The organism is Streptomyces sp. NPDC004752 (genome assembly GCF_053601275.1).
This window is the reverse complement of record NZ_JBSGBN010000086.1, coordinates 1-41,262: the sequence shown is the minus strand read 5'-3', so window position 1 is coordinate 41,262 and position 41,262 is coordinate 1. Positions and strand designations below refer to the sequence as shown.

General features: G+C 71.1%; 35 protein-coding genes and 1 tRNA gene. 15 read left to right on the top strand and 21 right to left on the bottom strand.

Annotated elements, in window-relative coordinates:
- From ACWEKM_RS30335 to ACWEKM_RS30325, 3 genes are all read left to right on the top strand, one after another.
- A partial coding sequence (locus tag ACWEKM_RS30335; RefSeq protein ID WP_451624457.1) for an FtsX-like permease family protein occupies positions 1 to 366 on the top strand: 366 nt, incomplete at its 5' end.
- Between the two features lie 205 nt (positions 367 to 571).
- Positions 572 to 3,289, top strand: coding sequence for an ABC transporter permease (locus tag ACWEKM_RS30330; protein WP_451624456.1), 2,718 nt, complete (start codon positions 572 to 574; stop codon positions 3,287 to 3,289).
- A gap of 78 nt (positions 3,290 to 3,367) precedes the next feature.
- The gene (locus ACWEKM_RS30325) at positions 3,368 to 4,324 is read left to right on the top strand and encodes an ABC transporter ATP-binding protein (protein ID WP_451624455.1); all 957 of its coding nucleotides are present in this window, start codon (positions 3,368 to 3,370) and stop codon (positions 4,322 to 4,324) included.
- A gap of 53 nt (positions 4,325 to 4,377) precedes the next feature.
- Here the strand turns inward: ACWEKM_RS30325 and ACWEKM_RS30320 are convergent, their stop codons facing one another.
- From ACWEKM_RS30320 to ACWEKM_RS30290, 7 genes are all read right to left on the bottom strand, one after another.
- Positions 4,378 to 5,052: a hypothetical protein gene (locus ACWEKM_RS30320; RefSeq protein WP_451624454.1), complete on the bottom strand. Its 675-nt coding sequence runs from the start codon at positions 5,050 to 5,052 to the stop codon at positions 4,378 to 4,380.
- Complete coding sequence (locus tag ACWEKM_RS30315) at positions 5,049 to 5,483, bottom strand: acyl-CoA thioesterase (RefSeq protein WP_451624453.1); 435 nt, start codon at positions 5,481 to 5,483, stop codon at positions 5,049 to 5,051. The genes ACWEKM_RS30320 and ACWEKM_RS30315 overlap by 4 nt, the downstream gene beginning before the upstream one ends.
- Positions 5,484 to 5,485: 2 nt before the next feature.
- Positions 5,486 to 7,150 (bottom strand): energy-dependent translational throttle protein EttA, encoded by a 1,665-nt coding sequence (ettA, locus tag ACWEKM_RS30310; protein ID WP_451624452.1) that lies wholly within the window; start codon positions 7,148 to 7,150, stop codon positions 5,486 to 5,488.
- Positions 7,151 to 7,523: 373 nt separating this feature from the next.
- Positions 7,524 to 8,864 carry a Cys-Gln thioester bond-forming surface protein gene (locus ACWEKM_RS30305; protein WP_451624459.1) on the bottom strand — a complete coding sequence of 447 codons (1,341 nt, stop codon included), beginning with the start codon at positions 8,862 to 8,864 and terminating at the stop codon, positions 7,524 to 7,526.
- 392 nt (positions 8,865 to 9,256) lie between these two features.
- Positions 9,257 to 9,724 (bottom strand): single-stranded DNA-binding protein, encoded by a 468-nt coding sequence (locus ACWEKM_RS30300; RefSeq protein WP_451624451.1) that lies wholly within the window; start codon positions 9,722 to 9,724, stop codon positions 9,257 to 9,259.
- 367 nt (positions 9,725 to 10,091) lie between these two features.
- Complete coding sequence (locus ACWEKM_RS30295) at positions 10,092 to 11,849, bottom strand: GTPase (RefSeq protein ID WP_451624458.1); 1,758 nt, start codon at positions 11,847 to 11,849, stop codon at positions 10,092 to 10,094.
- A 468-nt stretch (positions 11,850 to 12,317) separates the two neighbouring features.
- Positions 12,318 to 13,925 carry a dynamin family protein gene (locus ACWEKM_RS30290; RefSeq protein WP_451624450.1) on the bottom strand — a complete coding sequence of 536 codons (1,608 nt, stop codon included), beginning with the start codon at positions 13,923 to 13,925 and terminating at the stop codon, positions 12,318 to 12,320.
- A gap of 321 nt (positions 13,926 to 14,246) precedes the next feature.
- On the opposite strand from ACWEKM_RS30290, the gene ACWEKM_RS30285 reads away from it, so the two are divergent.
- The 3 genes from ACWEKM_RS30285 (at position 14,247) to ACWEKM_RS30275 (ending at position 15,178) form a co-directional block, all read left to right on the top strand.
- Positions 14,247 to 14,319 (top strand) — tRNA-Arg (locus tag ACWEKM_RS30285).
- A gap of 144 nt (positions 14,320 to 14,463) precedes the next feature.
- Positions 14,464 to 14,733 (top strand): type II toxin-antitoxin system Phd/YefM family antitoxin, encoded by a 270-nt coding sequence (locus tag ACWEKM_RS30280; protein WP_062145112.1) that lies wholly within the window; start codon positions 14,464 to 14,466, stop codon positions 14,731 to 14,733.
- Positions 14,723 to 15,178 carry a PIN domain-containing protein gene (locus tag ACWEKM_RS30275; RefSeq protein WP_451624449.1) on the top strand — a complete coding sequence of 152 codons (456 nt, stop codon included), beginning with the start codon at positions 14,723 to 14,725 and terminating at the stop codon, positions 15,176 to 15,178. The genes ACWEKM_RS30280 and ACWEKM_RS30275 overlap by 11 nt, the downstream gene beginning before the upstream one ends.
- Before the next feature lie 237 nt (positions 15,179 to 15,415).
- Here the strand turns inward: ACWEKM_RS30275 and ACWEKM_RS30270 are convergent, their stop codons facing one another.
- A complete protein-coding gene (locus tag ACWEKM_RS30270) occupies positions 15,416 to 15,610 on the bottom strand; it encodes a DUF397 domain-containing protein (RefSeq protein ID WP_451624448.1) in 195 nt (64 codons plus the stop codon).
- Positions 15,610 to 16,461 (bottom strand): helix-turn-helix domain-containing protein, encoded by an 852-nt coding sequence (locus ACWEKM_RS30265; RefSeq protein ID WP_451624447.1) that lies wholly within the window; start codon positions 16,459 to 16,461, stop codon positions 15,610 to 15,612. The genes ACWEKM_RS30270 and ACWEKM_RS30265 overlap by 1 nt, the downstream gene beginning before the upstream one ends.
- Positions 16,462 to 16,586: 125 nt before the next feature.
- Here ACWEKM_RS30265 and ACWEKM_RS30260 point away from each other — a divergent pair, with 125 nt between their 5' ends.
- A complete protein-coding gene (locus ACWEKM_RS30260; RefSeq protein ID WP_451624446.1) occupies positions 16,587 to 17,042 on the top strand; it encodes an ATP-binding protein in 456 nt (151 codons plus the stop codon).
- 83 nt (positions 17,043 to 17,125) lie between these two features.
- Here ACWEKM_RS30260 and ACWEKM_RS30255 read toward each other — a convergent pair whose 3' ends face one another.
- Together ACWEKM_RS30255 and ACWEKM_RS30250 are read right to left on the bottom strand one after the other, a co-directional pair.
- Complete coding sequence (locus ACWEKM_RS30255; protein ID WP_451624445.1) at positions 17,126 to 17,683, bottom strand: AAA family ATPase; 558 nt, start codon at positions 17,681 to 17,683, stop codon at positions 17,126 to 17,128.
- Between the two features lie 159 nt (positions 17,684 to 17,842).
- A complete protein-coding gene (locus ACWEKM_RS30250; RefSeq protein ID WP_451624444.1) occupies positions 17,843 to 19,045 on the bottom strand; it encodes a Cmx/CmrA family chloramphenicol efflux MFS transporter in 1,203 nt (400 codons plus the stop codon).
- A 296-nt stretch (positions 19,046 to 19,341) separates the two neighbouring features.
- On the opposite strand from ACWEKM_RS30250, the gene ACWEKM_RS30245 reads away from it, so the two are divergent.
- The gene (locus ACWEKM_RS30245) at positions 19,342 to 20,430 is read left to right on the top strand and encodes a DNA polymerase III subunit beta family protein (protein ID WP_451624443.1); all 1,089 of its coding nucleotides are present in this window, start codon (positions 19,342 to 19,344) and stop codon (positions 20,428 to 20,430) included.
- 23 nt (positions 20,431 to 20,453) lie between these two features.
- A complete protein-coding gene (locus tag ACWEKM_RS30240) occupies positions 20,454 to 20,963 on the top strand; it encodes a hypothetical protein (protein ID WP_451624442.1) in 510 nt (169 codons plus the stop codon).
- Between the two features lie 136 nt (positions 20,964 to 21,099).
- On the opposite strand, the gene ACWEKM_RS30235 is transcribed toward ACWEKM_RS30240, so the two are convergent.
- The 4 genes from ACWEKM_RS30235 to ACWEKM_RS30220 form a co-directional block, all read right to left on the bottom strand.
- Positions 21,100 to 21,600 carry a DUF5949 family protein gene (locus ACWEKM_RS30235; protein WP_451624441.1) on the bottom strand — a complete coding sequence of 167 codons (501 nt, stop codon included), beginning with the start codon at positions 21,598 to 21,600 and terminating at the stop codon, positions 21,100 to 21,102.
- 130 nt (positions 21,601 to 21,730) lie between these two features.
- Positions 21,731 to 22,021 (bottom strand): hypothetical protein, encoded by a 291-nt coding sequence (locus tag ACWEKM_RS30230; protein ID WP_451624440.1) that lies wholly within the window; start codon positions 22,019 to 22,021, stop codon positions 21,731 to 21,733.
- A 201-nt stretch (positions 22,022 to 22,222) separates the two neighbouring features.
- Complete coding sequence (locus ACWEKM_RS30225) at positions 22,223 to 22,843, bottom strand: hypothetical protein (RefSeq protein ID WP_451624439.1); 621 nt, start codon at positions 22,841 to 22,843, stop codon at positions 22,223 to 22,225.
- 292 nt (positions 22,844 to 23,135) lie between these two features.
- Positions 23,136 to 23,375, bottom strand: coding sequence for a chaplin (locus ACWEKM_RS30220; RefSeq protein ID WP_451624438.1), 240 nt, complete (start codon positions 23,373 to 23,375; stop codon positions 23,136 to 23,138).
- Positions 23,376 to 23,973: 598 nt separating this feature from the next.
- Between ACWEKM_RS30220 and ACWEKM_RS30215 the strand changes: the two genes are divergently transcribed.
- From ACWEKM_RS30215 to ACWEKM_RS30205, 3 genes are all read left to right on the top strand, one after another.
- Positions 23,974 to 25,392, top strand: coding sequence for a DUF2079 domain-containing protein (locus ACWEKM_RS30215; protein ID WP_451624437.1), 1,419 nt, complete (start codon positions 23,974 to 23,976; stop codon positions 25,390 to 25,392).
- A 64-nt stretch (positions 25,393 to 25,456) separates the two neighbouring features.
- A complete protein-coding gene (locus ACWEKM_RS30210; RefSeq protein WP_451624436.1) occupies positions 25,457 to 26,599 on the top strand; it encodes a tetratricopeptide repeat-containing glycosyltransferase in 1,143 nt (380 codons plus the stop codon).
- A 605-nt stretch (positions 26,600 to 27,204) separates the two neighbouring features.
- Positions 27,205 to 28,203, top strand: coding sequence for a hypothetical protein (locus ACWEKM_RS30205; RefSeq protein ID WP_451624435.1), 999 nt, complete (start codon positions 27,205 to 27,207; stop codon positions 28,201 to 28,203).
- 623 nt (positions 28,204 to 28,826) lie between these two features.
- On the opposite strand, the gene ACWEKM_RS30200 is transcribed toward ACWEKM_RS30205, so the two are convergent.
- The 3 genes from ACWEKM_RS30200 to ACWEKM_RS30190 form a co-directional block, all read right to left on the bottom strand.
- Complete coding sequence (locus tag ACWEKM_RS30200; protein WP_451624434.1) at positions 28,827 to 29,459, bottom strand: chaplin; 633 nt, start codon at positions 29,457 to 29,459, stop codon at positions 28,827 to 28,829.
- Between the two features lie 120 nt (positions 29,460 to 29,579).
- Positions 29,580 to 29,807, bottom strand: coding sequence for a chaplin ChpD (chpD, locus tag ACWEKM_RS30195; protein WP_451624433.1), 228 nt, complete (start codon positions 29,805 to 29,807; stop codon positions 29,580 to 29,582).
- Between the two features lie 295 nt (positions 29,808 to 30,102).
- The gene (locus ACWEKM_RS30190) at positions 30,103 to 30,513 is read right to left on the bottom strand and encodes a rodlin (RefSeq protein WP_451624432.1); all 411 of its coding nucleotides are present in this window, start codon (positions 30,511 to 30,513) and stop codon (positions 30,103 to 30,105) included.
- A 261-nt stretch (positions 30,514 to 30,774) separates the two neighbouring features.
- Between ACWEKM_RS30190 and ACWEKM_RS30185 the strand changes: the two genes are divergently transcribed.
- Both ACWEKM_RS30185 and ACWEKM_RS30180 read left to right on the top strand, forming a co-directional pair.
- Positions 30,775 to 31,185 (top strand): rodlin, encoded by a 411-nt coding sequence (locus tag ACWEKM_RS30185; protein ID WP_451624431.1) that lies wholly within the window; start codon positions 30,775 to 30,777, stop codon positions 31,183 to 31,185.
- A 317-nt stretch (positions 31,186 to 31,502) separates the two neighbouring features.
- Positions 31,503 to 31,910, top strand: a complete 408-nt coding sequence (locus ACWEKM_RS30180) for a rodlin (protein WP_451624430.1) — start codon at positions 31,503 to 31,505, stop codon at positions 31,908 to 31,910.
- Positions 31,911 to 32,015: 105 nt separating this feature from the next.
- Here ACWEKM_RS30180 and ACWEKM_RS30175 read toward each other — a convergent pair whose 3' ends face one another.
- Positions 32,016 to 33,935, bottom strand: a complete 1,920-nt coding sequence (locus ACWEKM_RS30175; RefSeq protein WP_451624429.1) for an AMP-dependent synthetase/ligase — start codon at positions 33,933 to 33,935, stop codon at positions 32,016 to 32,018.
- 194 nt (positions 33,936 to 34,129) lie between these two features.
- Between ACWEKM_RS30175 and ACWEKM_RS30170 the strand changes: the two genes are divergently transcribed.
- Entirely contained in the window at positions 34,130 to 37,336 is a 3,207-nt protein-coding gene (locus ACWEKM_RS30170; RefSeq protein ID WP_451624428.1) for a glycoside hydrolase family 2 TIM barrel-domain containing protein, read from the top strand.
- 270 nt (positions 37,337 to 37,606) lie between these two features.
- Here the strand turns inward: ACWEKM_RS30170 and ACWEKM_RS30165 are convergent, their stop codons facing one another.
- Positions 37,607 to 38,470: an ABC transporter permease gene (locus tag ACWEKM_RS30165; RefSeq protein WP_451624427.1), complete on the bottom strand. Its 864-nt coding sequence runs from the start codon at positions 38,468 to 38,470 to the stop codon at positions 37,607 to 37,609.
- Positions 38,467 to 41,262 (bottom strand): CocE/NonD family hydrolase (locus ACWEKM_RS30160; protein WP_451624426.1); only part of this gene is annotated, 2,796 nt, incomplete at its 5' end. The genes ACWEKM_RS30160 and ACWEKM_RS30165, both read right to left, overlap by 4 nt.

Below are 41,262 nucleotides of genomic sequence, written 5' to 3'. Positions count from 1 at the left end.
GGCTTCGCGGTGAGCGCGGCCGGGTCGCTGCGGGAGCGGGGCGCCGAGTTCGCGGTGCTGCGCGCCCTGGGCGCCCCGCGCCGGCAACTGGCCCGCACGATCGCCGCCGAGCAGGGTGTCCTGGTGGCCCTGGCCCTGGTGGTGGGCGTCGCCCTGGGCACCGTACTGACCCGGGCCGTCCTCCCGCTGATCGTGCTGACCGCCGAGGCCACCCGGCCGGTGCCGACCCTGCTGGTCGAACTGCCGCCGGGACGCGTGGCGTTGCTGCTGGCCGCAGTCGCCGCGACGCCGCTGCTCGTCACGGCCGCGCTGGCCCTGCGCCGCGCGGACCCGGCGACCTCACTGCGGGACCAGGGAGGTGAATGAGATGAACCCCGAACGCGATTCCGAGCACGGTACGGCTTCCAGGCGCGGTACGGCTTCCGAGCACGGTACGGCTTCGGGGCACGGTACGGCTTCCGGGCGCAGGGAAGTTCCTGGGCACAGGGAGATCTCTGCGCCCGGGGAGGTTCCTGCACGGGGTGAGGCGGCGGCCGGGCGCGGTGAGGCGTCGTCCGCGGTCGCTCCTTGGGTGCGCACCCGGTTGCGGGCCGCGCCGCTCGCCGCTCTGGCGCTCGCCCTGCTGGTCGCGCTGACCGCGTGCCTGGCCGCCGCCTTCCCGCGCGCGGTCGACCGGTACGAGGACGCGGGGCTGCAGCGCTCCTTCCAGCAGGCCCGACCGGAACGCACCACCGTGCAGGTCACCGCGGCCCAGACCGCCGGCGCACCGTCCCCCGAGGCACTGGCGGCGCCCCTGCGGCCCGACGCTCTGGGAGAGCGGTACGAGAAGCTCCTCGGCACCGTCCCCGGATCGCTGCCCCTCGACTCCGCGCAGTCGGCGTACGGCGTGACCCTGAGCAAGAACCTGGAAGTGTCCGACCCCTGGATACCCCGCCCGAGCGGCGTGCCCGCCCGGGTCGCCCTGGTCGCGCAGAACGGCCTCGCCGACCACGCGACGGTGCGCGAGGGCCGCCTGCCGCGCACGTCCGGCACCGTAGGCGCGACGACGCCCGTGGTGGAGGCCGCCGTCACCGCCGCCACCGCCAAGAGCCTGCACATCAAGGCGGGTTCGGTCATCCATGTGCCGGCCGTGGCCCGGGCGCCGCTCGCCGTCCGGGTCACCGGCATCGTCACCCCACGCGAGCCGGCCGACGCGTACTGGTCGACCCGCCCCCTGCTGCGCACTCCCGGCCTGGTGGCCCTGCCCGGTTCGGGCCCCGACCGCAGCTGGTACTGGCTCGGCGCCCTGCTGCTGGCTCCCGAAGCCGCCCCCGTCCTCCTGGGCACCGACGCGGACGCGCTTCGCTACTGGTACCTGGCCCCCGACCCGGACCGCTTCCACGCCGGCGACCTCGGCCATCTCAAGGCCGCCGTCGCCACCTTGGAGTCGGGCCCCGGACTAGGGCAGGCCCGCGCCCTCACCGGCCCCGGCACGGACATGAGCACCGACCTCGACGACGTACTGGTCTCCTTCTCCCAACTGCGCGCGGGCATCGCGCCGTTGGTCGCCGTCGCCGCCGTCGGCACCGCGGCGGTCGCCGCCGTGGTCCTCCTCATGGCGGGCGCGCTCGCCGCCGACCGGCGCCGCGCAGAGGCGGCCCTGCTACGCGCCCGCGGCGCCTCCCTGCCCGGTCTGGCCGGACGGCTGTGCGCCGAGACGGCGGCGGTCGCCGTACCGGCGGGCGCGCTCGGCCTCACGGCCGCACTTCTCGCGGTCCCCGAGGGCCGCGCCTCGTACGCGGTCGCCGCCGCCGTCGCGGTCACCGTCCTCGCCTGCGCCGCGCTTCCGCTGCGCGCTGCGCTCGCCCACCGGTCCGTACGCGTCGCCGGCCCACGCGAGGACTTGGCGACGACGCGCCCATCCCGGCGGCGCACGGTCACGGAGCTGACGCTGCTCGTCCTGGCCGCGGCGGCGGTGGAGTCGCTGCGCAGGCGTGGGACGTCGAGTTCGTCCGCCGACGGCCCCTCGGGCGATCAGCTGGTGTCGGTCGCACCGGTGCTGGTGGGGGTGATCGCGGCGCTGGTGCTGGTCCGTCTCCTCCCGTTCCTGCTGCGTCGGCTGGCCCGCCCGGCCGGACGGCTGCGCGGCGCGGTGGGCTTCCTGTCCCTGGCCCGCGCGGGCCGCACCTCGGTCTCGGCGGTGCTGCCCCTGCTGGCGCTGCTGACCGCGCTCACCACGGCGGCGTTCGGCGGCTCGGTACTCGCGGGCGTGAACGAGGCCCGCGACCGAGCCGCCCTGCTGGCCGTGGGCGCGGACGCCCGCGTGGAGTCCGATGGCCTGCTACCGTCGGGCCTCGCCGAGCGGGTACGCGGCCTGTCCGGAGTAGGCGCGGTCACCGAGACGAGCATCGGCTACCAGGCGAAACCGCACGACGAGCAGACCCCGGTACCACTGGTGGGCGTGGACCCGTCCGGGTACGGGGCGCTGGCGGCCCGCACGGGTCTCGGCGCCTTCGAGGCCGACCGGCTCAAGCGTCTCGCTGCCGGTGAGCCGCTGCCCGCGCTGGCCTCGCCGTCCGTCGCGAAGGCGTACGGCACCCGCGGCCCCTTCCCGGTGCGGCTGGAGGACGGCACCACGGTCTCCGTCCGCATCACCGTCGTCCGCGACCACACCCCGGCCGTGACCGGCGACGGCTTCCTCGTCGTGGACCGCGCCGGGCTCAGCGCCGCCGCGGCCCGCCCGACGGCCCTGCTGGTGACGGGCCACCACGTGGACGCGGGGGCGCTGCGCCGGGCAGCGGGCCCCGCGGCGAGCGTGCGCGTCCGCGCACAGGAGCGGGCACGGTACGCCGACCCACCCCTGCGGTCCGGTGCCCAGCAGGTCTACACAGCGGCGGTGGCGGCAGGCGCCGGCTATGCCGTACTGGCCCTGCTCCTCGCCCTGCTGCGCGCCGCCCCGGAACGCGCCGCGCTCCTCGCGCGCCTGCGCACCATGGGTCTGACCCGGGCCCAGGCCCGCCGCCTGCTCGTCCTGGAATCCCTGCCCCAGGCCCTCCTCGCCGCGGTCGGCGGCGCGTTGACCGGCTGGGCGGCGATCCGGCTCCTGTCCCCCGGCGTCGATCTGACCGCCGTCGCCCTCCCCACGGCCGACGCGTCGGCCGGCAGGACCGAGCTGCACACGGACCCGCTGTCGCTGACCGTTCCGGCGATCATCGTGCTGGTGACCGCGGTCGGGGTGGCCGGCGTGCAGGCATGGTGGGCCCAGCGACGGGGGTCGGTGCGGGAACTGAGGGCGGGGGATGCCCGATGAGCCGAGCCGTCCTGTCAACCGTGCGGGAGACGCGATGACCACGAGCCTCTCAGGGCCCGCGGAAAGGAGGGTCCACCAGTGACCACCAACCCCACCCTCACCGAGCTGGCGAACCGGGTCACCGAGGCCCGCAACCGCCCGGCCTACGGCCACGACGCCCTGATCACCTGCGACCGGCTCGTGCGCATCTTCTCCACCGACGGCGTCGAGGTCCAGGCGCTCCAGGGCCTCGACCTGCTGGTCCGCAAGGGCGAGTTGATGGCCCTGGTCGGCGCCTCCGGCAGTGGCAAGTCCACGCTCATGAACATCCTCGCCGGCCTGGACACCCCCACCGCGGGCGCGGCCAGGGTGGCCGGCCGCGACCTGCTCGCCATGACCGCCAAGGACCGCCTCGCGTACCGCCGCGACATCGTCGGCTTCGTCTGGCAGCAGACCTCCCGCAATCTGCTGCCCTATCTGACCGCCGCCCAGAACGTCGCCCTTCCGCTGAGCCTGTCCGGCGCCCGCCTCCGCCACCGCGCCCGCGCCGAACACGCCCTGGAACTACTGGAGTTGCTGGAGGTCGCGGACTGCCGCGACCGCCGTCCGGAGCAGTTGTCCGGGGGCCAGCAGCAGCGCGTCGCCATCGCGGTGGCCCTCGCCAACTCGCCCGCGGTCCTGCTCGCCGACGAGCCCACCGGCGAACTCGACTCCCACACCGCCGCGCAGATCTTCGACGCCTTCCGCACCGCGAACGAACGGCTGGGCACCACCGTCGTCATCGTCACACACGACCAGGCGGTGGCCGACGAGGTCCGTCGCACAGTCGCCATCCGGGACGGCCGTACCTCCACGGAGGTCCTGCGCCGCAGCGAGATCGACGCGGCCACGGGCCATGAGACGGTGGTGGCCCGGGAGTACGCCATGCTGGACCGCGCCGGCCGTCTCCAGCTCCCCGCCGAGTACACCGAGGCCCTGGGCATGCGCGACCGGGTCGCCCTGGAACTGGAACCGGACCACATCGGCGTGTGGCCCGACGACAGCCAGGACCGCTAGGGCCGGCCGGCCAAGAGGGGACGGCCGGGAGGGGACGGCCGAACCCGGACGGGTCAGCGCACGCTGATGTCCAGCGCCCCCAGCCCAGCCCGCCGCACGGCGACCGACCCGTACGGCGTACGCAGCCGGAGCCAGGCTCCGGACGAGAACAGCCCGGCGTCCACGGCTCCCCGGCGCCGCAGGAAGCCGAGGGACTGAGCCGCGTGCACGGCCCGTACCGGGAGCCGGGTCCCGGCGACCGTCCGGGACCAGATGTCCCGCCCGATCCGGTCGAGTTCCGCCCGCGTCCGCCACTCGGAGGCCGGCTCCCCGGTACGGGAACGGAACTCGGCGACGGCGGCGGCGACCAAAGAGCGCAGCGCGTCCGGCGTCGGCAGGCCCGGCTCGGGGTGCCAGCCGCCGCGCGGCGGCAGCACGCCCGCCCACGGCGGCCCGGTCACCGCGCCCGGGACGGCGGCGGTGGCCGCCGACTCGTCCACGGACTCCAGCAGCTCACCGGCGGACACGGTCACGTCGAGGGTGACGTCCAGCCCGTGCTCGTAGGGCTTGGCCAGCCGCACTGTGCGGATCGCCAGCACCTCGAAGGACGGCGGGCGGCCGAACACGGCGAGGGCCGTCCCCGCCGCCTGCAGTCGCACCGCGGCGCCACGGTCGTAGTGGAGCAGCCGGGACAGGAAGGCCGCGAGATCCGCCGCCTCCCCGTCGTCGGCCAGGTGGAGCACCGTCATGCGGCGACGGCCTCCTCCTCGTCCTTGCCCTCGTCCTCGGCGGCGTCGTCCATGTACTCCCGCAGGAACTCCCGTTCCTCGGCGGTGATCCGGCGCGGGCGCTGCGTATCGAAGTCGTACGGCACGATCACCGTCGAGGCGCGGACGTAGATCTGGTCGCCGTCCTTCACCTCGTAGGCGAGGGTGAAGGACGCCGCCCTGGTCTCCGTGACCCACAGCTCGATGTCCACGGGCTCGTGCCGGTGGACGAGTTGCCGCTTGTAGTCGATCTCATGGCGCGCCACCACGGAGCCCTGCTGGAAATCCTTGTCCGGGCGGAACAGGAAGTCGATACGGGCTTCTTCCAGGTAGCGGAGGAAGACCACGTTGTTGACGTGGCCGTACGCGTCCATGTCCGCCCAGCGCAGCGGGCAGCGGTAGATGTACCGCAAGGTCAGCCCCGGGTCAGCTTCTTGTAGGTGGCACGGTGCGGACGCGCGGCGTCCGGGCCGAGCCGCTCGATCTTGTTCTTCTCGTACGACTCGAAGTTGCCCTCGAACCAGAACCACTTCGACTCGCCCTCGTAGGCGAGGATGTGCGTGGCGACACGGTCCAGGAACCAGCGGTCGTGGGAGACGACGACGGCGCAGCCCGGGAACTCCAGCAGGGCGTTCTCCAGGCTGGAGAGGGTCTCGACGTCGAGGTCGTTGGTGGGCTCGTCGAGGAGCAGCAGGTTGCCGCCCTGCTTGAGGGTCAGCGCCAGGTTGAGCCGGTTGCGCTCGCCGCCGGACAGGACACCGGCCGGCTTCTGCTGGTCCGGGCCCTTGAAGCCGAACGCGGAGACGTAGGCACGCGAGGGCATCTCGACCTGGCCGACGTTGATGTAGTCGAGCCCGTCGGACACGACCTCCCAGAGCGTCTTCTTGGCGTCGATGTTGGCGCGGCCCTGGTCGACGTACGAGATCTTGACGGTGTCGCCGACCTTGATGTCACCGGAGTCCGGCGTCTCCAGCCCCTGGATCATCTTGAACAGGGTGGTCTTGCCGACACCGTTGGGTCCGATGACGCCGACGATGCCGTTGCGCGGGAGGGTGAAGGAGAGGTCGTCGATGAGGACCTTCTCACCGAATGCCTTGCCGAGGTTGCTGACCTCGACGACCACGTTGCCCAGGCGGGGACCCGGCGGGATCTGGATCTCCTCGAAGTCCAGTTTCCGCATCTTGTCGGCCTCGGCGGCCATCTCCTCGTAGCGGGCGAGACGCGCCTTGGACTTGGCCTGCCGGCCCTTGGCGTTGGAGCGCACCCACTCCAGCTCTTCCTTGAGGCGCTTCTGCCGCTTGGCGTCCTTCTGGCCCTCGACCTTGAGGCGGGCGGCCTTGGTCTCCAGGTACTTGGAGTAGTTGCCCTCGTAGCCGTGCAGCCGACCGCGGTCGACCTCGCAGATCCAGCCGGCGACGTTGTCGAGGAAGTACCGGTCGTGGGTGACGGCCACGATGGTCCCCTCGTACTTGGACAGGTGCTGCTCCAGCCAGTTCACCGACTCGGCGTCGAGGTGGTTGGTGGGCTCGTCGAGGAGGAGCAGGTCGGGGGCCTCCAAGAGGAGCTTGCAGAGCGCGACGCGGCGCTTCTCACCACCGGAGAGGTTGGCGACGGACCAGTCCCCGGGCGGGCAGCCCAGGGCGTCCATGGCCTGCTCCAGCTGGGCGTCGAGGTCCCAGGCGTTGGCATGGTCCAGCTCCTCCTGGAGCTTGCCCATCTCCTCCAGCAGCGCGTCCGAGTAGTCGGTCGCCATCTGCTCGGCGATCTCGTTGAACCGGTCGAGCTTGCCCTTGACCTCGGCGACGCCGTCCTGGACGTTCTCCAGTACCGTCTTCTCCTCGTCCAGCGGGGGCTCCTGGAGCAGGATGCCCACGCTGTAGCCGGGGGTGAGGAACGCGTCGCCGTTGGACGGCTGCTCAAGCCCCGCCATGATCTTCAGTACGGTCGACTTACCGGCACCGTTCGGGCCGACGACGCCGATCTTCGCACCCGGCAAGAAGCTCTGGGTGACGTCGTCGAGGATCACCTTGTCGCCGTGCGCCTTGCGCGCCTTGCGCATGGTGTAAATGAACTCAGCCAAGAGAAACCGTCCGGCAGCTTGAAATCTGGCAGTGGGCAGATACAACCCATCTTGCCCGACGGCCGCCCCTGGACGGAAACCCGTATGGCAGATCCCCGCCGACCTGGCATTTCGCCACCGCCACCGGCGCGGGACGGCACACAGCCCGTAGCTGCCCCGGAGGCGGCCCGGTCAGGCGGGCCTGGCGGCAGGGCTGGGCCCGCATCCTTGTGATGCCCGCGTCAGTGGCCTCGGGCGCTCTCTGTGGAGTTTTCAAGGTGCCGGGCAGCTCGATGCCGGGCAGCTCGGTGCCGTAGCACTCGGTGCTGTAGCACTCGGTGCTGTACAGCTCGGCGCAGTACAGCTCGGTGCCGGGCCGATCGGACCGTGGTGGTCAGTCGGCCGTCGGCGTTTCCCTCTTGCGGAGCAGGACCAGGACCGCACCGCCGATCACCACCAGCCCGATGGCCACGCCCGCGATCACCGGGGTCGCGTTGTAGCCGCCGGTCGCGGCCAGGTTCGTGGTGCCGCCGGAGGTGCCGCCCACGGTGGCCGGGCTCGGCTCGGCCAGGGTCTGGGTCGACGTGCCGACCTGGCTGCCCTGGGTCTTGCAGTCGAGGACGCCGGTGAAACGCTGCGAGAACCCGTTCGGCCCGGTGATCGTGAAGTCGTATGCCTGGTCCTCCTGGAGCGGGATGGTCACCGTGCGCGAGGTGCCCGCGGGGACGGTGTGCTCGCCTCCCATCAGTTCGAAGGTGAAGGGCTTGTCGCCGGTGTTGGCGGCGCTGATGTCCAGACGGCTCGCGGCGCAGTTCTTACGGGCCGACAGCGCGGGTATCGGACCCTTCTCCGCCCAGCCGGCGCTCGCGGTCGCGGAGACCGTGGACTCGCTGGAACCGGCCAGGATCTGGGTCTGGCTGCGGCTCTCGGAGGCGAAGGCGCGGCCCACGGGCACGCTGGTCGATGCCTGGACGGTGAACACGGCGGTCCCGCTCCCGCCGTCCGACGCGGGGGAGGTCTCCCCGTCGGTGGCCGCGGCGGTGTCCTCGGGGATGTCGAAATACAGCCCACTGCCGTCCTTCGCCGATGTGACGACCTCGCCGTTCTTGTCGACGATCCGGACGCCGCTGGTGGCGGCGTCCGCCGGCGGGAGCACCGTGACATCCCGCGCGTTGGTGTGCACCGTGACCGGGCCGAGCAGCTCGCCCGGGTGGCCGGAGACCGCGGGCGGGTCCAGGGTCAGCGAGGCCCGCGGCTCGGCCACGTCACGGGCGCTCTTCTCCAGGTAGTCGGCGAGCTTCTCGGCCCGCGTACCGACGGCGTCGACGTCCGCACCGTCCGAGTAGCGCCAGATGGCCACCTGGGTGCCGACCGCGGCGTCCTGCTCGGTGAGGCTGCCGACGCCCGCCCGCTCGGCCAGTGCCGCGAGGTCGTTCACCTGCGGGTAGGAGTTCTGCAGGATCCAACGGATCTTGCCGGCGTCCTTGTTGGTGCCCAGCGAGGTGCCGCTCCAGGACGTCTCCTGGTACTTGGCGTCCTTCTGGGTGGGGTTGTGCATGTCGATGCAGTAGGTCTGCAGCATGCCGCCGCCGTCGACGGACATCTCGAACAGCCCCGCCGCCACGTTCAGATCGCCGCCGTCCGCGTGGATGACGGCCTCTCCGTACGTCTTCAGGCCGCCCAGTGTGGCGGTCGCTCCGCCCTGGTCCTGCGTCTGCCCGTCGGCGACGGCCATCCCGGCACCCGACAGCACGCCGGCCGCCACGAACCCCGTCACCAGCGTCGCGGCGGCGAGGCGTGACGGGCCTCGCCGACGCGCGGGCACGGAGGTGCGACAGAACCGAGAGAACGCAGCAAGCACAGAATTCCCTTTCAAGCAGGACCCGTTGACGAGAGGGTGTGTGGTCCCACCGGCAGAATCAGCAGCCCCGAGGGCTACGCCCGGCATCCTAGAGATCAGTCACAACCCGGCCCGCCGGTCAGATCGTCGGATGACGGATCCGACTCGGAATCGTTATCGCCAGAACCCGCCGCGAGCAGGGGTTATCGACAAATCCACCGGGTTGTGGGGGATTCTTCGGCGACAAGGTGCGCTTCGGCCGGGCCTTCGCCGCGACCCACGTCACGTCACGTCACAGCGACTGTTTCCGAGGGCCGTTGAGCGGGCGGATCGGTGGACTCCCCCTCCGGGGCCTCCCAGTTGGGCTCCGGTCGCTGCGGCGGCATCGCCTCCGGTTTCCCGGCCCGTCGGAAGGCCGATGTGCCGCGGGCCAGGTCATGGCCGATCGTCACCGCGTCGATGTCCGCGGAGACCCGGCTCTGCTGCCCTTCGCGCGTCTCCGTGCGCACCTTCAGCCGGCCCTGCACGACGACCGGCTCCCCCACGTTCAGCGAGGCCGCCGCGTTGACCGCGAGCTGGCGGTTGGCCCACACCGTGAAGAAGTTGGTGTGCCCGTCCGCCCAGGCACTCTTCTCTCGGTCCCAGTAGCGCGAGGTGACCGCCAGCCGGAACCGCGCCGACGGGCCCGCCGCCGGCTCCCGGTACACCGGCTGCGTCGCCACGTTGCCCACTACGCACACCATCGTCTCGTTCATCACACACCCCTCCCGCCCGGTCGCTCACGCCCGGCGGTCACCCGTACGGGCCCGTCCCGTACGGCTGCGTCCGCGTCGATCGGCCGCACACCGTCCGTGCGTCGCGATCGCCGCGGAACCCAGACTGCCTCCGCCGGGCCGAGCCCGCTGAGCGCTGTGGACCACCGGACGCCTGTGGAAAACCCCCTCACCCGAACGAGCGATCGAGCCGCCGAACGACGCTGTGCCCCGGCACGCGACGCCGAATCGACGGCGCCCTCTCGGCGCGTCCGGATCCTCCCGCACCGAACTGCGACCGTCAGCGGGCTGAGCCGGGACCGTCGGCGGGCCGAATGCGCCCCGTCAGCTGCCGGTAGCGGTGCCCGGCCTACCCCACCCCCGCCGAGACCCGTGTGACCCGCCCGTACTGCTCACGTACCTCCTGGTACCGCAGCAACTCCGCGGCCAGCGCGTCCAGCACCCGGGCCCGGCCGCAGCCCGCCGCGGCCTCCCGCAATCGGCGTTCCGCCTCCTGCCCGTACCGTCGTGCGGGCCCGCGCGCAGCCATCCGGCAGCTCCACTCGACGAGCGGCCCGCCCACGATGCCGGCCATCATCAGCAGCACCGGCACACCCAGATTCGGCGCCATGACCCCGACGATCTGCCCCACCAGCCACAGCCCGCCCACGATCTGGAGCAGTGTCATGGCCGCCTGGACCAGCACCGCCACCGGCCACCAGCCCGGCCGCGGCGGCCTGCCGGGCGACAGCCCGGCCCGAGCCGCCAGTTCGTCCAGCGCCTCGGGCAGCCCCTGGGAGCCCCGTACGGCCGCCTCGCGCACCGCCTGCGCCCACGGCACGGGCAAGCCGACCGACGCCCGGTCCGACACCGTGCGCACCGCCTGCTCGACGCGCTGGCGCGCCGTGGCCTCCTCATCCGCCTGGGTCTGCAGGAGCAGCCGTCCGGTGACCACGTCGAACCGCTTCTGGTGCCAGCGCCACAGCCGCAGCCAGGGCGTCCCGCAGGCCCGGTTGGCGTTGCGCAGCCAGGCGCGTTCGGCGGCCTCTCCCGCCGCCGTGGCGCCCACGGCGTCCGCGAGCCGGGCGGAAAACTCCGCCCGCGCCTCCTCGGTGAGCCCGGCCCGCCGCCCCGTGGCATACACGGGCCGCAGCCCGGCCGCGGCGGCGTCCACGTCGGCCGAGATACGGCGGGCCGCCGCACCACGCTCGGTGACGAACCGGCCGAGCGTTTCGCGCAGTTCGGCGATGCCCTGCCCGGTGAGCGCGGACAGGCTGAGCACGATCGCGCCCGGCTCGCCGTGCTCACCCAGGGCGATCCCGTCCTCGTCCAGCAGTCGGCGCAGATCGTCGAGGATCTGGTCGGCGGCCTCCCCGGGGAGCCGGTCGGTCTGGTTGAGGACGACGAACATCACCTCCGCGTGTCCCGCCAGAGGCCGCAGGTAGCGCTCGTGCAGGACGGCGTCCGCGTACTTCTCCGGATCGACGACCCAGATCACCGCGTCCACGAGCTTGAGGATGCGGTCCACCTGCTCACGGTGCTGCACGGCGGCGGAGTCGTGGTCGGGCAGGTCGATCAGGACGAGTCCGCGCAGCTGCGCCTCGGCCTCCGGGCTCTGCAGCGGGCGCCTGCGCAGCCGTCCGGGGATGCCCAGCCGGTCGATCAGGGTCGCCGCTCCATCGCTCCAGCTGCAGGCGATGGGCGCCGCGGTGGTCGGCCGCCGTACCCCGGTCTCCGAAATGGCCACCCCGGCGAGGGTGTTGAAGAGCTGGGACTTGCCGCTGCCGGTGGCGCCCGCGATGGCGACGACGGTGTGCTGCCCGGAGAGCTTGCGGCGCGCCGCCGCCTCGTCCAGGACCCGGCCCGCCTCGGCAAGGGTGACGCTGTCGAGCCGGGTGCGGGAGAGCCCGACCAGTTCCCGCAGGGCGTCCAGACGCGAACGCAGCGGGCCGTCGTACGCCAGGGGGGCCGGGGTCTGCGGGGCCGCCGCGCGGGGCTCGACCAGGGAGGGCTGCTCGGCGTCGGCGGTCTCGTTCACCCGCCGGGCGATGAGCCCGTCGTCCCAGGAGCCCGCGGAGTCCGCAGGGTCCGCGGAGTCCGCCGAGCCCATGGAGCTCATGGAACTCATAGAGTCCATGGAGCCCGCGGAACCCATGGACCGCGAGACGGTCATCTTGTCCTTCACGCGCGCGTGTCCCGCATGCTCGTCCACGCGCGCGTGCCCGGCACCGTCGCCGATGCCGGAGCCGGCGTCCCGCCACCGGGACCGCTCCAGTTCGCCGTCCTCCCACTCCTGCTGCGCACGCTCTGGCCCTTGCTCCCGTTCCTGCTTCCGTTTCTGGTTCCGTTCCTGCCTGCGCCGCCGTTCGGCGCCCTCTTCGGAGAGGTCGCCTTTGGAGAGGCCGCCTTCGCACGCGCCCCCTCCAGGGGCGGCGTTCTCTGGCTCTGCAGGAAGGGTTCTCTCGGGCTTCTCGGTCTTCTCGGTCTTCGGAGCGGCCTTCTGGGAGGCCGTTTCGCCGGTGTGATCGGTGTGCTCCGTGTGGTCCGTGTGGTCCGTGTGGTCCGTGTGGTCCTGATCAGTGACGGCGGTCACCGGTCACCTCTCCTTCTGCAGTACGGACAGGGCGGCGATGAGTTCGGCCTGGGGCTCGGGGTGCACCTCAAGGGCGTCGAGCGGGGCGAGGCGGCGCTCGCGTTCGCTGTGCATGACCCGGTCCAAGTGCTCGGCCAGCAGGTTCTTGGCGCGCTCGCGCAGCCGCGTCGCGCGGTGCGCGCCCAGGCGATCGGCGAGGCCCTCGCCCGCGGAACGGGCCCGGCGACCCCCCAGTACGACGGTGGCGGTCAGGGCCGCGAGGACCTCCGGGTCGGGCGCGACGCTCCGGTCGAGCTCGCGCACCTCCTCCTCGGCGTACTCCTCGACCTCGCGCCGCCACCGTCGCACGGCGAGGCCGATCCGGTGCTCGGCGCTGTCCAGCGAGACATCCCGGTCGGCGAGCCCCGGGGCGGTCGAGGCCGGCTCGCGCCGCCATGCCTCGTCGACGCGCTCGTCGGCGGCGGTGACGGCGCACAGGAGGAGCGCGACCAGGCTCCCCACCAGGGCGTCGAGCAGTTCACCGGCGGTGCAGTCGAGGGGGAAGGCGCGCCAGCGCTTCAGCGCGTCCCCGGCCAGCACGGTCCCGGCGTTCAGCCGACCGCGCACACGCGCGTGTTCGCTCTCGTACGCCCTGTCGACCGCGGTGACCAGCCGCAGCGCCGCCGCGTACTGGGCGGCGGCGGCGCTGGCCAGCTCGGGCATCCGCGCCTTCAGCGAGTCGAGGACGCCGTACGCCGTACGCGCCATGATGTGCTGCCGGGATCCCGGGTCCTGAGCCTGGTGGACGAGCCAGCTGCGCAGGGGGGCCACCGCGGTGGCGGGCAGCAGGCCACCGCCCCAGACGGACTCGGGCAGCTCGGGCACCGTGAAGCGGGGTACGTGGCCGAGGCCGGCCTTGGTGAGCAGGGCGCCGTATTGCCGTGAGACCTCGGAGACGACCTGGTGGGGCACCCGGTCGAGGACGGTCACCAGGGTGGCGTCGTACTGCTTGGCGGTGCGCAGCAGCTGCCAGGGCACGGCGTCGGCGTACCGGGTGGCCGTGGTGACCATGATCCAGATGTCGGCGGCGCAGATCAGTGCGGCGGCGAGGACGCGGTTGTCCGCGACGAGGGAGTCGATGTCGGGGGCGTCGAGCAGGGCGAGCCCGCGTGGGAGGCTCTCGGCCGTCTCGATCCGCAGGACGCGCGCGGGGTCCTCGCCCGGGAGCAGCAGATCGTCCCCCGGGTCCTGCTGGGGCACCCACACGCGCGTGAGGTCGGGCAGCACCCTCATCCCACTGAACCAGTGGTGATCTTCTGGATGGCACACCAGGACCGGAGTCCGGGTGGTCGGCCGCAGCACACCCGCCTCGCTGACCCGCCGCCCCACGAGGGAGTTGACCAGTGTCGACTTGCCCGCCCCGGTGGATCCGCCCACGACGACCAGCAGGGGCGCTTCGGGGCTTCTCAACCGGGGCACCAGGTAGTCGTCGAGCTGTGCGAGCAGTTCGTCGCGGTTGGCACGCGCGCGTGGTGCCCCCGCCAGGGGCAGCGGAAAGCATGCGGCGGCGACACGGTCGCGCAGGGCGGAGAGTGCGTCGAGCAGCTGAGGCCGTACATCCAAGGTCACCACATGCGAAGAATGCCCAATTTTGGGGGAATTCTGAAGCATATGGCGTTGCCTGCGTGCCGATGGAACACAAAGGACGGAAGGGACGACTGGGACGCGGACATGGTTCAGGCATAACGAGTGCACAACACCCGGTGCGCGAGGCGCCAAAAGCGATGCACGATTCGCACCTGCCTGCGATTATCAGGACCGCTTCACCGAACCTCCACATAGAGCCACGGAGGCGAAGCAACAGGGACAAGGATCCAGGAGCCCTATCCTTGTCCCGGGCAACGTCACGGATCGCCCCGTACCCGGGCACCACGAACGAAGCCACCACACCCGGCCCCCGTAGCTCAGTGGATAGAGCAGGCGCCTTCTAAGCGCTTGGCCGCAGGTTCGAGTCCTGCCGGGGGCGCACACAGCCTCTCACCTGTGGAAACGCATGAGGGGCTCTTTCGTGTCCAGATGCACATCGCTCTACGAGCAGGCGCCTTCACCTATCCACAATCGCGGGTAACGGTGTAGCACCGAGTGGCACACCGTCGCTATCGTGGACGGCATGACAGCGCAGCCGGAGATCACTCAGCGCGATCTGCGCACCCGTTCCAAAGAGATCATGGACGCCGTCCAGGGAGGACAGGCGTTCACCGTCACCCGCGACGGGCATCGTGTCGGCGAGCTGATCCCGCTCCGCCGCCGTCGCCGCTTCGTTCCTCGTGCCGAGTTCGCTGCCATGTCACGTACAGCCCCCGACATCTCGCTGGACGCCTTCCGCGACGACCAGGACGCCGTCGTCGAGCAGGAGTTGGACGACCCGTATGCCCGTTGAGCACGAGCAAGGACTGCTCGACACCAGCATCATGATCCTGCGCAAGTGGATCGACGTCGACGAGTTGCCCGCCGAGATGGCCATCAGCACCATCACCCTCGCGGAACTCTCCGCGGGCCCCCACCAGGTGCGCGGCGGCGAGCAGAGCGACTACGACGAACACGCCGAGCGGGCCCGCCGCATGGACGTCCTGCAGCGCGCCGAGAACGAATTCGACCCCATCGCCTTCGACGTGGAGGCGGCCCGCATCTACGGCAGAATGTGCGCCGCCGCCGTCTCCGCGGGCCGCAAGCCCCGTCGCCGTGTGGCCGACCTGATGATCGCCGCCATCGCGGCCGCCGAAGAACTCCCCCTCTTCACCACCAACCCCGATGACTTCAAGGGCCTCGACGACTTGATCACCATCGTGCCCGTCACGCGGCCCGAGATCCCGCACGACCGTTAGTGCGCCGTCCGCCCTGCCCTGCGCCGGAGGCAGGGTGGTTCCGCTCCCGGTCGCGGACACCCACCGCCCGTCAGGTGACGTATCACTCGTCCACGCCCCGCTTCATGCGGCGGGTGAGGAAGTGGAAACGTCCCTAGCGTGCCATGGGTCGAAGCGGCCCGGCGAAAGTCCCCGGCACCGGGTCCATGGGCTACATCGGCCCGCACCCGGACGACACGCAGACCTGATCGTTGATCGTCAGCGGGTGACGGCGAACCGTATGAACGCGGTCCATTCCGAGGCACCGAAGGCCAGTTGAGCGCGGGCGGGTGCCTTGGAGTCGCGGACGTGGACGGCGCCGGGCGTTGCGGCTACCTCAAGGCATTCGCCGCCTTCGCCGCCGCTGTAGCTGCTCTTGACCCAGGAGAGTTCGGGCGAGGTGGTAGCAGTCATCATTGCTCTCCCAACAGTTCTGCCATCAGGGCAAGAGACTCGCCTGGTGTGAGAGCCTGCCCGCGAATGGCTCCGTACCGCGCGGCCAGCATACGCACTTCTTCCGGGTCCGTGATCAAGTGACTGGCTCCCTGCACCTCCAGGTAGCCGACCTGCGGCTTCCCTTTCGGCGTGAGGAGAATGAACGGACCATCCACACCCGGGTTCTCATCGCAGCCTAGCGGCAGCACTTGCACGGTGGTGCTGCGCAGTCGGCCAACCTTCAACAGGTGCCGCAGTTGTTCCTGTTGAACCTTCGGCCCGCCGATCTCACGCCGTAGAACGGCTTCGTCGATTACAGCCGTGACGATGGGCGGTGGCCACTGGGTCAAGATCTCCTGACGAGCCATCCTCGCGGCCACACGTTGCTCGATGGTCTCCTCCGACCACAACGGCCTCCGCACGGTGAACGTGACTCGCGCGTAGTCCTCTGTCTGCAACAGGCCAGGGACCGTCACCATGCTGAAGAAGTTGATCTCAACCGCACTCAACTCCAGCCGCGCGTAATCCTTGAACCACGCCGGATGCCGAACCCTCGCCTTCGCCTTGGCCTTCTCGATGTCCTCGATGGTGGCCACCAACAGCCCACCGGCATCAAGCAGTTCATCCGCCGCCACGAGAAACTCGGCCTGCGGCGTCCGCCTCCCCCGCTCCACCGACGAGACGAGATCCTCGCTGTACCCCAGCCGGTCCCCCAACTCCTTCTGCGTGAGCCCGGCCCGCTCCCGCAGCAGCTTCAGTTGCTTGCCGACCGCCCGCATCAGGTCACTGCTCAACTCGCCCTCGTCGTACGACTTCTGCGTCTCCGACACCCCGTCCTCCGCCTCGCCAGGTCACGGCCGTCACCCGGTACGGAAGACATTCCGTACCGGTACACACACCTCCGTACCGAAGGATGCCCTGGTCAGCGTAGAGCGCATCGACCACGCTCGGTGACATGAAGTCACAAATCTCCACCCCCCGACCCATCCCCGCCACGCCTCTCCGCTTCACTCAACTCCTCAGCGCCACGCCCAGAGGCGCCCGCCTCGCCCGCCTCCTGACGACGCAGCAACTCACCGAATGGGGCTGGCCATCCTCCTGCACGGCCACCGACTCCGCCGCCCTCGTCGTTGCCGAACTCGCCGCGAACGCCGTGACCCACGGCCGGGTGAGAGGCCGCTGCTTCCGCCTCACCCTCGTCCTCGACACCCCGGACACGCTCCGTGTGGAAGTCGCCGATCCCCGGGGCGACCGCCCACCTCAGCCCCGTACCACCGCTGTCGCCGCCTTCGACACCACCGCCGAATCCGGCCGCGGCCTGCTCCTCGTAGAGACCCTCGCCACCCGCTGGGGCACGGCCCCGTACCCGCCCTCCGGCAAGACCGTCTGGGCATGTCTCCCACTCCCCTGACGGCGGATCCGCGAAGACGCCGATGAGAATGCAACCGCGGCGTTCGAGATCCTTGGAGCGGCAGGCGAGTTCAGCACCGCGGCCTAGTCCCTCGCGCTGCGCGGATCAGCGGCATCCGCGTGGCCGCGCGGAATCCTTGTGGCACGGTCGAGTTCGCGGCAGAGGTCGGCGACGCAGGCGGCGACCTCGCGGCCCGCGGTGTCCACCACAAGGCGCTCTCGGTGCCAGGGCTCGTACTCGCGGGTGACGATGGCTTCCCAGCTCGGCAGAGCGAGGTCGGGGATGTCGACGGTGCGGTGCTCGGCCCGACGACGATGCTCGACCGCGTCGGAACAGACGATCTCGGCTTCCACCACGGGGACATCGGCTCGCACGGCGATGTCCCGCCAGGCGTCGCGGGTGACGGCGAGCGGGTTGACGGACTCGGCGATCACCGTCAGCCCCTGCCGCACATGCTCCTCGGCCAGGGCATGGGCGACGACATATCCGACCGGGCCAAGAGGCCGGGCGGCCGACCCGGAACGGACGATTGCCTGCTCGATGGTGTCCACGCGCAGGTGCACGGCATTGACCTGCCGTGCGAGGGCTCGCGCCAGAGTCGTCTTTCCCGTTGCCGGCAAGCCACAGATGATGACGAGCATGGGTCCATCGTGTCCTACGTCGCCGGGTCCACGGCGCAAGCGACTCAAGAACGTTGGAAAAACCAGAGTGATCTCGGCGACGTGCGCGATCGGGCGGGTGCGGCAGCGCTCGATGAGCCTTCGGCGGCCATCGACGGCCAAGGGGGGCGTTCGCATGTGTCACTGGAGCGCCTCGCTGCTCCGGCCTGCTGCGATGACACCGCGCAGGGGGAACGCGATGAGCAGGGCGACAGCGACCAGGATGCCGCTTGTCCACAACGGCCCGAGGTCGCCGGCCGCGGTGCCGAGGGTGGCTGCGGCGAGGAGCGGTCCGACGGCGGCGCCGACGTTGAATGCCGCGGTCGCGTAGGAGCCTCCCATGGTGGGGGCTCCCGCCGCCTCGTACAGGACCCGCGTGATCAGCGTGCTGCCCAGCGCGAAGGACAGCGCGCCCTGGACGAACACCAGGGCGAGCAGAGCGGTCGGCCGGTCGGCCAGCACGGCCAGGGCCGGCCAGCCGATGAGCAGCAGCGGACCGCCGACTGCGATGACCAGGCCGGGGCGCCGGTCGGACAGTCGGCCGGCGACGGTGACCCCGGCGAAGGAACCGGTGCCGAAGAGCACCAGGGCGACGGAGATCCACAGCTCGCCCAGCCCCGCGGTGTCGGTCACGACGGGAGCGAGGAAGGTGAAGCCGGCGAAGGTTGCCGCGTTCACCAGCGCGCCGAGCAGCATCACCAGGAGCAGCCGCGGCCTTCTGAGCTGGGCCAGCTCTGTTTGCAGAGCTGGCCCGCCGGTGGCGTCCTGCCGCACCGGGCGCGCGGGAAGTCCTCTGGGGATTCCCGTGGGGATTCCGGTGAGGATGCCGATGGCCGCGGGCAGGCACACGGCGGCGACGGCCCAGAACGTGGCCCGCCAGCCGAGCAGAGTGCCCAGTACTGATCCGCAGGGGACTCCGGCGATCGTGGCCACCGTGGTACCCGACAGCAGTACAGCCAGCGCACGCCCCTTCTTGTCGGGGGAGACCAGTGCGGCGGCAGTGGTCAGAGCGACGGCGAGGAAGCCTGCGTTCGCGAGTGCTGCCACCACCCGGCTCGCGAACAGGACGGCGAAGGTCGAGGTGGCAGCGCCCACGGCGTGGGCCGCCAGGAATACGAGGACGAACCCGGACAGGCTGGACCGTGCGGGCCAGTGGCGGGTCAGTGCCGCCATGAGCGGGGCACCGACGATCATTCCGATCGCGAAGGCCGGGGTGAGCATGCCTGCCGTCCCGACGGTGACGTCGAAATCGGAGGCGAGGTCCGGCAGGAGGCCGGCGAGCATGAATTCCGAGGTGCCCATGACGAAAACCGCCAGGGCAAGCAGGTACAGCGGGAAGGGCATCGAGTGACTCCGGGTGAAGAGAAGCACGAAAGGTCATCTCGTCACCGCGGTCAGCACCCCAGAGCGCACTCGCCCGGCCGCAGAAAGCGGCGGGACGGCGGGACCACGAACTCACCGGTTCGCAGGACTACGAACTCACTGATTCAGGGGGCTGACGGCGTGACCGAAAGCCCCCACCTTGTCCGACTCAGGACTCGACATGGCCCGGACCCTATCCAACCGGCGCCCATCAACGCATCCCGGTTACACACGGCCGGTGTTGACCTTCGACTTGGTTGAAGCTCGACGATGGCGGGGTGCCGAACTCCGAACTGATGCCGATCGGGTCCTTCGCCCGACGCACGGGTCTGACGTCAAGCGCGCTGCGCTTCTACGCCGACTGCGGGCTGCTCCCTCCTGCCGAGGTCGACCCGGTCTCGGGCTACCGCTACTACAGTGCCGACCAGGTGGCACGGGCAACCGGGCTTCGTCGGCTCCGTGAGATCGCCATGCCCCTCACCGCCGTCGAGGCGGTCCTCGCCGCCGAACCCGACGAGGCGTCCCGGCTGATCGACGAGCACGTCACGAAGGTCCTCGGGGACGCGGTAGCGGTGCGGCAGAACGCCGCTTCGATCAAGTCATCGCTCGCCGACGTGCCGAGCCTGCCGATCGCCATGCTGAAGGGGCCCGTACTGGCTGACGCGATCGAGCAGGTCATGACCGCGACCGCACGTGATCCGGGGATGCCGGTACTCGGTGGACTGCGCGTCGAGGTGACCCCTGAAGCGGTCACGCTGACCGCAACCGACCGTTACCGGCTCTCGACCCGAACCCTGGTTCCTGCCGAATCAGCCGCCATGACCTGGGCGGCCACGGTCAACGGTGACGAGCTGCGGGCCGCGGTCCCTGAGATTCGCCGCAGCGCGCTGGTGCGAGTCGAAGCGACGCCGTACGGGATCTGGCTGTGCCTGGCGAACCGAGAAGACCAGCACTGCCGACTCATGCCGGAGGAGTTCCCCGACCACCGGCTGATGCTCGCGTCGCTGCCCGAGGTCACCACCCGTGTGACGGTCTCGAAGGATCTGCTCCTACGAGCTCTGGAAGAACACCCCGACGACCGGATCGCGCTACGTGTAACCCACCACGGCATGGACGTCGCGTCGACCGACGACGAGCACCACGACTCCCCGCTGCCGGCCACCGTGACGGGGCAAGCCCTCCGGATCTCCTTCGAGTTGACCACGCTCTATCCAGCCATCAGCACCGCGATCGGCCCCGACGTGCTGCTCGACCTGCGAGGACCCGACCGGCCCGTCACGATCCGCTCCGCCGATCGCGGCGATCTCACCACCTTGGCCATGCCCGTCGACCCCGACCACTCCGCCCACTCCGCCCACTCCGTCTGAGCACAATGCCGAGGACCACTGCCATGACCGCCACTCCCACCGGCCCCGACCCGACCATGGAAGCCATCGGCCAAGCCGTCACCGAAGGACGAGCCGGTGATATCGCCGCCGCCCGCCACAAGCTCCTGGTCCTGTGGTCCGCGATCAGTGTCACCGGCGACCCGCTGCACCGTTGCACGCTCGCTCACCATCTGGCAGACCTCTGCGAAGACCCCGCCCAGGCCCTGGCCTGGGACATTCGGGCCCTGGATGCTGCCGATGCCCTGACCGAGCAGCGCGTTCAGAAGCATCACGCCGGCCTTCACATCGCCGGCTTCTATCCCTCGTTGCACCTCAACCTCGCCGACAACTACCGCCGACTCGGGTCGTTCGACGCTGCCACCGAGCACATGAACGCGGCCAAGGCGAGCGCCCCCAACCTCCCCGAGGATGCTTACGGTGCCCTTCTGAGCACGGCGATCGAGCAGGTGGCCGAGGCCATCACCCAGCGGGACACCGCCAAGCGAGCCCCCGACCCGGATCCCGGTGCATGACCCACGAGAACGCGCCGCTCTCTACGGTGCGTTGGATGAGATCCACGCGGGCACGCTCGCGGGGACGGGCGTGCCCGGTACCCCCACGGTCGAGAGCCGCCCGCCGTCGCGGTCAGCCGCGCAGGGACCGTCGGGGTCAGCCGCGCAGGGTGCGGGCCGGCAGGACGACGTGCGCGGCGGCGCTCAGGGTCTCCTCGGCGCCGACGAAGGCAGCGAGTTGCTCGGGGGTCAGGGGCGTGCCGGGCCGGGCCTCGGGCCAGGGGCGGGTGGTGAACACCAGGTAGGCGTAGCCGCGTTCGGCGACGGCGGCGAGCCACTCCGGCGGGGCGGGGCACTGTGCGTTCAACTGCGGCAGGGTGACGACGGCCTGGCCGGACTGCACGAGCAGGGTGACGGGCAGGCTGGGCCTGGTGGCACCGTCGACAAGGTCCCCGCCGACCGGCAGTCCGTTGTTCTCCAGCAGCCGCTCGACGGCGGCGGACGTCGTCTCGGCGCCGCCCTCGGCGTCCCCGAGGGAGTACGCCAGCAGGTACGGCATGTCGCCGGCGTCGGCGGCGTCGCCGCTCCAGGCGAGCACGACGAGCGTGCCCAGGTCGGCCAGGCGGAATGGGCGGGTTTCGGCTGAGGTTGAGGTCACCCGCGCGACCCTATCGACGGACCCGCGAGCCGCCTGCCGGGTTCTCACCCGACCGGCCCATCGGCCGCGGGGCGGCCACACGAACGAGGGACGCCTCTCGACGTCCCTCGAACACCTCACGCGAGGCCGGTCAGCTCTGCAGCGGCAGACCGCCGAGCAGCGGGGTGTGCTGGTTCAGCGCGCCGGTCGCGCCCTTCACCGCGTTGAGCACGGAGCCCTTGTTCTCGGTGTCGAGCGCGTTCGACTGGTGTTGCAGCGGCATCGCGTCGTTCACGGTGAGGGGACCCTTGGTGAGCGTGTCGACGGCGCCGTTGAGGCTGGTGGGCGTGAGGTCGGCGGAGTTGTGGGCGAACGCGGGCGCTGCGACACCCGCGAGGGCCACGGAACCGGCTACGACAGCGGCAGCCTTCAGGGACTTCATCGTGTTCCTTTCTCGGCAACTCACGTCACCTCGGGACATTCTGACGCCGTGTCCAACGATGTCCGGGCGGGGCGGAAACCCCGTCGGCGGAAGACATATGAGATCCCCCGGGACAGCGTGGCGGACGTGCCGCAGCCGCCCTGCGGGCCGAGGAGCCGGCCGGCTGGGCGGCTGCGGAGGGGGCGCTCCCTGTGCCGCGGGTCAGCTCACCGGCAGCGAGGGCGTGGTGACCGGGAGCGAGGGGGTCGCCGCCGGAAGGCTCGGCAGGGCGGGCAGGCCCGGCAGGTTGGCGGCGGGCAGTCCGCCGCCGAGCAGCGTAGCGGCGAGGAGGTTGACCAGGCCGGTGACGACGGCGGTGACCGCGGGCAGGACCTGTCCGACGTCGCCGGAGGTGACGGCGGCGAGCAGGGTGTCGACGGCCTTCTGCAGTGCGGCGAGCGCGTCGCCGTGCAGGTCCTTGGCCTTGGCCGCCTTGCCGTCGTCACCCTGCTTCGCCGGCGCGGGCGCGGCCGGGGCCGCCGCGGTGATCTGGGCGATGGCCACCTTCACGGCGTCGGCCAGCTTCTTGGCCTGCTCGGGGGTCAACTGGCCGTTCTGGAGCGCCTGGTTGAGCAGGTCGGTGACCGGGGTGAGCACGGCGCCGAGGCCGGCCAGGGCCTTGGTCTGGGCGAGGGCCGCGTCCGCACCGGGGACGGGAGCACGGGACGCCGCGTGGGTGCGCTCCCGGGGCGAGTCGGCCGCCACGGCGGCCGGGCCGGCGATGCCGACCAGCAGGGTGGCGCTAAGAGCGGTGGACGCGATACTCCGTGCGGTCAGACGCATGGGGGTTCCTTTCGAGCCTCGGATCTTGGACCCACCGTGAAATCACCCGTCGCGGTCCGCAACCGCTCGACTGCGGCGGGTGTCCTCCCGCGGCCCGCGCTGATCGCATCGTCCCTGGTGGGACTGCCTGTCGGGGACACCGCGGGGGTGCCGCCGACGACCCCCGTACGGGGGAACGCAAACCGGTCCCGTCCGAGGGAACGCAAACCGGTCCCGTCCGGGGAACACGAACCGGCCGCCCTCCCGTGGAACGCGGCGGGAGGACGGCCGGCGAGGGGGATCCGCCGTCCCGTCAGTCGTTGACGCAGGTGTTGCCGAACGACGGGTTCAGCAGCGCGATGACATCGACGGTGTTGCCGCAAAGGTTGACCGGCACATGGACCGGGACCTGGACGACATTGCCCGACAGCACGCCCGGGGACTGGGCGGCGGCGCCGTGCGCACCGCTGTCAGCGGCGGCGACACCGGCGCCACCGGCGACGGCCGCGACGGCAGCGGTGGTCAGGGCCAGGCCCTTCGCGATACGGGACATGGAGAGGTACTCCTTGAGATCGACACAAACATCCGGGCGGACACCCGGCGCTGTGTCAACGCATCGCGCTCCCGCGAGTTGTGCCGCCAGTGGAGTGATCGGAATGATCTCCTCACGGGCCATGTCCGGCGCGCGCCCGCGGTCTTCCGCACACTCCCGGCGCCCGCACACCCCCGGTGCCCGGCACCGGGACACCGGGGCACCGATCGGGTCCGGACGGCGGCCACCGGCCCGCCGTCGCGGATGCCCCGGGCGGACAGCCACGCACTCTTGAAAGGCCGCACCCCAAAGACCGCACCCCAAAAGCCGCATCCCGAAGACCGCATCCCGACGCACACTGCCGGCGCCGGCACGAATACAGCCATTCGGTGGATTATCGCCGTACCCGAGTTTGAACAAGAGCAAAGAGTCACGCGTTCCTGGCATCTTGAGGGCCTCCACGTCGGAATTCCGGGAGGTCCCCATGAAAGCCCCATCCAGCAGCCTCAGTCCGGCCCTCCCGTCACAACAGTCATCACAACAGTCATCTGCCGACAGAAAAGCGGTGATCGAACCGCCGCACAGAAGTCGGCTCGACGGCACATGGTGGGTCTGGGCCATGGCCGGGACGTTGTTCTTCCTGTATGCGGCCGTGTCGCTGCGTATCCATCAACGGATGCTCTCCAAGAGCTATGACCTCGGGATCTTCGAACAGGTCGTCCGCTCCTACGCGGACGGGCATCTGCCCGTCTCCGAACTGAAGGGGCCCGGCTTCCCCGTTCTGGGGGATCACTTCTCTCCCGTCCTGGCTCTCGTCGCGCCCTTCTACGCGCTGCACCGTTCGGCGACCACCCTGCTCATCGTGCAGGCCGCGCTGATCGCGCTGAGCGTGGTGCCCCTGGCGCTCTGGGCGCGCAGGGCCCTGGGCTCCCTGGCGGGCGCGGTGATCGGTGCCTGCTACGGGCTTTCCTGGGGCATCGCGAGCGCCGTCGGCTTCGACTTCCATGAAGTCGCCTTCGCCGCCCCACTGCTCGCGTTCTCGCTCGCCGCTCTCGGCAGCAACCGACTGACCGCGGCGGCGTGCTGGGCGCTGCCGCTCCTGCTGGTGAAGGAAGACCTCGGACTCACGGTCGGCGTGATCGGCCTGGTCATCGCCTGGCGCGGTTCCCGCAAGCTGGGCTTCCTGACCGCGGGGCTCGGTCTGGCCGGGACGCTGCTGGTGCTGCTGGTGATTCTGCCGGCCTTCAACCCGAGTGGTTCGTTCGCCTACTGGTTCCTGGCGGACACCCCTACGGGTACTTCGGGCGCGGGCGGCGGCAGCGGGCCGCTGGACCTGCTGTACCGAAGCACGGTGGGCCTCTTCACCCCGCAGACCAAGCTGTCGACTCTCGTGCTCCTGCTGGCCCCGACCGTGTTCCTGGCCGTGCGGTCCCCGCTGCTGTGGGTGGCGGTCCCGACGCTCGTCTGGCGCCTCTTCTCGAACAACTACGTCCACTGGGGTACCGGCTACCACTATTCGCTGGTACTGATGCCCATCCTCTTCGCCGCCTTCGTCGACGCCCTGGTCCAACGGGGCACAGGGCTCGGCAGCCTGCGCCGGTATCTCGCCGCCGCGGCCGCGATCACCCTGGCGATCCTGCCGAGCTTCCCCTTCTGGCAGCTCTTCAGCCCGGCCACCTGGCGAACGGATCCGCGCGTCGCCGTCGCGCACAGCCTGATGAAGAAGATCCCCGACAACGCCACGGTCCAGGCATCCACCTATCTGGTTCCCCAGCTCACCAACCGCACGAGCGTCAGCCTCCACGGCTATCCGGTCAGTCGTCCCTCCCCCCAGTGGATCATGGTGGACACATGGGTGGCGGCACCCTGGCGATGGCCACTGACCTACGACGTGGAGCGCAGCTTGCTGGACCAGGCCCGCAATGAGGGGTACAGCACCGTGGCCGACCGCGACGGCTTCGTTCTGCTGCACCTCACTCACCGGCCCGAACGCAAACCGGTCTCCGGCGACTTGGACGCCTCCAAGCACAAAGGCTGATTCCGCCGTGGGACAGGTCTCATCAATGACCCCGCATCGGGAAACGTAGGAGCGTGGTGCTGTCGTGAAGCACTCCATCTGCCTCTGCATGATCGTCAAGAATGAGTCAGGCGTCATCGAGCGATGTCTCGCGTCCGTACGCGATCTGGTGAACACCTGGGTGATCTCGGACACCGGATCGACGGACGGAACCCAAGCATTGATCCGCCGCACCCTCGACGGGATCCCGGGCGAACTCCACGAGGAACCCTGGGTCAATTTCGGGCACAACCGCACCCTGAACATCCAGCATGCCCGTGGCAAGGCCGACTATCTGCTGCTCCTGGACGCGGACCACGTCCTCCGCGAGGACGGCCCCCTCCCCCGGCTGACGGCCGACGCGTACATGCTCCGGCACGAAGGGGCCACCGAATACCGGATCAGGCGCTTGGTACGGGGGGACGTCCCGTGGCGATACGAGGGCGTCACCCACGAATACCTCACCGCGGACGGGCACGAAGCCCAGGAGAACCTCGACGCGCTGGTCGTCGAGGACCATGCGGACGGCGGCTCACGGCATGACAAGTTCGAGCGAGACGCCCGCCTGCTCGGCGCCGAGATGGAACGCGACCCCACCAACACCCGCACGGTCTTCTACCTGGCCCAGACCATGCGCGACATGGGCAACACCGCTGAGGCCATCAGACTGTACGAACACCGTGCGTCGATGGGCGGCTGGGCGGAGGAGGTCTACTACTCCCTGCTTCAAGCCGGCACCCTGCACGCCGATTCCGGTGACCTGCCCGCCGGCATGGACGCGCTGACCCGGGCCTGGGAGTCACGTCCACAGCGGCTCGAAGCGTGTTACGAGCTGGCCTCACGGCTGCGCGGCATGGGCCGCCATCACATGGCTCACGCGATCGTCGTCGCCGCCCTGGACAAGGAGCAGCCGGACGACATCCTGTTCACCCAGCCCTGGGTCTACCACTGGGGGCTGCTGTGCGAGTTCTCGATCACGGCCTATTGGGTGGGCGACTTCGAGGGCTCGCTCCGTGCCTGCGACCGGCTGCTCGCCCTGCCCGACCTGCCTCCGGCCCACCGCGAACAGACCCTCATCAACCGTGATTTCGCCGTGCGCAGGCTTGCCACGATCCCGGAGCCGAGCCATGGCCTCGGAGGCGGCAAGGGCAAGCGGCACCACAAGGACAAGGGCACGAAGACGCGCTGACACTCCGCCGGGCAACCCACTCGACCGGACGGAGAGGAAGGTCGAGTGCGGCGGCCCAGGAAATCAACGGGGCTCTCGTGCCGACGAGTTGAGGTTTCGAACACCTCCCTCGACGGCGCGGGAGCCTCCCGCGTCGCAGGCACCGGCACCGGTCGCCCGGCCAAGGGGCCACACCGAAAAGCCAACCCGTGAATCCCGTGATTTTCGCACCTATTTACAGTCGCCACAGCCTGGCATTCACCTCCCTCATTCGACGTTGATTAACCGATTAAATACGGGCTCTCCGGGTGATATATGAGCCACTTTCAGCCCACTTGATTCGAGTCGCCTGGATTTGCTGGCGACATATGCAGTTTGCTGTTCTCACCTCATCTCCCTCAGATTTTTCAGGAAAGGCACGGTGGGTTTTGGTGCATGGGGCCTTTAAGACCAGCGGCGCGTCGTCACTGGTTCTCGGAGCAGTGAGCCTCGGCCTTACCTTGGGTCTGTGCGGCCCTGCTGCGGCGCACACGCCCTCTCTCGCGGGCCGGGCGGAGCACACGAATCAGCGTCTCGCTGCGGTCACGGGGACAGTGACCGCAGCGACCGGCGTAAACGTCCGCGCGTTGCCGACGACGGACTCGGCGAACCTGGGTTCGTTCCCCTTCGGGGCGAACATCTCCCTCCTGTGTCAGGAGGTGGGCCAGTCGGTCGACGGGAACATCTGGTGGTACAGGCTCGCCAACCAGAACGGGTGGGTGACCGCTCGTTGGGTCAGCGCGTCCGGTGTGCCGCTGTGCTCGGACGTCCCCGGTCCGACCGGCCCGACGGGTCCCTCGGGCCCGGCCGGCCCCACCGGCGCGGGCGCCACCGGTCCCACGGGTCCGGTCGGCCCGCAGGGTCTCATCGGACCGACGGGACCCCAGGGCATCCAGGGCGTCCAGGGCATCCAGGGCCCGCAGGGCAACACCGGTGCGACCGGTCCTGCCGGTCTCAACGGCCTCAACGGGGCCACCGGCGCCACGGGTGCCACGGGCGCCACAGGTGCCACCGGGGCAACCGGATCGACGGGAGCGGTCGGCCCGCAGGGTGTCACCGGAGCAACGGGAGCCCAGGGCATCCAGGGCATCCAGGGCATCCCGGGTCCGCAGGGCAACACCGGCCCGACCGGGGCCAACGGCGCGACCGGACCGACGGGGGCCCAGGGCATCCAGGGCATCCAGGGCAACACCGGTGCGACCGGGGCCGCCGGCACCAACGGCGCCACCGGACCGACGGGACCCCAGGGCGTCCAGGGCAACCAGGGTGTTCAGGGCAACCAGGGTGTTCAGGGCAACGCTGGGGCGACCGGGGCGACCGGGGCAACCGGGGCAACCGGTGCGGCCGGCGCGCAGGTCCTGAGCTCGACCCCTCAGACCCTGGCAGCCGGCACCACCGGCACGTTCACCGGTCCCACGTGCCCCGCAGGGACCACGGCCGTCTGGGGTGGCGTGACCCAGGCCGCGGGGACGGGTCCGCTCAATGTGCAGTCGGGCATCGGGGGTGCCGCCTGGACGGTCACCGTCGTCAACGGGGGCGCGGACGTCGCGACCTTCACCGTCCAGTCGGTCTGCCAGTCCAGCTGATTCCACGAGGACCGCGGCCGTCACAGGCTCGCCCTTGTGACGGAGTGGTCTCCCAACCGGTCCGTGCCGTCCGCCTCCATGGCGGGCGGCACGGACCGCTTCTTATGTCCCGACTGTCCCAACGCTTCCCGAACGAGACGGCGAGGACGACGTCACCGTCGGCCCGTCCGAAAGTGCCACCATCGCATCAAGAACGGCATTCCGACGATTCCGGCATGCGACAGCAGCAGCGGCGGCAGCGGCATCGGCAGCACCCAGGTGATCGTCGAAGAGCGGACGCGACGCGGGCTTGCCGCCGTACGCCGCCCCGGCATCATCCCCCGGCGGCCACCGCCGCCACCCGCGCATCTTCGCGACCCGGCTTCGGCGATGGGGGCTGACCAGCCGTCCGCCTTCTGGCCCACTCGGCCGCCCGAGCCGGTGAGTCCGGCGTCCCGCCCCTTCGGAGTGCCTCGGGTGCACCGGTGAACACACGAACCGGCCGCCCTTCCGAGCGGAAGGGCGGCCGATGGAGTGCACGGCGGCATCAGCCGTCGTAGCCGCAGGGTTTCAGGTAAGCCTGGCCCTTTGCGATACGCGACCCGGAGAGGCACGTCTCGGACTTGGCACAGACCTCTGCGGAGTTACCGAAGGGACGTGGCTCGGCCTCGCCGGTACAGGACCACCCCGCCCGCGATCAGCGCGGCACTGAGGCCGGAGGCCGCCAGCGTGGCCGCGCTGCCGGTCTCCGCCAGCGCGGGCCGGGATTCGCGGCTCACGCGGGCGGGTTCCTGCTGCCGCCCGGTGGAGGAATCGTTCGGCCGCTCCGAGGAGGCGGAGGCCGGGACGTGTTCGGCCGGGGTGGGCTGCGGGGGAGCCGGGGGGCGAACGACCGGCGGGGTGTTCGGGACGGGCGGGGTACTCGGGACGGGCGGGGTGCTCGGGACGCTCGCCGGTGGCGGCGTCTGATGAGCGCCGGGCTCGCTGGGACCGACCGGCCCCGGAGTGTCAGGCGTGACCGGTTCGACCGAACTCGCGTCGTTGCCACAGGAGTTGCCGAATGCCGGATTCAGCAAGGCGAGGACGTCGACGGTGTTGCCACAGACGTTCACCGGCACATGGACCGGCACCTGCACGGCGTTGCCGGACAGGACACCCGGGGAGCCCGAGGTGGTACCGCCGGCGACCGAGTCGGCGACGGCGGCGATGTCACACAGGGACAGAATGCTCGTCGCGGCGGCGGCCACGACCATTCCCCTGCTCAGGGTCTTTCGCAATCTCGTTGTCTTCCTGCTTGAAGAAGTGGGAAGGCCGGCCCCGGAACGAAGAACCCAAGGATCAACGGTCCGGGGCCGGCCACTGCACAAGCCCGGAGGCCGACGCGTGGTGCCGGTGCGTCAGCCGTTGGCGCAGGTGTTGCCGAACGCCGGGTTCAGCAGCCCGATGACGTTGACGGTGTTGCCGCACGCGTTCACCGGAATGTGCACGGGGACCTGGACGACGTTGCCGGACAGGACGCCGGGGGAACCGACGGCAGCACCCTCGGCACCGGAGTCCGCGAAGGCCGGGGCGGCGACGCCCAGAGCCAGGATCGCGCCCGCGACGACGGCAGCGCTCTTCTTCATGAACTTTCCCTTCTTTGCGGTCATGCACCTATGACGGCCGAAACCGAGCGAGCACAGCTTGAATGGCTCGCACCATGACCGGCAGGCTGTAGAACGAGGGATAGACGGCCGAAGAAACTACAGAACGCGCGTCATCCTGTAATTCACTCGAACGCCTTCACAGAATTGACACAAGAGGGGAAACGGTTCGCCCGAGCGATGGGCGACAGGTTCGGTGGGGATTTCACGGAAAAGTCCGCCCGGGCGGCGGCGCGTAAAACGGCGCACGGCCCGGGCGGACTTCCGCGGTATCGGCTCAGTGGTTGTCGACGCCATTGCCCGAGAGGGCCGAGATGTCGTCCAGGAGGTGCGACGCCGGCTCGTCGCCCTTGGCCTGGGTCGAGTTCTCGGCGCACTGCTGGTTCTGCGGCGCCGACAGGACGGGGACGTCCTGCACTGCGACCGGGACGGCGCCGACGACCGAGCCCACGTTCGCCTTGAACGGCAGACCGACGCAGAGCTTGTTCAGCGAGCTCTGTACCAAGGTGGCCTGCGGACTCAGGTTGCCCCGGGTCACCTGGTTGCCGAACACCTCGTGAGCGCCGTTGCCGCTGGCGGAGGTGGTCCCGCTGTCGTTGCCGATGGCAAGCGCCTGCGGGGCGAGCGCCGCCGACGCACCGACGACGGACGCGGCGACCGCCGCCACGGCCATTGCCTTCTTCAGCATTTTCGCTTTCCTTTCCCGGCCCCAGGGCCAGACGTACGTTCCTGCCCCCGCATCAACCCGCCACGGTCGGAATGGTTGCGGCACGTCACCCGATCGGAGCGTCCGACGGGGGCCGAATCAACGCACCGCCCTTGGGGCAGCGGGGCAATCCCGGCGGGGTGGTATGTCGGCCATCGGAGTGAATGTCAGGAACCAAACGGACCCTCTCCAGTTGAAGCAGGGCGCTCCGGTGGACGGGGTTTCTTCAGAAGGGAATTGCAAGTGATCAAGAAGGTTCTGGCCTCCGCCGCGGTCGCCGCGTCCGTCGTCGGCGTCTCGGCCACCGCCGCCCCGCAGGCTCTGGCCATCGGCAACGACAACGGCACCACCTCGGCGAGCGGCAACGGCGCCTCGCAGGCGTACGGCAACTCCGCCACCTACGGCGCCATGAGCCCGCAGATGGCGCTCGTCCAGGGCTCGCTCAACAAGCCCTGCATCGGCCTGCCGGCCAAGGCGAACGTCGGCTCGCTCGTCGGTCTGGTCCCGGTCGCCGTACAGGACATCCCGGTCCTCTCGTCGCCGCAGAACCAGCAGTGCGTCGAGAACTCGACCCAGGCCAAGGGCGACGAGCCGCTGTCGCACATCCTGGACGACATCTCGGCCCTGTCCGGCAACGGCGCCGGCAACGGCTGACCGGGACACCTCCCCAGCCTCTTCCGGGCTTCCCCAGCGGGCCGTCGGACTTCCGGCGGCCCGCTGGTCTGTTGTGGTCCCGCGGTGGCGCGGTAATGCGGTCCCGCATTACCGCCCGGCACCGGCGCGTCGTACAGCGGAGGAAGATCGGCGGTGCGCGGGCGATGTGTAGGCAATGTGTGGGCGCGCCGGGATGTTTGTCCCTTGATCGGACCGCACTGGTCCGTTCGAGGCACAGCCCGCAACCCAGGCCGGTCCACCGCCGTTGACGATCATGCAACTCCCTCCCCGGAGTCCGCCTTTCGAAGGGAAAGAACATGAAGAAGCTGTGGGCAACCGCGGCTGTGGCCGCCTCGGTCGCCGGTCTCGCAGGTGCGGCCGCCCCCCAGGCCCTGGCCATCGGCAACGACACCGGCACCACCTCGGCGAGCGGCAACGGCGCCCAGTCGGAGTTCGGCAACTCCGCCACCTACGGCGCCATGAGCCCGCAGATGGCGCTCGTCCAGGGCTCGCTCAACAAGCCCTGCATCGGCCTGCCGGCCAAGGCGAACGTCGGCTCGCTCGTCGGTCTGGTCCCGGTCGCCGTACAGGACATCCCGGTCCTCTCGTCGCCGCAGAACCAGCAGTGCGTCGAGAACTCGACCCAGGCCAAGGGCGACGAGCCGCTGTCGCACATCCTGGACGACATCTCGGCCCTGTCCGGCAACGGCGCCGGCAACGGCTGAGCGGTTCGCTCCTCGCGGCGGGTCACCGGTTCCCGGTGGCCCGCCTTTCGTGTGTTCAGTGGTGCCGTCCGCGCCGACGGGGTCACCGGAGTGTGTGTCGCTCCGTCAGTCGCCGTACAGCGCCTCGATCTCGGCCGCGTAGGCCGCCATGACCGCCTGCCGCTTGACCTTCAGGGACGGCGTGAGCAGGCCGTTGTCCTCGGTGAACTCCCCCTCGACCAGGGCGAAGGCGCGGATCGACTCGGCCCGGGAGACGGCCTCGTTGGCGTAGTCGATGGCGCGCTGCACCTCGGCCCGCAGATGGGGGTCGCGGACCAGGTCCGCGACCGGGGTGCCGACGGGCAGCCGACGCACCGACAGCCAGTGGGCGACCGCCTCGGGATCGAGGGTGACCAGGGCGGCGACGAAGGGGCGGTTGTCGCCGACGACGAGGCACTGGCCGACCGGCGGGCGGCTGCGCAGACGGTCCTCCAGGACGGCCGGGGAGACGTTCTTGCCGCCGGAGGTGACGAGGATGTCCTTCTTGCGGCCGGTGATGGTGAGATAGCCGTCGTCGTCGAGGGAGCCCAGGTCGCCGGTGGCGAACCAGCCGCCGGAGAGGACGGCTTCCGTGGCCGCCGGGTCGTTCCAGTACGCCCCGAAGACCGGTCCGCCCTTGATCAGCACCTCGCCGTCGTCGGCGATGCGGACGGCCACGCCGGGGACGGGCCGGCCGACGGTGCCGGGGCGGGGGCCCAGCGGCGGCACGATGGTGGCGGCGGCCGTGGTCTCGGTGAGGCCGTACCCCTCGTAGACGATGATCCCGGCCGCGTGGAAGAACAGGTTGAGGTTGCGGTCGAGCGGGGAGCCGCCGCTGATGGCGTACCGCACGCGGCCGCCGAGTTCCTTGCGGACCCGACGGTAGACCAGCAGGTCGTACAGGGCCCAGGCGGCGAACAGGCCCGGCCCGGGGCCCTTGCCCGTGCCGAGGAACCTGTGGAGCGCGGCCTCGCCGAAGTGGACGGCGATGCGGTCGGCGCGGTCGAAGGAGGCGCCGCGGCCGATCCGTTCGGCGGTGGCCCGGCCGGTGTCGTGGATCTTCTCGAACAGATAGGGCACCCCGACGAGGAAGGTGGGCCGGAACTCCTTGAGCGCGGGGCGGAGTTCGTCGGGTCTGACGCTGGGGAAGTGGCCGATCTCGATACGGGCCATCAGGCAGGCGATCTGCAGGGCGCGGCCGAGGATGTGGGCGAGCGGCAGGAAGAGCAGGGTGGACGCGGTCTGGCCGGTGACCTCCGTGAAGACGGGGTGCAGCAGTTGGACGGTGTTCGCCGCCTCGGCGTGCAGGTTGGCGTGGGTGAGGACGCAGCCCTTCGGCCGGCCGGTGGTGCCGGAGGTGTAGCAGATCGTGGCGACCGTGTCGGGGGTCAGGCGGGCGCGGCGCTGGGCGACGTCCTCGTCGGGGACGTTCTGGCCCAGGTCCGTGAGCCGGTCGAGGGCGCCCTCGTCGAGGGTCCAGGTGCGCGGGGGTTCGGGGTGGTCGGCGGTGGCGGCGAGGACGGTGGCGGTGTTCCGCGCGGTCTCGGTGACGACGTACCGGGCGCCGGAGTCGCGGACGATCCACGCCACCTGTTCGGCCGAGGAGGTGGGGTAGACCGGGACGGTCCGGCCACCGGCCGCCCAGATGGCGAAGTCCAGGACGGTCCACTCGTAGCGGGTGCGGGACATCACCGCGACCCGGCCGCCCGCGTCGAGGCCGGCCGCGATGAGGCCCTTGGCCGCGTCGGTGACGTCGCGGGCGAAGCGGGCCGCCGTGACCTGATGCCAGACGCCCTTGTCACGGCGGCGCAGGACCACGGCGTCGGGGGCCTCTGCGGCGTTGGTGAAGGGCAGGTCGGCGATGGAGCCGGTCGTCGCGGCCGGCACGAGGGCGGCGGTGCGGGCCTCGCGGACGACGCCTTGTGCGTCCCTGACGAGCTCCACCTGGCTGCGGGCCGCCAGGTCGGTGCGCTTCCTGGCCCGCTTCAAATCCTTGCGTAGGCCCATGACGGCTCCCGGTCGCAGCTCGGGTCGGCGTACTGCCGAACGTGCTCAGCGGGAGGTCAACTTACTCCTGATGGTACGTCAATACGTCAATTCCTTTGCGCCATACGGGTTCTGTGGGCGCTGCACATTCTTGTCCGGTGAGCGGTTCCGTTCGATGCTGGCGTTTCGTGCCGCCTTGTGTTCGGAGCCGCCGTATGAATGCAGAGAGAGCCCGCAGCCACCGACCGAGCCGTCGCACCGTGCTCGCGGCGGGCGCCCTGGCGGGCTGGGCCGCCTTCACCGCGCAGAAGCGGGCCTTCGCCGCCGACGGCGACCCGTGGGACGCGGACCCGCGGGTGTTCCAGGTGGGCCGGGAGGCGGCGCGGGCCCGGCTGGTGCCGTACCCGAGCACCGCGGACGCGCTGCGCGGACGGTTCCAGGAGTCGCCGTACCATCGCTCCCTCAACGGCGACTGGCGCTTTCGCTGGTCACGGAACCCGGACCGGCGACCCGTCGGGTTTCACGAGCCCGGCTACGACGACGGCGGCTGGGACCGCATCCCCGTGCCCTCGAACTGGGAGATCGAGGGGTATCCCGAGCCGATCTACCTCAACATCAGGTATCCGTGGATCGGTTACGAGACGCCCGAGCCGCCCGAGGTGCCGCACGACTTCAACCCGGTGGGCTGCTACCGCCGCGCCTTCACCGTGCCTGACGCCTGGTCGGGGCGGCGCACGCTGCTGTCCTTCCAGGGCGTCAAGTCCGCGTTCTTCGTGTGGGTCAACGGGGCGCGGGTCGGCTACAGCGAGGACAGCTACACCCCCGCCGAGTTCGATGTCACCCCGTATCTGCGGCCCGGCGGCAACACCCTGGCCGTGGAGGTGCACCGCTGGTCCGACGGCAGTTGGCTGGAGGACCAGGACATGATCGACCTGTCCGGGATCTTCCGGGACGTGTACCTGTACTCGATCCCGCGGGTGCATGTGCAGGACCTGTTCGTGCGTACCGCGCTGGACTCGGCGTACCGTGACGCCGTCCTCACCGTCGATGTCGCGGTGCGCGACCGGGACGACCACGGCGGCGTCGCGGGCCACCGGGTGAGCGCCGAACTGTTCGACGCGCGCGGGCGGCGGGTGCTGGGCCTCGCGGACGCGGCCCGGGACGGAACGGTGTCCCTGAAGGGCGAGGTGCGGGCGCCCGCGCTGTGGTCGGCGGAGCAGCCCGACCTCCACACGCTGGTGGTGACGCTCGCGGACGCCCGGGGCCGGGCCGTCGACATCCACAGCACCCGCGTCGGCTTCCGCCAGGTCGCATACGGGCCGGGGACCTTCACCCTCAACGGCAAGCCCGTCATGTTCCGCGGCACCAACCGGCACGAGAGCGACCCCGAGCGCGGCCAGGCCGTCGACGAGACGCGGATGGTGCAGGACATCCGTCTGATGAAGCAGCACAACATCAACGCCGTCCGCACCTCGCACTACCCCAACCACCCGCGCTGGCTCGAACTGTGCGACGAGTACGGGCTGTATGTGATCGACGAGACCAACCTGGAGACGCACGGCGTGCGCGACACCGTGCCCGCCTCGCTGCCGGAGTGGACCGACGCCTGCCTGGACCGGCTGCGCTCGATGGTCGAACGGGACAAGAACCATCCGAGCGTTGTCGTCTGGTCGCTCGGCAACGAGGCCGGGCACGGCAGCACCTTCCAGGCCATGGCCGACTGGGCACACGCCCGGGACGCGTCCCGCCCCGTGCACTACGAGGGCATGAACGCCGTCGCCGACCTGCACAGCGAGATGTACACCAGCCCGGCGGGCGTCGAGGCGTACGGCAGTTCCGGCAACCCCACGCCGTTCCTGCTGTGCGAGTACAACCACTCGATGGGCAACAGCGGCGGCAACGTCCGGGAGTACTGGGAGATCTTCGAGCGCTATCCGAACCTGCACGGCGGGTTCGTCTGGGACTGGGTCGACCAGGCCATCCGGCTGCCGGTGCCGGGCGACTCCCGGCGCACCTATCTGTCGTACGGCGGCGACTGGCACCCCGGTTATCCGACGGACGGCAACTTCTGCTGCAACGGGCTGGTGGCCGCGGACCGCTCGGTCCATCCCGGGCTGATCGAGGTCAAGAAGTGCTACCAGCCGGTGGGGGTGACCGCGGACGATCTGTCCGCCGGGACCGTGCGGGTGCGCAACAAGCAGCTGTTCAGCGGTCTGGACGACTACGAGCTGCGGTGGGCCGTGACCCGTGACGGTACGACGGTGCAGCACGGCACGCTGTCGGCGCCGGGGGTGGCGCCCGGCGCGGAGGGCGTCGTCCGTGTCCCCTACCGCAGGCCCGCCGCGCCCGAACCCGGCGCCGAGTACTTCCTCGACCTCTCCTTCGTGCTGCGCGAGGGCACCCGCTGGGCCGGTGCCGGACACGAAGTGGCCGCCGAGCAGCTCGCGTTGGACTGGACCGCACCCGCGCCGGACGACTCCCCCGCCCGGGACGACTCCCCTTCCCAGGACGGCTCCCCCGCCCGGGACGGCCTCACGCTCACCGAGACCGACGCCGAGGTGCGGGTGCGCGGGCGGGACCTGGAGGTGGTGCTGTCCAAGGCGTCCGGCACCCTGTCCTCGTACATCTGGCGGGGGCGGGCGCTGCTCGCCGAGGGGCCGGTGCCCCACTTCTGGCGCGGTCCGACCGACAACGACATCGGCCGCAAGTTCCACAAGACCGCGCTGACCTGGCGGGACGCGGGCGCGCGGCGGACGGTGACCGCCGTGCGGGCCGAGCAGCCCGCGCCCGGCGAGGTCGTCATCGCGGTCGACTGCACGCTGCCGACCGCGCCGCACTCCGCCGCCTGGCGCACGGTGTTCCGGGTGCGCGGGGACGGGGAGGTGCGGGTGCGGCACACCCTGGACGCCGCCGCCGGGCTGCCCGACCTGCCCATGGTGGGCGCGCTGGTGCGGGTGCCGGCGGGCGCGGAGCGGCTGGAGTGGTTCGGGCGCGGGCCGCACGAGAACTACCAGGACCGCAAGGCGTCCGCGTTCGTGGGACGCTGGCGCTCCACGGTCGACGCGCAGGTCGCCCCTTATGTACGGCCGCAGCAGACGGGCAACCAGACCGATGTGCGGTGGCTGTCGCTGACCGGCCGCTCCGGTGCCGGGCTGCTGGTGGTCGCCGACCCCGCGGACGGCGAGGCGCTGCTGGAGACCAGCGCCCTGCACCACACGTCGGCCGATCTGGACGGGCCGCGACACCCGTACGAGGTGACCCGGCGCGCCGAGACGGTGCTGCTGGTCAACCACCGGCAGATGGGCGTCGGCGGCATCAACTCGTGGGGTGCCGCGCCGTTGGAGCGGTACCTGCTGCACGCCGGGCGGACGTACTCCTACGGGTACCGGCTGCGGCCGGTGGACGGACAGCTTGCCGGATAGCTCCGCCCCGGGTCGCCTCCGGCGGTCCGCCGAGGAAACGGTCCGTCCGAGGGAGCGGTCCGTCCGAGGGAATGGTCAGCCCCTCCGACGGCTCGGCGAGCCGGCGGACCGCCCGATGTCGGTGGCGCCCGCCAGCTCGTCGGCGTGCGGTGCGGGTGGTTCGTGCGGGGTGGTGGTGGGGTGGTGCGTGCGGGGTGGTGCGGACGGGTCTCGAAGCGGCGCGCGTGGGGTGGGGCGCCCGTCGAGACCGGGGGGTGATCCTCCGGTGACCTACGAGACGATGTCCTTGCGGGCGAACCCACGGAAGGCCAGGGCGAACAGCACGAGCGCGTACGTGATGGAGATCGCGGTGCCCTGGATCATGCCGGACCACTCGGGGCGCGGCTGCATGGCGTCGGCCCAGGCGAACTGCCAGTGCGCGGGCAGGAAGTCGCGCCAGTGGCCGAGGGCGGTGACGGCGTCCAGGACGTTGCCGACGATGGTCAGGCCGACCGCGCCGCCGACCGCGCCCAGCGGGGCGTCCGTCTTCGTGGACAGCCAGAACGCCAGCCCCGCGGTGACCAGTTGGGACACGAAGATGTATGCCACGACCACCACGAGGCGCCGGGCCGCCGTGCCCGGGTCCAGCGCGCCGCCGGTGGGGATCTCCAGCGGGCCCCAGCCGTAGGCCGCCGTACCGACGGCGATGGCTACGAGCGGCAGCAGCACCATCGCGGCCAGGCTGAGCCCCAGCCCGACGACCAGCTTGGACCACAGCAGGCGGGCCCGTGGCACGGGCGCGGCGAGCAGATAGCGCAGGGACGACCAGCTCGCCTCCGAGGCGACCGTGTCCCCGCAGAACAGGGCGACCGGGATGACGAGGAGGAAGCCCGCCGACACGAACAGGTTCACCGCGGCGAAGTTGGCGCCGGAGGCGGTGGCCGTGTCCATCAGGGTGACCTGGCCGTTGCGTCCGCTCGGGTTGCCGCCGATGGCGAAGGCGACGACCAGGACGAACGGCAGGACGGCGAGGATCCCGCCCATGGCCAGTGTGCGGCGGCGCTTGAGCTGCCGGACCAGTTCCACCCGCAGCGGCAGCGTGCGCCCCGCACGGTAGCCGGGGGCCACCTCGACGGGCTCGGCGAGCGTGCTCATGCGGAACCTCCGATCAGGGTGAGGAAGGCGTCCTCCAGTCGGCGGTGGGGGCCGAGCGAGGCGACGGGGACATCGAGCCGGACCAGCTCGACGAGAAGCCGCGCAGCGGACTCCGCCGGGCTACCCGTGACACGGGTACCGTCACCGGTCGGGGCGGCGGTCGGGTCCCCGGGCGGGGGCGCGGTTGAGTTTCCGGGCGGGGGCGCCGTCGGGTCAGCGGGCGTGTCCGTCGTCGGGGCCGCATCTGGGTACGCGGGCAGGGCTGTTTCTGGGGCCCCAGACAGCGGCGCGGTCGGGGCCGTGGGCCGGGGCGGCGTCGGGGCCGTGGGGGTCAGGTGGATCAGTAGGCCGTCGGTTGTGCGTGCTGCTGAGGCCACGCCCGGGAGTGCGGCCACCTTCTCGATCAGCGGGTCCGGGATGTCGGCGGCCAGGCCGACGAGCAGGGTCTCGCCCGAGCCGACGATCTCCCCCACCGGGCCGGCCTGGACCAGTCGGCCCCGGTCCATCACCACCAAGTGGGTGCAGGACTGTTCGACCTCCGCGAGGAGATGGCTGGAGACGATCACCGTGCGGCCCGCGGCGGCGTAACGGATCATCACCTCGCGCATCTCGCGGATCTGCGGCGGGTCGAGGCCGTTGGTCGGCTCATCGAGGATGAGGAGGTCGGGCAGGCCGAGCATGGCCTGGGCGATGGCGAGCCGCTGGCGCATGCCCTGTGAGTAGGTGCGCACCGCGCGGGCGAGCGCGTCGCCGAGGCCCGCGATCTCCAGGGCCTCGTCCAGGTGCGCGTCCTCGACCGGGCGGCCCGTCGCCCGCCAGTACAGCTCCAGGTTCTCGCGGCCGGAGAGGTGCGGCAGGAAGCCCGCGCCCTCCACGAAGGCGCCGACCCGCGACAGCACCGGCGCGCCCGGCCGGATCGCGTGGCCGAAGACGCGGATCTCGCCGTCGTCCGGAGTGATCAGGCCCATCAGCATGCGCAGGGTCGTCGTCTTGCCCGCGCCGTTCGGCCCGAGCAGCCCCAGCACCTGGCCCTTCTCGACGCGGAAGGACAGCTCCCGCACCGCGTACCGGTCCGCCGACTTCGCGTACCGCTTGCTCAGGTCCGTGATCTGGAGCGGGACCTCGGCCAGGGCGGGATCGGGTGCGGGGACCGCGGTGCGCCGACGGGCGGTCAGCAGCAGGGCCAGCGCCAGCACGGCGGCGGCCGGCGGCAGCCACCACACCCAGGACGGCAGCGGCGCCGCCGCGGTCGTCACGCCCGGCGCCGTCGGCACGCTCAGGTCGCCCTTCAGGGAGACGGTGTAGGTGGCCGGGGCCGCCGGTGAGGCATAGCCGAGGTCGGTGGAGGCGAGGACCAGGCGCAGCCGGTGACCCTTCTGCACGTCGTGGTCGATCGCCGGGAGGGTGACCGTGACGTCCTGGCCGGACCGCGCGCCCTCGACGCGCAGCGGGGTGACCAGCTGCGCGGGCAGCACCTGCCGACTGCCGCCGGGGCCGACGTCGTACACCTTGCCGAACAGGACGGCGTCGTCGGTCGTCGAGGCGATATGGACGGTGACCGTCGGGGAGCCGGTGATCCGCAGGTCCGTGGTGACCGGCGCGGACTCGAAGGCGGCGTACTGGCCGGGGAAGTCGAGGGAGACGCCCACGCCGAGCGCGGACAGCTGGCCGAGGCCGGCCGCGCCGCCGAGGCCGGGCAGCGCGGAGACGCCCGGCGGGCTGGCCCCGGCCGGGTTCTCGACCCGCTGGGTGCCGCCGGTCAGCGCGATGGAGCGCCGGCCGGCTGCCAGGCCGGGGTAGGTGTCGGCGCTCGCGCCGCGCAACTGGGCCGTGCCGTCGGTGGAGTCGACGCCTCCGGTGCGGGTGATCCGGAACGCCGGGCCGGTGTCGGTGCCCTTGTCGTCCTTGAGATAGCGGTCGAACCAGGCCGTGACGCGCGCCTGCACCCGGTCCGTCTCCATGTCGCCGCCGTCGTGCCCGCCCGCGATCCAGTCGACGTCGACCGGGGCGCCGTTCGCCCGGATCGCCTTCTCGGCGGCGTCGGACTGGGCGAGCGTGAACAGGGAGTCGGTCTGGCCCTGCACCAGGAGCGTGGGCACCTTGATGCGGTCGGCGACGGCGGACGGCGAGCGCTTCTCCAGCAGCCTGCGGGCGGCGGCGTCCGGCCTGCCCGACTCGGCCACCCGGTCGTACATGGCGCACAGCGTGGGCTCGAACTTGGCGCAGCCGCCGCCGGAGTTGAAGAAGATCCCCGCCCACAGTTTCTTGAACACGCCGTTCGGGAACAGGGCGTCCGCCAGGTTCCAGTACGTGATCGCCGGGGCGATGGCGTCCACCCGGTCGTCGTGTCCGGCGGCGAGCAGGGAGATCGCGCCGCCGTAGGAGCCGCCGGCCATGCCCACGCGCGGGTCGCCCCGCTTGTCGAGCCGGACCTGGGGCTGCCTCGCCAGCCAGTCGATGAGCCGGGAGACGTCGGAGACCTCGTGCTGCGGGTCGTTCAGCCCGATCCTGCCGGTCGACTTCCCGAAGCCGCGCGCCGACCAGGTCAGCACCGCGTACCCGTCCCGGGCCAGGTCCTGGGCCTCGGCACGCGTGTCGTCCTTGCTGCCGCCGAAGCCGTGCGCCAGCAGGACGGCCGGGCGGCGGCCTGCGGCGGCCGACGTGAAGTACGAGGTGTCGAGGCGGGTCCCGTCGGCCATGGTCATGACCTGGTCGGTCCGGTGTACCCGGGGCGGGTCGTCGGCGGCGGCCACGGCCGTCCTGGTGCCGGCGCCGGCGAGCAGCACGACGGC

Excerpts from the sequence above, each read along its gene's own strand:
- ACWEKM_RS30320 (WP_451624454.1), bottom strand. The coding sequence starts at position 5,052 with ATGACGGTGCTCCACCTGGCCGACGACGGGGAGGCGGCGGATCTCGCG.
- ACWEKM_RS30305 (WP_451624459.1), bottom strand. The coding sequence starts at position 8,864 with ATGGCCGTCGCCGACGGGCAGACGCAGGACCAGGGCGGAGCGACCGCC.
- ACWEKM_RS30300 (WP_451624451.1), bottom strand. The coding sequence starts at position 9,724 with ATGAACGAGACGATGGTGTGCGTAGTGGGCAACGTGGCGACGCAGCCG.
- ACWEKM_RS30295 (WP_451624458.1), bottom strand. The coding sequence starts at position 11,849 with ATGAGTTCCATGAGCTCCATGGGCTCGGCGGACTCCGCGGACCCTGCG.
- ACWEKM_RS30280 (WP_062145112.1), top strand. The coding sequence starts at position 14,464 with ATGACAGCGCAGCCGGAGATCACTCAGCGCGATCTGCGCACCCGTTCC.
- ACWEKM_RS30275 (WP_451624449.1), top strand. The coding sequence starts at position 14,723 with ATGCCCGTTGAGCACGAGCAAGGACTGCTCGACACCAGCATCATGATC.
- ACWEKM_RS30270 (WP_451624448.1), bottom strand. The coding sequence starts at position 15,610 with ATGACTGCTACCACCTCGCCCGAACTCTCCTGGGTCAAGAGCAGCTAC.
- ACWEKM_RS30260 (WP_451624446.1), top strand. The coding sequence starts at position 16,587 with ATGAAGTCACAAATCTCCACCCCCCGACCCATCCCCGCCACGCCTCTC.
- ACWEKM_RS30255 (WP_451624445.1), bottom strand. The coding sequence starts at position 17,683 with ATGCTCGTCATCATCTGTGGCTTGCCGGCAACGGGAAAGACGACTCTG.
- ACWEKM_RS30250 (WP_451624444.1), bottom strand. The coding sequence starts at position 19,045 with ATGCCCTTCCCGCTGTACCTGCTTGCCCTGGCGGTTTTCGTCATGGGC.
- ACWEKM_RS30240 (WP_451624442.1), top strand. The coding sequence starts at position 20,454 with ATGACCGCCACTCCCACCGGCCCCGACCCGACCATGGAAGCCATCGGC.
- ACWEKM_RS30230 (WP_451624440.1), bottom strand. The coding sequence starts at position 22,021 with ATGAAGTCCCTGAAGGCTGCCGCTGTCGTAGCCGGTTCCGTGGCCCTC.
- ACWEKM_RS30225 (WP_451624439.1), bottom strand. The coding sequence starts at position 22,843 with ATGCGTCTGACCGCACGGAGTATCGCGTCCACCGCTCTTAGCGCCACC.
- ACWEKM_RS30220 (WP_451624438.1), bottom strand. The coding sequence starts at position 23,375 with ATGTCCCGTATCGCGAAGGGCCTGGCCCTGACCACCGCTGCCGTCGCG.
- ACWEKM_RS30215 (WP_451624437.1), top strand. The coding sequence starts at position 23,974 with ATGGCCGGGACGTTGTTCTTCCTGTATGCGGCCGTGTCGCTGCGTATC.
- chpD (WP_451624433.1), bottom strand. The coding sequence starts at position 29,807 with ATGAAGAAGAGCGCTGCCGTCGTCGCGGGCGCGATCCTGGCTCTGGGC.
- ACWEKM_RS30190 (WP_451624432.1), bottom strand. The coding sequence starts at position 30,513 with ATGCTGAAGAAGGCAATGGCCGTGGCGGCGGTCGCCGCGTCCGTCGTC.
- ACWEKM_RS30180 (WP_451624430.1), top strand. The coding sequence starts at position 31,503 with ATGAAGAAGCTGTGGGCAACCGCGGCTGTGGCCGCCTCGGTCGCCGGT.
- ACWEKM_RS30175 (WP_451624429.1), bottom strand. The coding sequence starts at position 33,935 with ATGGGCCTACGCAAGGATTTGAAGCGGGCCAGGAAGCGCACCGACCTG.
- ACWEKM_RS30170 (WP_451624428.1), top strand. The coding sequence starts at position 34,130 with ATGAATGCAGAGAGAGCCCGCAGCCACCGACCGAGCCGTCGCACCGTG.
- ACWEKM_RS30165 (WP_451624427.1), bottom strand. The coding sequence starts at position 38,470 with ATGAGCACGCTCGCCGAGCCCGTCGAGGTGGCCCCCGGCTACCGTGCG.